Raw genomic sequence first — 56,260 nt, 5'->3', positions numbered from 1 at the left:
ACGACGCGCGAACCTGGCCCAGCTCGCCGAAACCCAGGCCGATCAGGCGGTTTCCGACGAACGGCTGCGCATCGCGCGCGAGATGCACGACGTCGTCGCCCACAGCATGAGCCTGATCGCGGTCAAGGCGGCCGTCGGCAACCACGTCGCGGAGCAACAGCCCGAAGAAGCACGCGAGGCGTTGCGGGTCATCGAACTCACCAGCCGCGAGACCCTCGTCGAACTCCGGCGGATGCTCGGCGTCCTCCGTTCCGGTGACGGGACGCCCGAGGCCGCGCTCGGGCCCGCGCCGAAACTCGCCGATCTGCGGACCCTGGCCGAACGCGCCGGACAAGCCGGGGTGCGGGTCGAGCTGACCGGCGAGGCCGTGGACGATCTGCCCGAAGGTGTCGCGCTTTCGGTCTACCGCATCACGCAGGAGGCGGTGACCAACGTCGTGAAGCACGCGGGACCGTCCGCGTGCCGGGTCACGATCACCGAAGGCCCCGGTGAGGTCAGCGTCGAAATCGTCGACGACGGGCGCGGCGAAGGCTCGCCACCCGCCGTGGGCGGGCACGGCTTGATCGGCATGCGCGAACGCGTCGCCGTCTACGGTGGTGACTTCGAGGCGGGCCCGCTGCCCGCCGGGGGATTCCGGGTGTTCGCGCGGCTTCCGTACGCCGCCAAGGAAGTGGGGACACGATGATCCGCGTACTGATCGCCGACGACCAGGCGTTGCTGCGCGGCAGCTTCCGCGTGCTCGTCGACAGCGCGCCGGACCTCGAAGTCGTCGGGGAGGCGAGCGACGGCGCGGAGGCCGCGGAACTCGCCGAGAAGGAACGTCCCGACGTCGTGCTGATGGACGTCCGCATGCCGGAGCTGGACGGCATCGAAGCGACCCGGCGGATCTGCGCGTCGGCCGCCACCGAAGGCGTCCACGTGCTGATGCTGACGACGTTCGATCTCGACGCCTACGTCTATTCGGCCCTGCGCGCGGGCGCGAGCGGCTTCCTGCTGAAGGACACCCCGCCCGCCGAACTGCTGACCGCGATCCGCGTCGTCGCGGCGGGCGAAGGGCTTCTCGCCCCTTCGATCACGCGACGGCTCATCGCGGAGTTCGCCCGGCTGCCCGAACCCGGCCAGCGCGTCGCGGCGTCGCTGGACAACATCACCACGCGCGAACGCGAGGTGCTGAGCCTGATCGCGCGGGGCCTGTCGAACGACGAGATCGCCGGGACCCTGCACCTCGGGCTGGCGACGGTGAAGACGCATATCGGCCATCTCCTGCACAAACTCGCGGCGCGGGACCGGGCGCAGCTCGTGATCGCGGCCTATGAGTCCGGGCTGGTGCGGGCCTCGGTCCAGTGACCGGTCAAGTCCGTGTTCTGGGTTAGAGCCAACCGCGTCGCGGCGTGATCGAGGCCGTCACTCGCGTGATCGGACACGTAACTCGCGTGACTGGATGCCGCACTCGGGTGTTACGCCGCTGATCACGCGAGTTACGGCTTCAATCACGCGAGTTCCGAGCCGCGTCACCGCCAGGCCTCGGCCCTTCGAACCTCGTGAGTGGCGTTTCGGGTTAGAACACGAAACGCCACTCACGACCACCTGTACCGAGACGTTGCCTACGCCACACGCGAAGTGACCGTCGAGTAGCTAGGCTGCGGTTTCATGAGCAGTGCGACGGAGCCGCTCGGGACGCCGCCCGAGGACGAACCGGACATCCACACGACGGCCGGCAAGCTGGCCGACCTGTACCGCCGGTATGACGAGGCGGTGCACGCGGGTTCCGCGAGGGCGGTGGAGAAACAGCACGCCAAGGGCAAGAAGACCGCCCGCGAGCGGATCGACCTGCTGCTGGACGAGGGCTCCTTCGTCGAGCTCGACGAGCTGGCGAAGCACCGCTCGGTCAACTTCGGCCAGGAGAAGAACCGCCCCTACGGCGACGGCGTCGTCACCGGCTACGGCACCGTCGACGGCCGTCCGGTGTGCGTGTTCAGCCAGGACGTCACCGTCTTCGGCGGTTCACTCGGTGAGGTGTACGGCGAGAAGATCGTCAAGGTGATGGACCTGGCGATCAAGACCGGCCGCCCGATCATCGGCATCAACGAGGGCGGCGGCGCGCGGATCCAGGAAGGCGTCGTCTCGCTCGGCCTGTACGGCGAGATCTTCAACCGCAACGTCAAGGCGTCCGGCGTCATCCCGCAGATCTCGCTGATCATGGGCGCCAACGCGGGCGGGCACGTCTACTCCCCCGCGCTGACCGACTTCGTGGTGATGGTCGACAAGACCTCGCACATGTTCATCACCGGCCCCGACGTCGTGAAGACCGTGACCGGCGAAGAGGTCTCCTTCGAGGAGCTCGGCGGCGGGCGCACGCACAACACCCGTTCGGGTGTCGCGCACTACCTCGGCTCCGACGACGAAGACGCCATCGCGTACGTGAAGGAACTGCTCGCGTTCCTCCCGGCGAACAACCTGTCCGAAGCGCCGCTGTTCGAGACCGGCTCCGCTCCCGGTGGGTTCTTCGACGACGTCACCGACACCGACCGCGAGCTCGACACGCTGATCCCGGACTCGCCGAACCAGCCGTACGACATGCACGAGGTCATCAACCGCGTCGTCGACGACGGTGACTTCCTCGAGGTGCACGAGCTGTTCGCGCCCAACATCCTGGTCGGCTTCGGCCGGGTGGACGGGCGCAGCGTCGGCATCGTGGCGAACCAGCCCACCCAGTTCGCCGGCTGCCTCGACATCGACGCCTCCGAGAAGGCCGCGCGGTTCGTGCGCACCTGCGACGCGTTCAACATCCCGGTGCTGACCTTCGTCGACGTGCCCGGCTTCCTGCCCGGTACCGACCAGGAGTGGAACGGCATCATCCGGCGCGGCGCGAAGCTGATCTACGCCTACGCCGAAGCGACCGTCCCGCTCGTCACCGTCATCACCCGCAAGGCGTACGGCGGCGCGTACGACGTCATGGGGTCGAAGCACCTCGGCGCGGACATCAACCTGGCCTGGCCGACGGCGCAGGTCGCGGTCATGGGCGCGCAGGGCGCGGCGAACATCGTGCACCGCAAGACGCTCGCCGCGGCCGCCGCCGACGGCAAGGACGTCGACGCGCTGCGGGCAGAGCTGATCCAGGAGTACGAAGACACCCTCCTGAACCCGTACGCGGCGGCCGAGCGCGGTTACGTCGACTCGGTGATCGTGCCCGCGCACACCCGCGGCCACGTCGCGAAGGCGCTCTCGCTGCTCCAGGGCAAGCGTGAGTCGCTGCCGCCCAAGAAGCACGGGAACATCCCGCTGTGACCGCGCCCGAAACGCCGCTGCTGCGCGTCGTCCGGGGCAACCCGGACGACGCCGAGCTCGCCGCGCTGACCGCCGTCGTCGCGGCGGCGGCCGGTGCGCGGGCACCGGAACCGGCGCCGAAACGGGATTCGTGGTGGGCGGACAAGGCTTCGCTCGTACGGGCTCCGCTCGCTCCCGGAGAGGGCGCCTGGCGCGCTTCGGCGCTTCCTCGCTGAGAGGGGCTCGGCGGGCTATCGTGACAGTCCTGCCGACCGCGATCGCCTCAGAAAGCCGTGCGTGACGAACCAGGACCACCTCTCCACCGAGTTGCGCCGTCTGCGCAAGGCCGCCGGGCTGTCCGGTACCGAAGCCGCGAGACTCACCGGCCTCAGTCAGTCGAAGGTGTCGCGCGTCGAGACCGGCGCGTTCATGCCGACCGAGGACCAGGTCGTCGCACTGTGCCGCGTCTATCACGCCCCCGCGAAGGTCCGGCGGGAGCTGGTCGCGATCACCCGGGACCTCCGCGAGGAGGCGGCGTCCGCCCGCGTCGTCTTTCAGCGCGGTGCCTGGCGGATGCAGCAGCGCATCGGCAAGATCGAGACGGCCTCCGCCCGCATCCGGAGTTTCCAGCCGACGATCGTGTTCGGCCTGCTCCAGACCCGCGACTACATCACCGCGCTGTTCAGCGACACGCTGCCGGAGGACGAACGCGACCAGACGGTCGAGGCCCGGCTGGAGCGTCAGCGGATCCTCGATTCGAATCGCCGGTTCCATTTCGTGCTCACCGAAGGCGCGCTGCGCTGGAACATGGGCGGCGCGGAGACCATGCTGGCCCAGCTCGGCCACCTCATCGAGATCTCCCGCCGCGATCGCGTCCGGCTCGGCGTGATCCCGTGGACCACCCCGGTGTCGGTCCCCGTCCTCCACGGCTTCGACATCTACGACTCGCGCGCGGTACTCCTCGGGACGCAGACGGCCACGGCCCTCGTCACGGACGAACGCGAAGTCACCGACTACGAAAAGAACTTCGCCGAGGTCGAGCGCTACGCCACCTACGGCGACATCGCCTGCGGACATCTGACGCGCATCGCCGCCGACTACCGACAGCTCGCGGCCGGTTCACTTCGGTGACCTAAGACCCTTGGCCTTATGCACTCCGAGAGTGCATCGTATGTAAAGCAGCTGTCGGTGAAGGTCCCTTTCCGTGCGCCGAACGCGATCATCGGAGCCGCTCACCGACCGATCGGCACAGATCACCCGATCTCGCCAACCTTGCTGCCGCGCAACCCGTCTACTTGCCGAAACAGTCACTGGGGAAAGGCCCTCCTATGACCACCTGGCACGAGAACATGACCGGCTGGCACAAATCGACCTACACCCACTGGGAAGAGAACGCCTGCGTCGAGGTCGGCACCGCGCCCGGCCTGGTGGGCATCCGGGACACCAAGCAGTGGGCGCTGCCGGACGAGACCCGGCCGATCCTGGTACTCCCGGCCGAGTCCTTCGCCGCGCTCCTCGAACACCTCGGACGATGAACGACGTCGCCGAGCCGTACATGGTCCACGATCCGCGGGAGATGGCGGGCCAGCTGATCAACGGCAACTGGATCGTCGCGCGGTGGGAACACCTCGGCGAGGACGAGGACCTCGACCACTGGACCGCCGTCCTGCGCGGGCACTGCGAAGAACTCGACGTCGATCCGTATGTCATCAACATCCCGCGGAAGAGCCTGACCATCGTCTTCAACGGCGCGCTCCCCGCGCCGACGTTCGAACAGCTGGAGAACTCGATCGCGGCCATCGAGTACCACCGCTTCCTCGAACGCGAGATCGGGCCGCGACCGCTCGACTAGCGGCCGGCCGAAGCACCGACACCCCCCTTGAAGATTCAACGCTGCCTGGCATATATTCCACAAGGAATAATCAGCAGGGAATCTTCCAAGGGGGACAATCATGGCCGCGAAGCTCACCCCGCTCGCCATGGCGGTGCTCGAACTCCTGCATGAGCGGCCCATGCATCCGTACGAGATGGCGCAGCTGATGCGCGAGCGCTTCGTCGACACACGCGTGAAGGTGAAGGCCGGCTCGCTCTACCACACGGTGGATCGCCTGGTGCAGAACGGTTTCGTCGAGGTCGTCGAGACACAACGGGACGGGAAGCGCCCCGAACGCACCGTGTACGCGATGACGGACACCGGCCGCGACGAGTTCGTCGCCCGGGCGCAGGACATGCTGGCCAACCCCGCCGAGGAGTACCCGGAGTACCTCAGCGCGCTCGCCGTCATCGACGAGCTCGGCCCGGAGATGTCGCTCACCCAGCTCAAGCACCGTGTGCTGCGACTACAGGCCGCCATCGCCTCCGACCAGGTCGTGCTGGAAAACCTGGTCAACGAGCACAAGCTCCCGGAGATCTACTGGCTCGACTGGTCCTACGCCACCGCGCGGCGGGCCTTCGAGCTCGAGTGGACCCAGAAACTCGTCGCAGACCTGGAATCCGGCCGCATCCGGTTCCAGGGTCACTGCACGCCGCAGCTGAACCTGGTCACCGAGGACGACAGTGATGAACGCAAGACAAGCTAATCCCTGGGCCGCGCTTTCCGCGCTGTGCCTGGGTTTCTTCATGATCCTGCTGGACACCACGATCGTTTCGACCGCGATCCCCGCGATGCTGCGGGAACTCGGCGCCGGGCTGAACGCGATCGTCTGGGTGATCAGCGTCTACCTGCTCACCTACGCGGTGCCGATGCTGTTCGCCAGCCGTCTCGGCGACCGATTCGGTCCGAAACGCGTCTACCTGGCCGGGCTCGTGGTGTTCACGCTGGCCTCGCTGTGGTGCGGCGTGTCCGGTTCGGTCGAAACGCTGATCGCGGCCCGCGCGGTGCAAGGCCTCGGCGCCGCTTTGATGACGCCGCAGACCCTGGCGTTCATCAGCCATCTGTTCCCGCCGTCGAAACGCGGCCCCGCGATGGGACTCTGGAGCGGTGTCGCCGGGATCGCGGCCATCGTCGGGCCGGTGCTCGGCGGCGTACTCGTCGACCACCTCGGCTGGGAATGGATCTTCTTCGTCAACCTGCCGGTCGGTGTGGTCGCGATCGCGCTGGCGCTGCTCAAGGTGCCGGACTGGCAGCCGAAACACTCGCATTCCTTCGACGTCCCGGGGATCCTGCTGTCCGGCGCCGGGTTGTTCTGCGTCGTCTACGGCGTCCAAAATGGACAGCATTACGACTGGGGACGCGTGTTCGGGCCGGTCACCGTCTTCGAGATCATCGGCTTCGGCATCGCCCTTCTGGTCGCTTTCGTGGCGTGGCAACGGCTCAACCGCCGCGAACCGCTGCTCCCGCTCGGCGTTTTCGCGAACCGTAACTTCTCGGCCGGGGCGCTGACGGCGGTCACCGTCGGCTTCGCGATGACCGGCATGTTCCTGCCGCTGGTGATCTACCTCCAGGCCGTACTGGGCGCGTCACCGACGATGTCCGGCCTGGTGTTCGCGCCGATGTCGTTGCTGGGTGGTCTGATCGGCCCGTTCGTCGGCCGCGCTTCGGACAGGGTCAACGCGAAGATCCTGCTGATCGTCGGGCTCACCGCGCTCGCCGCCGGCTTGGGCCTGACGGCCCTGATCGCCGAAGCGGGCGCGAACGCGTGGGCACTCACCCCGGCGCTGGTGGTCGCGGGCGTCGGCATCGGCTTCATCTTCGCGCCGATGGGCAATCTGGCGATGAGTTCGGTCGAACCACGGCTCGTCGGGACCGCGTCGGGCATCTTCAACACCGCCCGGCAGGTCGGCGGCGTGCTCGGCAGCGCGGCCGTCGGTGTGCTGCTGCAGGCACGGATCAGCGCATCGATCGCCGGCGAGGCGGCATCGGCCGCGAGCGCGTTGCCGGAGCAGTACCGGGCGCCGTTCGCGGAAGGCGTCGCGAAGGCCGCGGAATCGACCGGTGAGTTCGGTCCCTCCGGCGCGGCCGCTTTCCCCGGCCTGCCGCCCGGTGTCGCCGAGCAGGCTCAGCGGCTCGCGCTCGAAGCCGTCCACAATGGACTCACCGACGCGGCACGGGTGGCGCTGCTGCTTCCGGCCGCGGTGCTCGCGCTGGGCGTGGTCGCCGCGCTCACCATGCGGCGCTCTTCGCGGGCACCCCACCCGCCCGCTCGCGAACCCGCCGCCAGCGCCGCCTGACCCCTGCTCCCGCAAATGTCAGGAAAGGGTCGTTCATGACATTTTTCGTCCTGAACGACCCTTTCCTGACATCGGGCTACCGGCGGTACCGCAGGCCGTAGCCGTACGGGTACAGCGCCTTCTTGCCGTCACCGACGTTCACCGGTTCCTGCGCCGCGCTGACCGGCCAGCTGAACGTCAGCTTCCCGGTCGGGTTGTAGTCGCCGTAAAGGACATCGGCGACGCCGGCGCCTTCGCTGCCCGGGAGCCAGGCCGCGACCAGCCCGTCGAACCGCGGCAGTTGCGCGGCGATGTCGAGCGGGCGGCCGGACACGGTCACCACGACGACCGGGACACCGGAGCTCTTCAGCTTGGCGATCGTGGCGAGGTCTTCCGCGTCGAGTCCGAAGCCGTTCGGCCGGTCTCCCTGTCCTTCGGCGTACGGCGTTTCGCCCACCACGGCGACGGCGACCTGGTAGCTGCCGTCGATTCCGTCACCCGCACGGTCATAGGTCACCGTGGTTCCCTTCCCCGCCCCCGACTTGATGCCGTCGAGGATGGTCGTGCCCGGGATCACCGGGCCGCTCTGTCCCTGCCAGGTGAGCGTCCAGCCGCCCGCCTGGTTGCCGATGTCGTTCGCGTTCTTGCCCGCGACGAAGATCTTGTTGTTCGTCTTCGCCAGCGGCAGTACACCGTCGTTCTTCAGCAGCACCTGGGATTCGCGGACGGCCTGGCGGGCCAGCTCGCGATGTTCCTTGCTGCCGAACGTCTTCTGAAGCGACCGGTCGGTGTACGGGTGCTCGAACAGGCCGAGTTCGAACTTCTCCGCCAGGATGCGGCGGTTCGCGTCGTCGATCCGCTCGCGCGAGACGCGCCCCGCCTCGACTTCGGCCTTGAGGTAGGCGATGAACTGCGGCGCGTCCCACGGGACCATGAACATGTCGATGCCCGCGTTGACCGAGAGCCGCACCTCTTCGGGGGTGAAACCCTCCTTGCCGTCGATCTGGTCGATCGCGTTGTAGTCCGAGATCACCAGCCCGCGAAACCGCAGTTCCTTCTTGAGGACGTCGGTGATGAGGTACTTCTGGGCGTGCATGCGCACTCCCTGGAAGCTGGAGAACGAGATCATCACCGAGCCGACCCCGCGGTCGATCGCCTCGCGGAACGGCGGCAGGTGGATCTGGCGCAGCTCTCGTTCGCTCACCTCGGTGTCGCCCTGGTCGACGCCGTTCGTCGTGCCACCGTCGCCGACGTAGTGTTTCGCCGTCGCGAGCACTGATCCCGGTTTCTCACCGAGCCTGCGCCCCTGAAGCCCCGTGATCGCCGACGCGTTCGCGATGGCGTCACGCGGGGATTCACCGAAGGATTCGTAGGTCCGGCCCCACCGGTCGTCACGGGCGACGCACAGACACGGCGAAAAGTCCCACTGCGGACCGGTTCCGGCGACTTCCAGCGCCGTCGCCCGGCCGATCTTCTCGACCAGGCGCGGATTGTTCGCGGCGCCGAGGCCGATGTTGTGCGGGAAGATCGTGGCGCCGTAGACGTTGTTGTGGCCGTGCACGGCGTCGACGCCGTAGATCGTGGGAATGCCGAGCGGCGTCGAAACCGCCGCCTTCTGGTACGAGTCGACCATGTCGGCCCACCCGGTCGGTGTGTTGCTCGCCGGCACCGAGCCACCGCCGGAGAGCAGGGACCCCAGTTTGAGCGCGGCGGCCTGGTCGGGGGTGACCGCGCCGCGTTCGGCCTGCGTCATCTGGCCGATCTTGTCGTCGAGGCTCATCCGCTTGAGCAGGTCGTTCACCCGCGCGGACGTCGAAGCGTGCGGGTTCTTGTAGAGCGGTCCCGGGGCGGCGGACGCCACCGGGGTCAGGGCCGAACCGGCCAGGAGCAGTCCTGCGAGCACTGTGGTTTGCGTCGTGCGAAGAGATCTTCTGACGCGGAGGCGGGGCGACATTGGTTCCTCCGTAGCTCGAACAATCCATATGTTGCGCGCCACAACAAACTAGCTCCACGTTCGGGTGTTCCAGGTCACAATCGGGCAACGGCGAGCCGTCGAGTACCTTCCTCACGTGCGTTTCGTTCTCGCGTCCCAGTCCCCCGCCCGCCTCGGCGTCCTGCGTTCCGCCGGCTTCGATCCGAGCGTCGTCGTGTCCGGCGTCGACGAGGACGCGGTCGCCGCGTCGCTGACCGATCCAGCCCCTGAAGAGCTGGTCCGCGCGCTCGCCGCCGCGAAGGCCGAGGCGGTTTTCGAGGCGCTGGGCGGCCACTCCGACCTGGTCATCGTGGGCTGCGATTCGATGCTGTCGATCAACGGCGAGATGGTCGGGAAGCCGATCACGCCGGAAGCCGCGCGCGAGCGCTGGGCGTCGATGGCGGGCAAGACCGGTGAACTTCTGACCGGCCACGCGATCATCCGCGTCGAGAACGGGGAGAGGACGAAGGAAGCCTCCGGAACCGAAGGCACCACTGTTCGCTTCGGCACACCGTCGCAAGAAGAGATCGAGGCGTACATCGCTTCCGGAGAGCCGCTTCAGGTGGCCGGCGGCTTCACCCTCGACGGGCTCGGCGGCTGGTTCATCGAGGGCATCGACGGTGATTTCTCGAGCGTCATCGGAATCAGCCTGCCGCTGACCCGGCGGTTGCTGACGGAGGTCGGTGTGAGCGTCATCGATCTCTGGACTCGTCCCGCATCCTGAGACAGCTCCCACACGATCGGGTGATCCGGAAGAGTCCTGCCTCGCCGAACGTTCTTCACGTTCGGGAAATCAGGAAACCTTCACGCACCGGAGTCGCCCCGTGTCTTTCATTCGGACCTATACCAGGCCAAGGGTCTTCGCGGCGGCGGTCCTCGGCTCGCTCGTCGTGGGCGCCCTGCTCGGCGTCCTCGCCAGGACGACCGAGGCGAGCTGGCTGACCGACCTGCTCGACCAGATCGGCACGATCTTCACGACGCTGCTGCAGATCGCGGTGATCCCGCTGGTCTTCACGGCGATCGTGGTCGGCATCAACAGCCTGCGCAACCTCGGCGGCGGCAAGAAGGCCGCGAGGCTGGGTGGCAAGACCGTCCTGTGGTTCGCGATCACCTCGTTCATCGCGTCGCTGATCGGCATCGCCGTCGCGAAGCTGTTCAACCCGGGCAGCGGCGGTCTCGGCGAAGGCGTCGCCGCGACCGCGAAGAACGCGGACAAGGCCACCAAGAGCGTCGACAACTGGGGCTCTTGGAGCGCCTTCGTCGAAGGCTTCCTGCCGAAGAACTTCTTCGCCGCCTTCACCGAAGGCTCGACGCTTCAGGTGCTCTTCCTCGCCGTGCTGATCGGCGCGGCGGCCTACAGCCTCGGTGACAAGGCCAAGCCGTTCGTCGACTTCACCACCAGCGTCTTCGAGATCATCCAGCGCTACCTCGGCTGGATCGTCCGGCTCGCCCCGATCGGCATCGTCGGCCTGATCGGCGCCGCGGTAGCGAACTACGGTGACGCGCTGTTCCGCCCGCTGTTTACCACCACGCTCGCGGTGTACGTCGGCTGCCTCGTGGTGCTGCTGGTGGTCTACCCGATCCTGCTCCAGTTCGTGGCGAAGGTCAGCCCGCTGAAGTTCTTCTCGAAGGCGGGCACGGCGATCCAGTTCGCGTTCGCTTCGCAGTCTTCGGCCGCGACGCTGCCCCTCACCCGGCAGTCCGCCGTGAACCTGGGCGTCCAGCCCGCGTACGCCGCCTTCGCGACTCCGCTGGGCAGCGCCACGAAGATGGACGGCTGCGCCGCGGTGTTCCCCGCGATCGGCGCCATCTTCATCGCGAACCTGTCCGGGGTCTCGCTGAACATCTGGCAGTACGTCGGGATCGTCGTGGTCGCCGTGCTCGGCGCGCTGGCCACCGCGGGCACCACCGGCTGGCTGACCGCGCTGACCCTGACCACCGCGTTCATCGGCCTCGACGCGCAGCAGGTGGCGCTCGGGATCGCGCTGATCTACTCGGTGAACCCGATCATGGACATGATGCGGACCGCGACCAACGTCGCCGGCCAGATCGTCGTGCCGGTGGTCGTCGCTCGCAGCGAAGGCCTTCTGGACGACGAGGTGCTCAACTCGCCGACGGACCCTTCGCCGACTGAGAGCGGCGAAGCGGCTACTTCTTCCGCGAAGGAGCCTGCCACCGCGGGTGCGTGACGCTTCTGCCGGTACGTGAAGGCCCCCTTCACTGCGTCTAGCGCAGTGAAGGGGGCCTTCACGTACTTGGGCCGGGACCGGCCGCCGGTGGTAGCAAAGGTCCCTTGCTCCCCGCGCTGTGGCGACTGTGTGGATTTCGGGTCATCCAACGCACCAAAATCCACACAGTCCGTACGCATCGCTACGCGGCGTACAGGGTGTGTGGAAATAGGGACACTCAACGTCCCTATTTCCACACACCCCCGCCTCCCGCCACCAGTGGTAGCAAAGGTCCCTTGCTCCCCGTCAGGGGCAGGCCCGCAGGTCCGCCTTCGACAGCCGCACATCCGGCCATCCCCTCAGCTCCGAAGGCGCGGTGTACCGCCGCGTGCACCCCACGGAACCGCGGGCGACGTCGTAGACCTCCGCGAGCACCGGCGCCGCCTGGCACCGCGCCGACCCGGACTGCGCGCCGGGACATTCGTGCCGCACGACGATCACGTCCGCGACCCCGTCGGCGGTCACGTCGTTCAGGGCGATCGTCCCGGCATCGGAGAAATACGGCTTCCCGGTGTCCCGCCAGATCCCGCCGCGCGCGACGAACAGTTCGCCCGCCGCGCCGCCGCCGGTCTCGCCGCGCACCAGGCACACCGGCGTCGAGCCGTCGACACAGCGCAGAGAATCGCCCTTCAGGGTGACCCCCATGTCGTTGATCATCAGCGGGTACGCGGTGTCCGCGCCGATCCGGACCACCCCCTGCTTCCCCGCGGAGTCGGCCAGCAGCACGACGGGCAGCCCGCCGACGGTCATCGCGCCGATCTCCCGGCAGACCGAGTCGCCGCAGTTCACCCCGGGCGCACTTGGGGCACCATCGGACACGGGAGGCACGCCAGGGTCACCGGCGGGCGTCGGAGCGGCCGGGCGGAGCAGGATCACGGTGACGATCACGCCGGCCGTCACCACCACCGCCAGCAGGGCGGTGAGCAGCACGGATCGTGGCGCCCGCGCTTCCTGTGTCCGCATATCCGAGAGCGTAAGTGATCTAGCGCAGAGTGCACGTCTATGTTGTTCCTGTGACGAACCCCGGACTGCCCACCGCACTGTTCCTTCCGACGGCGAAAAAGCCGAAGGACTACTCGAGCGCGGAGATCGAACTCCGCGCGACCAAGGACGGCCGGATGGCGTTGATCGCCTTCAGTTCCGTGCAGCGTCTGGTCGAGTGCTGCGGGCCGCATCAGCCGTGGGCGCTGGTCAAATCCGAGCACCTCGGCCGGATCCACCAGGCCCAGCCGTACGACCTGATCGTGCTCGATTCCGATCTTCCGGAAGAACTGCGGCACCGCGAAGCCCTGGTGTAGCGCCTGTTAGAAGAACTACGGCACCGTGAGTCGCTGCTATAAACAGTGTCACCGGGTGGCCTTGCTCTCACTAATCAGAGCGGGAACTTCCGTAAACTGCTGCGGAGCCGCATCGGGGCGGCCCGACGTGCGAACGCAGGAGGTACGGCGTGACCGAGCAGGCCGGCACAGGTGGTCCGGTGACCAAGATCCTGATCGCGAACCGCGGGGAAATCGCGGTACGGGTGATCAGGGCGGCGAAGGACGCCGGGCTGACCAGCGTCGCCGTCTACGCCGATCCTGACCGCGACGCACCCCACGTGCGCCTCGCGGACGAGGCCTTCGCGCTCGGCGGCACCACCGCGGCCGAGAGCTACCTCGTCTTCGACAAGCTGCTCGACGCCGCCAAGCGATCGGGCGCGGACTCGGTCCACCCCGGTTACGGGTTCCTCTCCGAGAACGCGGACTTCGCCCAGGCCGTGATCGACGCCGGGCTGACCTGGATCGGGCCGAGCCCGCAGGCCATCCGCGACCTCGGGGACAAGGTCACCGCGCGCCACATCGCGCTGCGCGCCGGCGCCCCGCTCGTGCCCGGCACGAAGGACCCCGCCGCGAACGCCGACGAGATCGTCGCCTTCGCCGACGAGCACGGCCTGCCGGTGGCGATCAAGGCGGCGTTCGGCGGCGGCGGCCGCGGCCTGAAGGTCGCCCGCACCCGCGAAGAGATCCCCGAGCTCTTCGAATCGGCGACGCGCGAGGCGATCGCCGCCTTCGGCCGCGGCGAATGCTTCGTCGAGCGCTACCTGGACAAGCCGCGCCACGTCGAGGCGCAGGTCCTCGCCGACCAGCACGGCAACGCCATCGTCGTCGGCACCCGCGACTGCTCGCTGCAGCGCCGTCACCAGAAGCTGGTCGAGGAGGCGCCCGCGCCGTTCCTGACCGACGAGCAGCGCAAGCGCATCCACGAATCCGCGAAGGCGATCTGCAAGGAAGCCGGCTACTACGGCGCCGGGACCGTCGAGTACCTCGTCGCCGTCGACGGCACGATCTCGTTCCTCGAGGTCAACACGCGGCTGCAGGTCGAGCACCCGGTGTCCGAGGAGACCACGGGCCTCGACCTCGTGCGCGAGATGTTCCGCATCGCGCGCGGCGAGAAACTGCGCATCACCGAGGACCCGGAACCGCGCGGCCACTCGATCGAGTTCCGCATCAACGGCGAGGACGCCGGCCGCGGCTTCCTGCCCGCCCCCGGCACCGTGACGAAGTTCGTCGCGCCGAGCGGCCCCGGCGTCCGCGTCGACTCGGGCGTCGAGTCCGGCAGCGTCATCGGCGGCCAGTTCGACTCGATGCTCGCGAAGCTGATCGTCACCGGCTCTGACCGGCAGAACGCGCTCGAGCGCAGCCGCCGCGCGCTGGCCGAGATGGTCGCCGACGGGATGGCGACGGTGCTGCCGTTCCACCGCGTGATCGTGAACGACCCGGCGTTCATCGGCGACGAGAACGGTTTCAGCGTCCACACCCGCTGGATCGAGACCGAGTTCGAGAACACCATCGAGCCGTTCGTGGCCCCGGAAACCGTCGAGGCCGAGGAAGAGCAGCCCCGGCAGAACGTCGTCGTCGAGGTCGGCGGCCGACGGCTCGAAGTGTCGCTCCCCGGCGGTTTCTCGCTCGACGCCGGTGGCGGCGGGACGGCCGTGAAGGCCAAGCCGCGCAAGCGTGCGGGCGGCACCAAGGCCGCGGTGAGCGGCGACGCGGTCACCGCGCCGATGCAGGGCACCATCGTCAAGGTCGCCGTCGAAGAGGGCCAGCGGGTCGAGGCGGGCGAGCTGGTCGTCGTGCTCGAAGCGATGAAGATGGAGAACCCCGTCACCGCGCACAAGGCGGGCACGGTCACCGGGCTTGCGGTCGAGGTCGGCGCCGCGGTGACGCAGGGCACCCAGCTGTTCGAGCTCAAAGACTGACGAATGTCGTGGTTGACGGGGCCTCGCCCGGCCTATTCTCGAAAGGGTGAGCGAGGTTCCGTCTCCGCGGCTGCGGATCAGTGATCAGGATCGCGAGTCCGCGCTGACCGCGCTCGGCGAGCATATGACCGTCGGCAGGATCGACATCGACGAGTTCGGTGACCGGTCCGCCCGGATCACCGCCGCCAAAACCCGCGGCGAGCTGGCCGAAATCTTCCTCGACCTGCCCGAGCCGCACCCCCGCTACGACGCGCCCGCCGGCGAACCGGAGAAACCGGTGTCGCCGTGGGCGGGTATCTCCCCGACGCAACGCGTCATGGGCGCGCTCCTGCCGATCCTCTTCATCGCCACCATCGCGCTCATCATCACCACCGGCATCACCTGGTGGTTCATCCTCGTCCCGATCGGGATCAGCGCCGTCGGCGAGGGCATCTGGGGCAAGGGCTGGGAGAACTCCCACAAGAAGCTGGGGAAGCAGCGTCGACGGGAACTCGACGGCTGATCCGCCCGTAGACTCGGGACGTGGGTGCCGAGAGACCGGACATGCGGCTGAGCGACGCCGAACGCCAAGACGCGCTCGAGGCGCTGGAAGAGCATGTCCGCACCGGCAGACTCGACCTCGACGAGTTCGGTGCGCGGTCGGCGAAGGTCAGCGCCGCGAGGATGGCGAGCGAGCTCGAACCGCTGTTCACGGACCTGCCCTCGCCCCGGCCCAGCGCGCTGCTCCCCCTGCCGCCGATGCCCGGCGTCGCGCAGGCGTCCGCTAAGAACGAGGTCCAGCCATCGAAATGGCTGACGGCCAGTGCCGTGCCGATCGCCGCCGCGGTCGCGATCGCGCTGTTCTTCTTCACCCGCGGGACGTTCCTGGTCTTCCTGTTGCCGTTGGCGGTCGCGCTGATCATGAGCCGCCGTCGCTGAAGCTCCGGTTACCCTCGAAGGGTGGAACCGGTGGAGATCAACGCGGGCGAGTACTACCTGCGGCAGCTGCGGGCGGACAAGGCCCTCGACGACCGTCCCGCGCTGGTCGCGGCCTTCGCGGACCCGACGCACCGCAAGTACGTCTTGAACTACCGATTGCGGGACCTCGACGAGGCGACCGAATACGTCGCGCTGCGCGCCGCCCAGTGGGCCGGTGACGAGCGCTGTTCCTGGGCGGTGGCCGAGCCGACGACCGGGGATCTGCTGGGCGAGGTCGGCCTGCGGGATCTCGATCTCGACGCCGGGTACGCGGAAGCGTCGGTCTGGGTGCGCGCGGCGTCGCGGGGCAAGGGGGTCGCGAGCACCGCGCTCAACGCGGCCCTGCGCTTCGGTTTCGGCGGGCTCGGCCTGCGCGAGGTCAGCTACCGCTACGAGGAGACGAACGAGGTGTCCGCCTCGGTCGCCCGCAAATGCGGGTTCACCCTGGTCGGGCCCGAACTGGAGCCGGCCCCGACCGGGGAACGCCTCATCCGCTGGCGCCGTACCGCCTGACCTGCGTTTAGCGGGCTAAACGCGATCCGCCGGTCAGAAGGGGTAGGTGGGCGGCGGGTTCCGGACGGTGACCCACCGGGTCTCGGTGAACGCCTCGATGTTCGCCGCCGCACCGCCGAAGCGGCTTCCGGTGCCCGAAGCGGCGACGCCACCGAAGGGGCTGTTCGCCTCATCGCTGACGGTCTGGTCGTTGATGTGCACGATCCCGGTCGGGACGCGGTCCGCGAGCTCCAGTCCTTTGAGGACATCCCGCGTGACGATCCCCAGCGAAAGCCCGTATTCGCTCGCCGTCGCGAGGCGGATGGCCTCCTCCGCGTCGGAGAACCGCACGACCGGCGCGACCGGGCCGAAGATCTCCTCGGCGACCGCGGGCGCCGTCGGCGGCACGTCGGCGAGCACCGTCGCCGAATAGAACAGCCGGTCGTACTCGGCGCCGGCGGCGACCCGCGCGCCCGCCGCGACGCTGGCGGTGACCAGTTCGTGGATCTTGTCCCGCTGCCCGGCGTCGATGATCGGCCCGAGCGCGACCTCGTCCCGCGCCGGGTCGCCCACCCGCAACGCGGCCGCCTTCGCCGCCAGCCGCTCGACGAAGTCGTCGTAGAGCCGCTCGTGCACGAGGTGCCGGCCGGTGGTCATGCAGATCTGGCCCTGGTGGAAGAACGAGCCGAACGCGGCGACCCCGGCGGCCTCGTCGACGTCCGCGTCGTCGAGCACGATGAGCGCGGAGTTCCCGCCCAGCTCCAGATGTGCCCGCTTCAAATGCTTTCCGGCGAGTTCACCGACCTTGCGCCCGGCGCCGGTCGACCCGGTGAACGAGATGACCCGGACCGCCGGATGCGTCACGAGCGTCTCGCCGACGTCCGCCCCGCCCGGCAGCATCTGCAGCACGCCCGACGGCAGCCCCGCCTCCTCGAAGATCCGCGCGAGGACGACACCACCGGTGACGGCGGTGCGCGGATCCGGCTTCAGGATGACCGCGTTCCCCAGCGCGAGCGCCGGGGCGACCGAGCGGATACCCAGGATGATCGGCATGTTGAACGGCGAGATCACCGTGACCACACCGGCCGGGACGCGGCGCGCCATCGAGAGGCGCGGCTCTTCACTCGGCAGGAGTTCACCGTACGGCCGGCCGGGCAGGGCCGCCGCTTCGTAGCACTCCTGCTCCGCGACGTGCAGCGAAAAGCCCGCGACACCCGGCACGGCGCCGACCTCGCGGATGTTCCACCAGCGGATCTCGTCGGCGTACTCCGACCACAGCCGGGCGGCTTTACGCAGGATCGCGGCCCGTTGGACGTGCGGTGTCGCCGCCCAGGAACGCTGCGCCTCGGCCGCCGTTTCCGCCGCCTTCGCGGCGTCTTCGGCCGAGGCGATCCCGATGCTGCCCAGCACCGCTCCGGTCGCGGGCTCCGTGACCTTCCGGGTGCCGCCGGTGCCCGGCACCCAGGCACCGCCGGCGAAGATCCGGTCCGTCCACGTCGACGAGTCGAGAAACACCACAAGGCCGCCTTCCGTCTCTGTGCCTGATCAAGGAGCCCGCGGCCGCGATCGACGTCGGCAGGGCGCCGATCAAACTTCTCCCGTTCGCGGACAGGGGCCCTGCCACCGCGATAGCGGGGCCTTCGGCCGCGCGGGCTGGGACGGCCGACGCTATGCCAGATTCACTCGATCAGGCAACGATCCCTGCGCGCGCGGCACACCACTGGGCGGCAACGGTCAACTCACCGGCTCGATGATCCCCGAGCGCGCTTCGGGCGCGGCGGAGCGCAACGCGTCGGCGGCCTCGTCGCTCGGCTGCGACTGGGACTCCCGTTCCGCGTCGACCCGCGCCTTGTACACCTCGACTTCGCGCTTCTCCTCGTCCTTCGACCAGCCGAGCACCTCACCCACCAGCGTGGCGACCTGCGCGGCGCAGTCGACGCCGCGGTGCGCGTACTCGATGGAGATCCGCGTCCGGCGCGCGAGCACGTCTTCCAGGTGAAGCGCGCCCTCGTGGCTGGCCGCGTAGACGACCTCGACACCGAGGTAGTCCGGAGCGTGCTCCAGCGGCTTCAGCAGTTCCGGCCGTCCTTCGCCGAGCGCGAGGACCTCGTGCACCATCGAGCCGTACCGGTCGAGCAGGTGACGCACGCGGTACGGGTGCAGCCCGTGCTCGCCCGCCAGATGGTCGGCCTGGTTCACCAGCGCGTGGTAGCCGTCGGCGCCGAGCAGCGGCACCTTGTCCGTGATGGACGACTGCGGCCTGCCCGGCAGGTCGACGGCCGCGGCGTCGACGGCGTCGGCCGCCATCACCCGGTACGTCGTGTACTTGCCACCCGCGATCGCGACCAGTCCCGGCGCGACACGCGCGACCGCGTGCTCGCGCGAAAGCTTCGACGTCTCTTCGCTTTCCCCGGCGAGCAACGGCCGGAGCCCCGCGTAGACACCTTCGATGTCGTCGTGCGTGAGCGGTGTCGCGAGCACGGTGTTGACGTGTTCGAGGAGGTAGTCGATGTCGTGCTTGGTCGCGGCGGGATGCGCGAGGTCGAGGTTCCAGTCGGTGTCGGTGGTCCCGACGATCCAGTGGTTGCGCCACGGGATGACGAACAGCACGGACTTCTCGGTGCGCAGGATCATGCCCGATTCCGAGACGATCCGGTCGCGCGGGACGACGATGTGCACGCCCTTGCTCGCCCGCACGCGGAACCGGCCGCGGCCACCGGAAAGGCGCTGCAGTTCGTCGGTCCACACGCCGGTGCAGTTGACCACCGCGGAGGCGTGGATCTCGGTCTCCCGGCCGTCCTCGACGTCGCGCACGCGGACCCCGGAAATGCGATCGGCCTCGCGGAGGAAACCGACCACCTGGGTGGAGGTGCGCACCACGGCGCCGTAGTGCGCGGCGGTGCGGGCGACGGTCATCGTGTGGCGCGCGTCGTCGGCTTGCGCGTCGTAGTAACGGATCCCGCCGATCAGCGCGGACCGCTTCAGCGCCGGGACCATCCGCAGCGCACCGGCGCGGCTCAGGTGTTTCTGGCCGGGCACCGACCGCGCGCCGCCCATCGTGTCGTACATCAGCAGGCCGGCCGCGGTGTACGGACGCTCCCAGACGCGGTGGGTCAGCGGGTACAGGAAGCTGACCGGCTTCACCAGATGCGGGGCGATCGTCGTCAGCATCAGCTCGCGTTCCCGCAGAGCTTCCCGCACCAGACCGAATTCGAGCTGTTCGAGGTAGCGCAGCCCGCCGTGGAAGAGCTTGCTGGACCGGCTCGACGTTCCCGAGGCGAGGTCTCGCGCTTCGACGAGGGCGACCCGCAGGCCGCGTGTCGCGGCGTCGAGCGCCGTGCCTGCCCCGACCACTCCGCCACCGATGACGACGAGATCGAACTTGTCCTCACCCAGCCGCTGCCAAGACTCTTCCCGCTTGAGCGGTCCCAGCCTGGCGGGGCTGTTTTCGGCTTCGCGCTGAGAGCTTGCCACGTGACATTCCTCCTTGTGCCGCTGTGACTCCAGCATCGCACGATCGGCCGCGACCGGTCCGTTATGCGGGTGACACGTGTGGCGTAACCCTCGTCGATCTTGGAAGGATTGGTTCCCGCGGCGCCTGGAAGGAACAAATACGCGACGGTAACGTGCCACGGACGTGGGTCGGCAAGGGCGCCGTAGCACACCGTGTTCGACCCTGCGCGGAATGTCCAAAGTGGAGGTCAAGCGGTGAGTGTGGGAGCCATATTCGTCTGGGAGCTGCTGGGAACGGCGGTCCTGATCCTGTTGGGTAACGGCGTGGTCGCCAACCACGTGTTGCGGAAGAACAACGGCCACAACGGTGGCGTCGTGATGATCACCCTCGGGTGGGCGTTCGCGGTCTTCGCCGGCGCGAGCATCGCCGCGCCGAGCGGTGCGCACCTGAACCCCGCGGTGACGCTGGGCCTCGCCATCGCGGACAAGACGAAGTGGGCGGACGTCCCGATCTACTTCGCCGGGCAGATGGTCGGCGCGATCCTCGGCGCCGTGCTCTGCTGGGCCGCCTACAAGCTGCAGTTCGACGACCACCCGCAGCGCGACGAGACGCTCGGCATCTTCTCGACCGCTCCGCAGATCCCGAACAAGGCGTGGAACCTCGTCACCGAGATCATCGGCACCTTCGTGCTGGTCGCGTGGATCCTGCTCAGCCCGGTGTACGCCAACGCCACGGCCGAGGGCGGCACGCCGAACTTCGGCAACTCCGCGCTCGGCTACGCGGGTGTGGCGTTCGTCGTGCTGGTCATCGGCCAGTCCCTCGGTGGCCCGACCGGGTACGCCATCAACCCGGCCCGCGACCTCGGCCCGCGCATCGCGTACGCGTTCCTGCTGCCCATCAAGAACAAGGCCAACCCGAACTGGGGCTACTCCTGGATCCCGGTCGCCGGCCCGCTGGTCGGCGGTGCCCTGGCCGCCCTGCTCTTCCTCGCCGTCCACAACCTCACCTGAGACTGGAGTTCTAGATGACTTCGTACGTAGCCGCGATCGACCAGGGCACCACGTCGACCCGCTGCATGATCTTCGACCACTCCGGCCGGGTGGTCGCGGTGGACCAGCGGGAACACGAGCAGATCTTCCCGAAGGCGGGCTGGGTCGAGCACAACGCCGAAGAGATCTGGGAGAACACGCGGGCCGTCGCCGCGGGCGCGCTGGCGAAGGGCGACCTGGTCGCGAGCGACATCGTCGCCGTCGGCATCACCAACCAGCGCGAGACCACGCTGGTCTGGGACCGCACCACCGGCAAGCCGGTGTACAACGCGATCGTGTGGCAGGACACCCGCACCGACAAGATCGTGGCCGACCTCGGCGCGCTCGGCGGCGGGCAGGAGCGCTACCGCGCGAAGGTGGGCCTGCCGCTGGCGACCTACTTCTCCGGACCGAAGATCAAGTGGATCCTCGACAACGTTGACGGCGCCCGCGCCAAGGCCGAGGCCGGGGACCTGATCTTCGGCAACATGGACACCTGGGTGCTGTGGAACATGACCGGCGGGGTCGACGGCGGCGTGCACGTCACCGACCCGACCAACGCGTCGCGGACCATGCTGATGGACCTCGACACGCTCGCCTGGGACGCCGAGATCGCCGAGGAGATGACGATCCCGCCGTCGATGCTCCCGGAGATCCGGTCGTCTTCGGAGACCTACGGCAAGGTCCGGGAGAAGGGCGCGCTGGCCGGGGTCCCGATCTCGGGCATCCTGGGCGACCAGCAGGCGGCGACCTTCGGGCAGGCGTGCCTGTCGCCGGGTGAAGCGAAGAACACCTACGGCACCGGCAACTTCATGCTGCTCAACACCGGCACCGAGAAGGTCATGTCGGACAACGGGCTGCTCACCACGGTCTGCTACAAGATCGGCTCGAACGACACGGTGTACGCGCTCGAAGGCTCGATCGCGGTCACCGGTTCGCTCGTGCAGTGGCTGCGGGACAACCTCGGCCTGATCGGCTCCGCGGCCGAAGTCGAGCAGCACGCCCGGACCGTCGAGGACAACGGTGGCGCGTACTTCGTGCCGGCGTTCTCGGGCCTCTTCGCGCCGTACTGGCGCTCCGACGCCCGCGGCGCGATCGTCGGCCTGACCCGGTTCGTCAACAAGGGGCACATCGCGCGGGCGGTCCTGGAGGCGACGGCGTTCCAGTCGCGCGAGGTCATCGACGCGATGAACGCCGACTCCGGTGTCCCGCTGAAGTCGCTGAAGGTCGACGGCGGCATGGTCGTCAACGAGCTGCTCATGCAGTTCCAGGCCGACATCCTCGGTGTGCCGGTGATCCGGCCGGTGGTCAACGAGACTACCGCGCTCGGCGCGGCCTACGCGGCCGGTCTCGCGGTGGGCTTCTGGAAGAGCGAGGACGACATCCGCAACAACTGGGCGCAGGACAAGCAGTGGGACCCGTCGATGGACGAGACCCGCCGCGAGTCGGAGTACCGGAACTGGAAGAAGGCGGTCACGAAGACCTTCGACTGGGTCGACGAAGACTGACCTGCGGTTGTCCGTGAAGGCCTCCTTGAGGGACCCTGCGTCCCTCAAGGAGGCCTTCACTTACTTGGCGCATTCAGAGGACTAAACGCCGCCGCCGGTTTGCGGGGCACCGGTGGGCTTGACCTTCACCTGCGGCGTCTTGCCCGGCGTGCCGCACGGCTTCGTCACCGCGGCCGGGACGACCCGCGCCGAGCTCGACGACGGCGCGCTGCTGCTCGGCGGCGGTTCACTGCTCGACGGCGGACGGCTGCTGGACGGGGGCTTGCTGCTCGACGGCGGTTCGGTGGGCGTGGTGGTCGTCGGCGGCGGGCAGACGATCTCGAACTCGACGGTCGCCGTCCCACTCGCGGCGGGCAGGTTCGGCCCGCCGTCACACCGGAAACTCGCCTTGAACTTGCCGGTTCTCCCCGCGGCCTTCCCGCGCCCGTCGTAGGTCGCGCCGGACTGGGCCGAGAGCGTGACCGGACCGGTCAGCCCCGGCGACGTCACGGCGGTCCGCGTGCCATGGCAACTGGCGGTGAAGTGCAGTGCCTGCCCCGGCGCGACCTTCGCCGGGCTGACCGACAGTTTCGGCGGCGGCGCGGTGGCCGACGCCTGAGGCGCGAGGAACACTCCCGCCGTCATCGCGAGCAGACCGGCGCCCGCGACGATTCCCTTCATTCCCATGATCTTTCTCCCTCACTGCGAGCCCTCGCACTGAGAACACCATCGGGAAAAGGAATCGGTTGCCCCGGTTTGCGGCGCGCCCACCGGAATCTTCGAAACCTGACGGCCCGAAGCCGGTTTCGCCGGCGGAGCAGGCTTCGGCAGCACAGTCGGTTTCGGCGACGGCGGCTTACTCGACGAGGTCGGCGTCTTGTCCGGCACGACCTCGAGATTGGCCGTGATCGTCGTGGTCTTGCAGATCGCCGTGATCGCGTAGAAGGCAGGCCGCGCCCCGGCGTCGATATGCGCGACGGCCCCCTGGATCACCGGAACCTCGTTGGTCACCGTGAATTCGCCGATGCGGTCGAGCACCTTCGACTTCACCTCGCCCAGTTCGCCGACCGGGCAGCCGACAGACACCAGGATCTCCTCCCCCGCGGCCGCCTGCCGGGGCGAGAGCCCGAGGAACGGGTACGGATCCGCCTTCCGGCTCGTGGACGGGGCGTCCTGCGCGTACGCGACGGCCGGGGCGACCAGTGCGACCCCGAACGCCAGCACCAAGGCGGACCTGATCATGGAACTCACCTCGCGATCAACCGGGCGAAAACGATGATGTTGTCGAGATAGTTGCGCGACGCCTTGTCGAAGACCCCGCCGCAGGTGATGAGCCGCAGTTCCGGTTCCGTGGTGTCGCCGTAGACGGCGTCGGTCGGGAACTTGTCCTTCGCCACCCGCTCGACCTTCGTGACCGCGAACTCGGCCGTCGTGCCGTCCTTGCGGGCGACCGAGACCTTGTCACCGGGCGCGAGTTCCTTCAGGCGGAAGAAGATGCCCTTCTGCTTGTTCCCGTCGACGTGCCCGAGGATCACCGACGGCCCGACCTCCCCCGGCGTCGGACCGTGCACGTACCAGCCCGCCTGCAACGGCTGGGTCACCGGCGGCACCTCGATGGTGTTGTCGGCGTTGAGCCCGAGCGGGATCAGGCTGGACTTCGCGTCGATCTTCGGCACGTCGATCGACACCGGATCGGCCTTCGCCATCCCGGCGGCCGGTTCGGCCTGCGGCTCGTCGCTCGGCGCCACCGGCACCTCTGTCCGCTCCGCGCTCGCCGGGGGCGCGGCCTGGCCGGTCTCCCGCGGCCCGGACAGGACGACCGCCAGCGTCGCCAGGACGGCCAGCAGAGCGGCCGCGAGCACCAGCGGCACCTGTTTCGCTTTCATGCCCACCTCCCGAGGCGCGCCGAGCCGGCCCCACGCCTGGCAAACGCAGCGCACGGCCGGTCGGTTGCCCTCCCCGGTCACGAAATGATCGCGATCGCCGGTACGGGCGGAAGGAAATCAGGACGCCAGGCTGCCGTCACCGGCGCGAGCACCACCGGAAGGCACCGCGCTCACCTGCCGGGGCGGAACGGAAAACGTTGCCGTATAAGACTTTCCGTTGCAGTTGACGGTCAGCGGGTAGCTGCCGGGCGCCGTGCCCGCCTTGAGTTCGACGTCGGCGCTGACATTCGCCGGGACCCCGATGAGCGGGCCGTAGTCGTACTTCCCGACGGTCAGCACCGGCGAAGAGAACGTCGTCGACGTCGGCGCCTTCATGCCGTCACCGCCGGGGCACTGCGCCAGCGCCACGTTGGCTTCGCCGTGCACGTACTTGTTGACGAGCCCGAGTTCGTAAGCCGTGTCGTCGTTGAGCTGGACGGTGACACCGGGATCCGGCTGGGCTTGCTGAGCGAAGCCGGTCGCCGGCCCCGCCAGCACCGCCGCACCGATCGCCACCGCTCCGGCGAGCACCCTGCGAATCACGAAAAACCCCTAGCTGTCAACGAAACACCGACACGCGCTAGACGCGGGCACCCCCGCGAAGGTTGCTCGTCCGACGGAGATCAGTCCAAGTCGTCGTGCCGCATCAGCTGGCGGCCCGCCTCGGTGATCGACCCCGACAGCGACGGGTACACCGAAAATGTCAGTGCCAGATGTTCCACTGTGAGCTGGTTCTGGACGGCGAGCGCGATGGGAAGGATGAGTTCGCTCGCCGTCGGCGCCACGACCACCCCACCGACGACCACGCCGGTGGCGGGGCGGCAGAACAGCTTCACGAAACCGCGTCGCAGGCCTTCCATCTTCGCGCGGGCGTTCGTCGCGAGCGGGAGCATGATGGTGCGGGCGGGCACCTCACCCGAGTCGATCGCCTGCTGGCTGATGCCGACGGTCGCGATCTCGGGGTGGGTGAACACGTTGGCGGCGACGGTCTTGAGCTTGATCGGCGCGACACCCTCACCGAGCGCGTGCCACATCGCGATGCGGCCCTGCATGCTGGCCACGGAGGCGAGCATGAGCACCCCGGTGCAGTCGCCGGCGGCGTAGATACCGGGCGCGCTGGTGCGGGAGACGCGGTCGACGCCGATGAAGCCGCCGGGGCCGGGCTCGATGCCGACCTTCTCCAGGCCGATGTCGGTGGTGTTGGGCACCGAACCGACCGTCATCAGCGCGTGGCTGGCTTCGATCACGCGGCCGTCGGAGAGGTGGATCTCGACGCCCTTTTCGGTGCGCTCGACCTTGTCGGCGCGGGCCTGCTTGACGACCGTGGTGCCGCGCTGGGAGAAGACCTCTTCGAGCACGGCGGCGGCGTCGGCGTCCTCGTGCGGGAGCACGCGGTCGCGGCTGGACACGACGGTGACCTTGACGCCCATCTCGGTGTAGGCCGAGGCGAACTCGGCGCCGGTGACACCCGAGCCGATGACGGCCAGGTGCTCGGGCAGTTCGCGCAGGTCGTAGAGCTGACGCCAGTCGAGGATGCGCTCGCCGTCCGGCACGGCGCCGGGCAGCACCCGCGGCGTGGCGCCGGTCGAGATGAGGACGACGTCGGCGTCGAGCACCTCGGTCGAGCCGTCGGGGGCGGTGACGGCGACCTTGTGCGTGGCGAGCCCGGCCTCTTCGTCGTCGAAGCGGGCCTGGCCGATGACGACGCGGACGCCCTCGCGCTGGACGCGGGCGCGGATGTCGGCGGACTGCGCGAGCGCGAGGCCCTTCACGCGGCCGTGGACGGTCGGCAGGTCGACGCTGGTGTCGGCCATGTCGGTGTTGATGCCGAGCTCGCGCAGGTCGTGCATGTTCGCGAGCGCGCCGGAGGAGGCGATGAACGTCTTCGACGGGACGCAGTCGTAGAGCACGCACGCGCCGCCGAGGCCGTCCCGTTCGACGATGGTGACGTCGGCTCCGTGCTGGGCCGCGACCAGTGCCGCTTCGTAACCGGCGGGGCCTCCGCCCATGATCACGATCTTGGTCACTGGTCTCCTCCTCGCACCGGTGTCTGTGACTGCGTTTACCGTACGCGGGCGACCGTTGGGCGGATTGAGTGGCCGGACACGGCATGTGCGTCCAGCCGGGTGACCGGTAGGTCGCTAGGCTGTGGCCGTGCCGTTGTATGCCGCGTATGGATCCAATATGGAGCCCGCCCAGATGCTGGAGCGCGCTCCGCACTCGCCCATGGCCGGCACCGGCTGGCTGGAAGGCTGGAGGCTGACCTTCGGCGGCGAGGACCTCGGCTGGGAAGGCGCGCTGGCGACCATCGTCGAAGACCCGGGCTCCCGGGTCTTCGTGGTGTTGTACGACGTCACCTCGCTGGACGAGCCCAATCTCGACCGCTGGGAAGGCGGCGAGCTGGGCATCCACTCCAAGATCCGGCTCCGCGTGCAGACCATGGACGGCTCCGTGCTGGCGTGGCTGTACGTCCTGGACGCCTACGAGGGCGGCCTCCCATCGGCGCGCTACCTCGGCGTACTGGCCGACGCGGCCGAGGCCGCCGGCGCCCCCGCCGACTACGTCGACGCCCTCCGCACCCGCCCCTGCCAGGGCATCTCCGGCTGATCACGCGTGTCGTCCGCCTGATCACACGTGTCGCCAGTCCGATCACGCGACCGCGCGCCTTCCGAACGCCTTGGTCAGCTCGGACAGGACGCGCCGGGGATCACGAAGGTCCTCAGCTGACGCCCGGATCGTGATCCACCCCCGCCCAGCCATCCGTGCATCTCGCTCGGAGTCGTAGTCGCGACGCTCCTCGTGGGAAGCGAAGCCGTCGTACTCCAGAGCGACTCGCCGAGCAGGCCACGCCATGTCGAGGACGTACAGCGGCCGCCCCTCGATCGTGGTGATCTCGTACTGCGTCTCCGGTATCGGGAACCCCGCCTCGACGACGATCAACCGAAGGATGCTCTCCGGCGGGGAATCCACCTTGCCGGTCGCCAGGTCGAGCAGCATGACCGCCCTGTGGATACCTCGTCGGTCTCGTCGGTCCACGATCCGGTCCCGAACGTTCGCACGCAGGGTTCGGACATGGTCCGGCGCGAGCCCGTGCATCGCCTCGTCCAGTGCGGCGAACGCGGTTCGCTTGTCCCCATCACAGAGGAAATCGGCCAGCGCCAGATCCAAGGAGAACATGGCGAGCCCGTCGAGTTCGACGACATCCGAGGGCTGGAAGTCGGCCTGATGGATGGTCAACCCGGGCTTCGACTTGACCCGCCGCGAGTGGGGCACCGTCACGTGAATGCTCGTGTCGTCCACAGCCGAAATCCCATGTAGGGCAAGGGCTGTGGCTCCCGACAGCGCCGCAGGCTGTCCCACCACGAGCAGGGCCGCCTGTGCCCGCGTCGCCAGTTTGAGCGAATCCGCAGCGTGGATGACCACGCCCCGCCACGGCTGGACGAGGACGCCTGTGGCCAATCCCTCAAGGACCAGTCGACGCCCCAGAACCTTGTCGGCCTCACTACGCGAGACCGCCCCATGCTGTCCTCCCCAATCGATCATGCCTTCGAGGATCGTTGGGTTTTGCGGCCTCAGAAAGGCCACTCATCCACATCTGTGGATAACTTCACCGATGTGGATAACCTGTGGACAGGTGTTCGACACCGGCTGTGGCGAACACCTGTGACCAGGTGGACGACACGCGTGATCAGACGGACGACACGCGTGAGTGAATGGACGTCAGGCCAGGGTGGCCAGGGCGGTGTGGACCAGGGTGCGGACTCCGCACAGGAGCGAACGCTCGTCGAGGGTGAAGGTCGGGCGGTGGATGTCGGCCATCGGGCCTTCACCGGACCAAACGCCGAGGCGAGCGAAGGCGCCCTGGACGTGTTCCAGGTACCACCCGAAGTCCTCGCCGCCGGACGACTGCTCGGTCCCGGCCACGGCGGTCTCGCCCAGCGCGGCCTCGACGCCGGCCCGCATCAGCGCGTGCGACTCCGGATCGGAGACGACCGGCGGCACGCCGCGGCGGTAGTCGAGGGAGAACCCGACCCCGGTCGGCGCGAGCAGCGACTCCACCGAAGCCGCGACGAGCGGCTCCAGCATCGTCCAGACCTCATGGTCCGCCGTACGCAGCGTGCCGCGCAGCACCCCGTCCTGCGGGACCGCGTTAGCGGCCTGCCCCGCGTGCACCGCGCCCCAGACCAGCACGGTCCCGGATCGCGGGTCGACGCGCCGCGAAAGGACCGCGGGCAGTGACGTGATCACGGTGCCGAGCGCGTGCACCAGGTCCGCCGTCAGATGCGGGCGCGAGGTGTGCCCACCCGGCGACGTGAGCCGCAGCTCGATGAGGTCGGCGGCGGAGGTCAGCGCGCCGACGCGCAGCCCGACCTTGCCGACCTCGAGCCGCGGGTCGCAGTGCAGCCCGTAGATCCGCTCGACGCCTTCCATCGCGCCGGCGGCGATCATGTCCAGCGCACCGCCGGGCATGACCTCCTCGGCGGGCTGGAAGATCAGCCGTACGCGACCCGGCAGCTCCGGCGCGCCCGCCAGCGCCCGGGCGGCGCCCAGGAGGATCGCCGTGTGCGCGTCGTGCCCGCACATGTGCGCGGCGCCCTCGGTCTTGGAGGCGTACGGGAGCCCGGTGGCCTCGGTCAGCGGCAGGGCGTCCATGTCGGCGCGCAGCGCGACGCAACGGTCGCCGCTGCCGATGTCGCAGACCACGCCGGTACCCGAGGGGAGCATCCACGGCTTGAGCCCCACCGAGCGGAGCAGGGACATGACCATCTCGGTCGTGGCGAACTCGTGGCGGGAGAGCTCCGGGTGCGCGTGGATACGACGACGCCACGCGACGACGTCGGTGGCGTTCGCGCGGAGCCAGTCGTCGAGCCAGAAGGGGCCACGCCCGGCACCCAGATCATGCACAGGTGCCATGCTGACGCCGGCCTCGGAGATCAGCGCGGTGGGCGCCTCTATAGGGGCAACGACGCGACCCTCGGGGTCGCCTGGAATGTCCGGACGTGAATCGAGCACCGTCACGCCGCACCTCCTCCCGCAACACAGTCACCTTCGTCTACCACCGTACGAGTGGTCGCTGAAGGCACGCTGGGTGCCGTTCGATCTGTGATACGCATTTGCGATAGATCGTGCACCATGCAGATGACAAGCCGCTCGTCGAGTGATCGAGCCGGAGATGGCCGGTAGTGGATCTGCGATGAACGGCTGCGAGAGTTCGGCCCGGGCTAAGCGGAGAGTCCTTCTACTTACGGGTAGCGGTTCAGGACTTCTTCTTCTTGGAACGGGAGCGACGCCCGAGGATCACCAAGCCGAGCAGGATCGCCGCGGCGATACCCGCGATGACCTTGTTCTTGGTCTCCTGGCTGTTGGCCTTGTCGGTCTCGGCGGGGTCGAGCACCGGCCCCGGAGGCGCCTGTTCGAGCACCTCGTGCACCGCCGCTGCCTGCATGATCACCGGCGCGGGCGCCTGGATCTCAACGGCCTGCGCGGCGGGCGCGCAGACGACCAGCCCGGCGGCGACGAGCCCGGCAAGCTGCCCGAGACGAGACCTTTTCGGCATGACTCCCTTTCGACGGCGTGGCGCGAACCCGATTCTGCACTCTGCCGGGTTCCCGCGTCAGCCGCCACGCGGAGGACCGGAGAACGCCTCCAGAATCCGTTGCGCGGCCAGCGTCGGGGTCAGCTCACCGTCCCGGACCGCCCGTTCGACGTCCGGAACGACCGCTCGGACGTCCGGATGCGCCGCCAGCCGTCCGAGCAGCTGTTCGCGGACCATCGCCCAGGTCCACTCCACCTGCTGCCGCCGTCGCCGCTCGTCCAGTTCACCCGAAGCGGTCAAGACGTCGCGGTGACGGCCGATTTCGGCCCAGACCTCGTCGAGCCCGACATCGGTGAGCGCGCTGCAGGTCAGCACCGGGGGCGTCCACTCGGCGTCCCGGCCGTAGATCATCCGCAGCGCGCCCGCCAGTTCGCGCGCCGCGCGTTTCGCGTCGCGTTCGTGGTCGCCGTCGGCCTTGTTGACCGCGATGACGTCCGCCAGTTCGAGGACGCCCTTCTTGATCCCCTGCAACTGGTCGCCGGTACGGGCCAGGGTGAGGAACAGGAAGCAGTCGACCATGTTCGCCACGGTCACCTCGGACTGCCCGACACCGACGGTCTCGACCAGCACGATGTCGTACCCGGCCGCTTCCATCAGCACGATCGTCTCGCGGGTCGCCCGCGCGACACCGCCGAGCGTGCCCGAAGTCGGCGAAGGGCGGATGAACGCCTTCGGGTCCACCGCGAGCCGCGCCATCCGGGTCTTGTCGCCCAGGATCGAGCCGCCGGTCCGCGTCGACGACGGGTCGACGGCCAGCACGGCGACCTTGTGCCCGGCCCCGGTCAGATCCGTGCCGAGCTGGTCGATGAAGGTCGACTTGCCGACACCGGGGACGCCGGTGATACCGACGCGCCGCGCCCCGCCCGCGTGCGGGAGCAGCTCGACCAGCAGCTCCTGCGCCTGCGCCCGGTGATCGTCCCGATTGGACTCGACGAGCGTGATCGCCCGCGACAGCAGGCCGCGGTCACCCGCGAGGACACCTTTGGCCAGCGCCCCGACGTCGATCTTGCGCGGCAAGGTTCAGGACTCCTGGGCGGTCAGCTGTCCGATGAGGTCGATCGCCGCTTCGGCGATCACCGTGCCGGGGCCGAAGATCGCCGCCGCGCCCGCCGCGCGCAGCTCCTCGTAGTCCTGCGGCGGGATGACGCCGCCGACCACGACGATGATGTCCTCGCGGCCCTGCTCGGCGAGTTCGGCGCGCAGCGCGGGCACCAGCGAGAGGTGCCCGGCGGCCAGCGACGAAACGCCGATCACGTGCACGTCCGCCTCGATCGCCTGCCGCGCGACCTCGCCGGGCGTGGAGAACAGCGGGCCGACGTCGACGTCGAAACCGATGTCGGCGAAGCCGGTCGCGATCACCTTCTGGCCGCGGTCGTGGCCGTCCTGGCCCATCTTCGCCACCAGGATCCGGGGACGGCGGCCCTCCTCCTCGGCGAATTTCTCGACGAGTTCGCGCGCCTGCTCGACGTTCTCGGTCTTGCCGACCTCCTCGCGGTACACACCGGAGATGGTACGAATCTGGCCGGAGTGGCGCCCCCAGATCTTCTCCAGCGAGTCGGAGATCTCGCCGACGGTGGCCTTCGCCCGCGCGGCGTCGATGGCGAGCGCGAGCAGGTTGCCGTCGGACTCGGCGCCCGCGGTGAGCCGCCGCAGCGCGTCCTGAGTAGCGTCCTCGTCACGTTCTTCGCGCAGCCGCCGCAGCTTCTCCAGCTGCTGCGCGCGCACGCCCGCGTTGTCGACCTTGAGCACGTCGATCTGCTCGTCGTCGGTGACCTGGTACTTGTTGACGCCGATCACCGGCTGGCGACCGGAGTCGATCCGCGCCTGCGTCCGCGCCGCGGCCTCCTCGATGCGCAGCTTGGGGATGCCGGCGTCGATCGCCTTGGCCATCCCGCCCGCCTGCTCGACCTCGGTGATGTGCCCCCACGCCTTGCGCGCGAGGTCGTAGGTCAGCTTCTCGACGAACGCGCTGCCGCCCCACGGGTCGATCACGCGGGTGGTGCCGGATTCCTGCTGCAGCAACAACTGCGTGTTCCGCGCGATGCGGGCGGAGAAGTCGGTCGGCAGCGCGAGCGCTTCGTCGAGGGCGTTGGTGTGCAGCGACTGCGTGTGGCCCTGGGTCGCCGCCATCGCCTCGACGCAGGTGCGGACGACGTTGTTGTAGACGTCCTGCGCGGTCAGCGACCAGCCGGAGGTCTGCGAATGCGTCCTCAACGACAGGGATTTCGACGACTTGGGCTCGAAGCCCTTCACCAGCTTCGCCCACAGGAGGCGGGCCGCGCGGAGTTTCGCGACCTCCATGAAGAAGTTCATCCCGATCGCCCAGAAGAAGGACAGGCGCGGCGCGAACTTGTCGACGTCCAGCCCGGCCTCGACCCCGGCGCGGATGTACTCGACGCCGTCCGCGAGCGTGTACGCCAGCTCCAGGTCGGCGGTCGCCCCGGCTTCCTGCATGTGGTAGCCGGAGATGGAGATCGAGTTGTACTTCGGCATGTTCCGCGACGTGAACGAGAAGATGTCCGAAATGATCCGCATCGACGGCTGCGGCGGGTAGATGTAGGTGTTGCGGACCATGAACTCCTTGAGGATGTCGTTCTGGATGGTCCCGGCCAGTTTGTCCGGCGTGACCCCCTGCTCCTCGGCCGCGACGACGTACAGCGCGAGCACCGGCAGCACGGCGCCGTTCATGGTCATCGAAACGCTCATCTTGTCGAGCGGGATGCCGTCGAAGAGCTGGCGCATGTCGTAGATCGAGTCGATCGCGACGCCCGCCATGCCGACGTCACCGGCGACGCGCGGGTGGTCGGAGTCGTAGCCGCGGTGCGTCGCGAGGTCGAAGGCGACCGAGAGGCCCTTCTGCCCGGCGGCGAGGTTGCGACGGTAGAAGGCGTTCGACTCCTCGGCGGTGGAGAAACCCGCGTACTGGCGGATGGTCCACGGCTGGTTGACGTACATCGTCGGGTACGGGCCACGCAGATACGGCGCGACACCGGGATACGTCGAGAGGAAGTCCACTCCGGACAGATCGTCGGCGGTGTACACCGGTTTGACGCCGATGCCTTCCGGCGTCTCCCAGGCGAGGGCGTCGGGGCCCTTGCCGGTGGCGGCGTGCAGTGCTTCGGTCCACTGAGGACGGTCGGCCGGTTCGGGAGAGCCGAGGTCGATTCCGGCGAAGTTCGGGATGGTCATCACTGCACTCCGAGCTCGGTCAACGTGCCGGTCAGGATTTCCAGGGCGTCGCAACCCGTGAAGAGGTAGCCCGTGACGTCCGGGTGATCGCCGGGTTTCCCGGCGAGCAGCACCGAGGTGGCACCGGCTTCCTTGAGTGCCTTCGCGACGCTGTCGGCTTCCTCCGCGTAGGAGGTGTTGCTTCCGCAGATGCAGGCGATCTTCGTTCCGCTGGCCCGGAATTCCGCGACGACATCCTCGGGCGCGCCCGGGTTCACCGCCTCGATCCCGCCTGCCTGGAACAGATTCGCCGCGAAACTCGCCCGCGCGGTGTGCGCCGCGACCGGGCCGAGCGTGGCGAGGAAGACGCGAGGACGGCTGGGATGCGCGTCCGCCCGGTCTCGCAGCGCCTCGAAGGCCTCGGCGTACCGGTAGCGCGGGAGGCCGCCGCCCGCCACGTCGTCCATGGCGTCGCGGACGACCGCTTTCTCTGTCAGGTTGGAGAATTCGCTGACGCCGGTGATCGGATCACGCCGGGTCGCGAGCCGCTTCGACCGCTTCTCCCAGGTCTCGGCGAGCCGCGCGGCGAGCGCGCCGGACGCCAGTTCCGCCTCGATCCCGCCCGCCGCCTCGATGGCGGTGAACTCGCGCCACGCGGCCTTGGCCAGCTCGTCGGTGAGGTTCTCGACGTACCAGGAGCCGCCCGCCGGGTCGATGACACCGGCCAGTTTGGACTCCTCCAGCAGCACGGCGTGCGTGTTGCGCGCGATCCGCGCGGAGAACGCGTCCGGCTGGCCGATCGCGGCGTCGAACGGGAGCACGGTGATCGCGTCCGCGCCGCCGACCCCGGCGCCGAAACAGGCGAGCGTGGTCCGCAGCATGTTCACCCACGGGTCGCGCTGGGTCAGCATCGCGGGCGAGGTGACCGCGTGCTGCCGCATGCCGGCGCCCTTACCGGCTGAGACCCCGGCGACCTCGGTGACCCGGGCCCACAGCCGCCGCGCGGCACGGAACTTGGCGATCGTGAGGAACTGGTCGGCGGTGGCGGCGAGCCGGAATTCGAGCTGGCCGGCGGCGGTGTCGACGTCCAGCCCCGCTTCGGTGAGCGCCCGCAGATACGCGACGCCCGCGGCGATGGCCGCGCCGAGTTCCTGCGCGTCCGAGCCGCCCGCCTCGTGGAACGGGAGGCCGTCGGCGACGATCGTCCGCACCTTCGGGTGACTGGAGGCGACGCGCGCGGCCAATTCCGCGGCGGGGGCGAGCGGATGCGCCGTGCCGGTGCGCGCGGTCAAGCCGATCGGGTCGGCGCCCAAGGTCGCGGTGACCGCGCTCGCCGGAATCTCGCGCTCGGCGAAGAGCGTGAACAACTCGTTCGCGGCGGCTTCGTACTCTTCGCCCGCGTCGAGCGTGACGGGTGCGAGGTCGACGTAGACCTCGTTCAGCGCGTCGCCCAGGTCGGCGACGGGGACCCCGGTCGCGCCGGCGCGCAGCCAGATCGAGCTGACGCCGCCTTCGAGGTCGGCGAGGATCGCGGCGTTGGTGGCCTTGGCGTCGCGGCGCGCGTACCGGGCGCGGACGTCCCAGCCGGTCGTCACCGCGCCTTCGGGCCGGGCGCTTCGCACGAACGGCGGAAGACCGGGGAAACCAGTCCCCTCGACCGTGTCTTCGGCGGTGTAGAGCGGCTGGATCTCCAGGCCGTCGTACGTCCGTGTGACCAGCTTGCTTTCGGGCAGGCCGTCGAAGGACTCGTCGATGGCGCCGCTCTTGCGCAGCACGCCTGCGACGAGCTCACGCCACTGTTCCCGGCTCGCTTCCGGGAACTCCGCCGCGAGTTCCAGCTCTCCGGGCGCGTCGGGCTCGCCGGGGGTCGGCACTGACTCCGTTTCGGCCACTTCCGTCATAGCCAACGATGCTAACGGCCCTCAAGTGGCACCACCTGTGACGCTAGTCGCGCCTAGGGGGTGCTTAGGGGGCGCGGCGAGGTGGGGGCCGCTGGTCGCGAATGGCGGTTTCGCGTGACTGGCCGGACGGTGCGTGTGATCAGACGGACGACACGCGTGACGGAATGGACGACACGCTCGGAGCCGGGCTCCGCCTCGAGTCGTCCGTCTGATCACGCGTGTCGTCCGGCCAGTCACGTGTGTCGTCCGTCTGATCACACGAACGGCCCGGCAGTGCACCGCGCGGGCGCCGCTGTCCGGGCGGCCCGTTCACTCCGACAGGGCACGGCGCATAGGTCCGCCACGCGGGCATACGACACAATTGGGCCGTGCCGTCCGACACCACCGAGTCCAGCGAGAGTCCCGGCGACGAGAAGCGTGTGGTCGCCGGGCGATATCGGTTGCGCTCGGTCATCGGATCAGGGTCGATGGGCACGGTCTGGTCGGCCTACGACGAGTTCCTGCACCGCCCCGTCGCGGTCAAAGAGGTCCGCCTCCCGCCCGGCGTCCCGGCGTCGCAGGCCGACGAACTGCGCGAGCGGACCCTGCGCGAAGCCCGCGCGATCGCCGTCCTGAGCCACCCGAACGTGATCATCCTGCACGACGTCGCGCGCGAGAACGACGAACCGTTCGTGGTGATGGAGCTGCTGCCGTCGCGCAGCCTCGCGCATATCCTGCGCGACCACGGGCCGCTGACGGTCGAGCAGGCCGCGGCGGTCGGCATCGCGGTGGCTTCCGCGCTCGAAGCCGCGCACGCCGCCGGGATCACCCACCGTGACGTCAAACCGGGGAACGTCCTCGTCGCGGGCGACGGCCGGATCAAGCTCACGGATTTCGGCATCGCGCGCAACGTCTCCGAAGCCACCATGACCCGCACCGGGATGATGCTGGGCTCGCCCGCCTACATCGCGCCCGAAGTCGCTTCCGGCGGCGCCGTCGTCCCCGCCGCCGATCTGTGGGGTCTCGGCGCGACACTGTTCGCCGCCATCGAGGGCTCGCCGCCGTACGACGCCGACGGCGACCCGCTCGAAACGGTCGGCAAGGTCGTCAACGGGAAGGTGCCGAAACCCGGCCCCGGCCCGCTGGCCGACGTGATCGGCGCGCTCATGAAGAAGGAGCCGTCGAAGCGGATCACCCTGCGCGAGGTGCGGCGCCGCCTGTATCCGTTGCAGGCCAAGACGCTCATCGACCTGTTCCCCGCCGAGCTCTTCCACACGCCCGACGGCAAGAAGACGACCGCGCATCTGGACGCCACCGACACCCAGGTGATCAAGCCGGTCGCGCCGGAGAAGCCGGGCGAGGGCACGAGTTCCGAACTCGCCGCCGACCCCGGCCCGCTGCCGTTCCTGAACCAGCCCGAGCCGGCGCCACCCGTCGAGCTCGCGCCGATGCCGACCGTCACGCCCCAGCCGCCTCGACGGCCCGGCCGGTCGACGGTGGGCACCGTCGTGCTGGCGCTCGCGTCGGTCGTCCTCTTCCTGCTGGCCGCGGGCGGCGGTTTCGTGCTGGCCAGGGCCGTCGGCGGGCAGGATCTGCGGCCGCCGGAGAAGCTGCAGCAAGGCGACACGATCGTCACCCAGCCGCCGCCGAAACTGATCACGCAGCAGGGTGACGCCAGCACGGTGAACGGCCTCAAGGGCGGCCGGTTCAGCCTCGGTGTCCCGGAGGGCTGGCAGAAGTTCGTCGCCCCGCACGTCACCAAGGGTCTGCCGAGCACGGTGGTCCAGTACGTCTCGGCCGACGGCCGCCAAACGATCCGGGTCGAGCGGCTGAGCGGTTTCCTGGCCGACAGTCCGGCGCAGGCCTACTTCAGCTGGCTGAGGAGCCAGCATCCGGAGATCGCCCCCATCGGCGGGCCCACCACCGTGCCCGGCCGGGGCGACGGCAGCCTGCGGTACACGTACCGGACGACCGAGCGCGCCTCCGGCAACCGGGACGCCCCGAACGAGAGCATCACGCGGACGACGTACATGGACCTGTTCGGCGGCGGCTCGGATCTGTGGATCCTGTCGGTGACCTCGCCCATCGAGCAGGAGAACTCAGCGAAGACCGGGATCTTCGAGCCGGTCGCGCTGTCCTTCATCGTCGACGGCTAGCCCGGCGAAGTAAGCCTTCGAGGCGCGCTGCTGCGCCAGTCTCCGCAGCACCGAGAGCAGCCTGTCGCCCAGAACCGTCTCCACGACGGCGATCTCGATGATCTGCTCCAGCGACTCGATGCCGGCGATCCCTTCGAGGTCCAGGTCGGCGGTCCGGTCGGCGATCTCGGCGTAGGCGTCGAGCTTCTCGAGGTACCAGCCGTGCCCGACCTCGCGGATCGTACACAGGACGCCGACCAGGGCCTGGATGACCAGGTCGTCCTTGTCCTTGCAGGGCCAGCCGCGGCGGTCGGCGAGGTCACGGACCGTGGCGAGCGCCCATTCGCGGGCTTCGTCGTCGACGACCCGCTTCGAGGGCGTGATGCCCTGCTGGGCGATTCCGAGGACGTGATGGGGGCTGGCCTCCCCGGCGTCGACCGCGGCGAGCACCTCGCCGACCGTCGCGAGCGAAAGACCGCCGACGTCCATCAGCGCCCTGATCAGCTTGATCCGCTGCACGTGCCCGTCGTCGTACTTCGCCTGGTTCGGGCTGGTCCGCTCGCCCGGCGGGAGCAGCCCTTCCCGCAGGTAGTACTTGATCGTGGCGACCGGGATCCCGGCTTTTTCGCTCAGTTCGGCCATCCGCACGCGTGCGTTCTCCGATCTCGGGGACGGTTCCAGGGTCATCCCTGAAGACTTCTCAGGATGGATAGTTTAGCTTCCCATAACGGAGAGCTTAACTATCCATTCCGGGAGGGACCCATGACCATCTTGACCGATCTCCGTGAGAGAACCCGCACCTGGCACCGGGGTTCGTACCGCTTCGCCCAGGCCTTCGCCGTGATCACCGTGCTGTGCGCCCTGGCCATGCTCGTCGACCAGCGGACGCTGAACGGCGCGCCGCTGTGGGCGAAACCGTTCAAATTCGCCGTCTCCGCCGCGCTGTACTTCTTCAGCTGGAGCTGGCTCGTCTCCCTGCTGCCCAAGTTCCGCCGGACGGCGAACTGGCTGGCGAACGCGCTCGTCGTGATCTTCGCGGCCGAGTACGTACTCGTGATCTTCCAGACCGTCCGCGTCCGCGCGAGCCACTTCAACAACGCGACGCCGCTGGACAACACGATCTTCCAGATCATGGGCGGGATGATCGCGGTGCTGTGGGTGGTCAACCTCGTCTTGACGATCGCCGTCCTGTTCACCCGGCTCCCCGACCGCGCGACGGCGTGGGCGGCCCGGATCGGCGCGATCCTCGGCATGATCGGGATCTCGCTGGCGACCCTGATGAGCGGCCCCACCCCGGACCAGCAGGCCGTGCTCGACGCGACCGGCCAGTCCGCGATGATCGGCGCGCACACCGTCGGCCTGCCCGACGGCGGTCCCGGTCTGCCGATCCTCGGCTGGAGCACGGTCGGCGGCGACCTGCGGATCCCGCATTTCCTCGGCCTGCACGGGCTCCAGGCGCTTCCGCTGCTCGCGCTCGTCCTCGACGTCCTGGCCGCACGCTATCCGCGGCTTCGCGACGACGTCCTCCGGCTGCGGCTCGTGGTGATCGCCGGCGTCGGCTACGCGGGCCTGCTCGCGTTGCTCACCTGGCAGGCACTGCGCGGCCAGTCGATCGTCGCCCCCGACGGCCAGACCCTCACCGCCTTCGCCCTCCTGATCGCGGGCGTCGCCTTTAGCGGGCTAATCGCGATCGGGCGCCCGGCGAAGGACAGGGAGCTGGAGGCCTCGCTGCGATGAGCGTCGAGACCCTGTTCACCTGGACCTTCCCGCTGGCGACGCCGTTCTGGCTGCTGATGATCTTCCTGCCGGGCTGGTCGTGGACCCGCCGGATCATGTCCTCGCCCTGGACACCGCTGCTGCCGCTGGTCCCGTACTTCGTGCTCGCGATCGCGCATTTCGGCGAGCTCTGGACGGCGGTCAGCAGGCCGGATCTCGGCGTGCTCAGCGCGTTCACCGGCTCGCCGTACGGTGCGGCCACGATCTGGGCCCACCTGATCGCCTTCGACCTGTTCATCGCGCGCTGGATGTACCTCGAATCCCGCGAGCACCGGATCCACCCGCTGGTGACCGGCCCGATCCTGGCGCTCACGATCTTCCTGTCCCCGTTCGGGCTGGTGGCGTTCCTGCTCGCGCGAACCGTCCGGATACGCTCGTCGCATGAGTGAGAACGAGGTCGCGGCGGCCGCCGCCATCGCCGAACGCACCGGCGTCGAGAAGCACGACATCGCCGTCGTGCTCGGTTCGGGCTGGCGCCCGGCGGCGGACGTCATCGGGGAGCCCGAGGCGGAGATCCCGCTGGGCGAACTGCCCGGATTCGCCGCGCCGGGCGCGGTCGGGCACGGGGGAACCGTCCGGTCGGTCCGCGTCGGCGAGAAGCGCGCGCTGATCCTGCTGGGCCGCACGCATTTCTACGAGGGCAAGGGCATCGACCCGGTCGTGCACAACGTGCGCACCGCCGCGGCGGCGGGCGCCGGGACGGTGCTGCTGACCAACGCCGCGGGCGGCCTGCGCGAAGGCTTCCGCGTCGGGCAGCCGGTGCTGATCTCCGACCACCTGAACCTCACCGCGCGCTCGCCGATCGTCGGCGCGAACTTCGTCGACCTGACCGATCTCTACTCGAAGCGGCTGCGCGACATCGCTCGCGAAATCGACCCTTCGCTGGAGGAGGGTGTCTACGCGGGGCTCACCGGGCCGCATTTCGAGACCCCTGCGGAGATCCGCATGCTGCGGACGCTCGGCGCCGACCTCGTCGGCATGTCGACGGTGCTGGAGGCCATCGCCGCCCGCGCCGCCGGGGTCGAGGTGTTCGGGCTTTCGCTGGTGACCAACCTGGCGGCCGGGATGACCGGGGAACCGCTGAACCACGAAGAGGTCCTCGAGGCGGGCCGTCAGTCCGCCACCCGGATGGGCACCCTGCTCAAGGAACTCGTCTCCCGCGCCTGAGAAGTGTCATGAAAGGGTCGTTCAGGACATTTTTCGTCCTGAACGACCCTTTCATGACATCCGGGAGCGCTTACTCAGCCGGCGAACCTGGGAAGCCGCTGAGCGACCTCCGCGGGCGAAGGCATCGCGGCGACCTCGTCGGCGAGCCGGCGCGCCGCACCATGGACGGTCTCGTCGGCGAGCAGCTTTCGCGCCTGCTCGAAAATGACGTCCTCGACGGCCTCGGCACCGATCAGCTGCACGCCCACCCCGGCCGCGACGACGGCCTCGGCGTTCGTGAACTGATCCGCCCCCTGCGGCAGCACCAGCTGCGGCAGCCCGGCGCCGAAGGCACCCAGCGTCGTCCCGCTGCCGCCGTGGTGGACCACGAGATCGACATGCGGCAGGAGCTCGACCTGCGGCACCCACACCTCGACGCGGACATTGCCCGGGACTTCGCCCAGTGCCGCCGGATCCACCGTCGGGCCCGCCGCGACGATGACGTCCGCGTCGAGCCGCGACAGGCCGCCGATGGCCCGCTTCAGCACTTCTTCGTCTCCGAACGCCGTCCCGAGCGTGAGATAGACGAGCGGACGGCCCTTGTCCCGGCCCACCACGCCCGCCGGGAGGTCTCCCGGTTCGGCCCAGCCGACCGGACGCAGCGGGATCCGGTTCGCTCCGGCCAGGAATTCCGGCGATTGCACCGATTCCGGGCAGATGTCGACGACAGGGTCTCCGAAGGACCGCGTATCCAAATCCGGCAAACCGACCTCCGCGGTGAATTCCGCGAGGCGGCCGTAGATGACGTCCATGACGTCGCCCGGCGAAAACCGGCCGAAACCGTGCCCGATCGCGGGAATACCGGCGAGGTGGGCGGCGATGGCGCCACCGGCGTTGCCGCTTTCGTAGACGACGAGATCCGGCCGGTGCCGCTCCAGCACCGGGGTGAGATCGGCGACGAATCGCCGGGGCAGCACATTTCCGAACACTTCGCCGATAACGGGATTGAACGACTCGGGCGGGGCGTCGGAGGCGTTGGGTTTGGGAGCGTCGGGCCCGGCGACCTGCTCGAACGCCTCCCGCATCCCGAATCCGGCGCTTTCCACTGCCAGACCGGCCTTTTCGACCACCGTCAGCATGTCGTCGCCGGTGGCGAACACGACCTCGTGCCCGGCGTCGCGAGCGGCGACGGCGAGCGGTAGTAGGGGATAGAGATGACCATGACTCACCAGAGAAGTGAAGATCAATCGCACCCTCTCCAACGTACCCGTAGGCTGACTCGGTGACGACTTCCTTGACCTCGGATCTCCGGGATCGGGCGTTCCGCTGGATCGCCGACGACCCGGACGACGATTCCCGCGTCGAGCTGCAGAACATCCTCGCCCGCGCGATGGGCGGCGAAGCCGGTGCGGCGGACGAACTCGCGGACCGTATGGCCGGACCGCTCGAATTCGGCACCGCCGGGCTGCGCGGCCCGGTGCGCGCGGGCCCCAATGGGATGAACGTCGCGGTCGTCACCCGGACGACCGCGGGGGTTGCGGCCTGGCTGACCGCACAAGGACATTCGGGCGGTGTCGTGGTGGTCGGCCGCGACGCGCGGCACGGTTCGGAGGCCTTCGCCAAGGCCGCCGCCGAGGTGCTGGCGGCCGCCGGGTTCGCGGTGAAGACGCTGCCCGGTCCGCTGCCCACGCCGGTGCTCGCGTTCGCCGTGCTGGAACTCGGCGCGGTGGCGGGTATCCAGATCACCGCGTCGCACAATCCCCCGGCCGACAACGGTTACAAGCTTTACGACGCGACAGGCGGCCAGATCGTCCCGCCTTCGGACGGCCAGATCGAGCGCGCCATCGAAGCCGCTCCCCCGGCGATCAGCGTGCCGCGCGAGCCCGGCGCCGAAGTACTGGGCGACGAACTCCGGGACGCGTACCTCGCCAAGGTCGCGCTGCTGCCGCGCGGCCCGGAACGCGCGGTCAAGGTCGCCGCGACGGCGTTGCACGGCGTCGGCGCGGAGACGCTGCGCGCCGCGTTCGAGCGCGTCGGTTTCACCGAGCTGAGCCTGGTCGCCGAGCAATCCACACCGGATCCGGACTTCCCGACGGTTTCCTTCCCGAATCCGGAGGAACCGGGCGCGACGGATCTCTTGCTGGCACTGGCTTCCGAGGCCGAAGCCGACCTGGCGATCGCGCTCGACCCGGACGCCGATCGGTGCGCGCTGGGCGTGCGCGAGCGGGACGGTTCGTGGCGGATGCTGCGCGGGGACGAAACGGGCGTCCTGCTCGGCTGGCACGTTCTGTCCACTGTAGACAGTACCGATCCGCTGGTGGCCACGACGATCGTGTCGTCGTCGATGCTGGGCGAAGTCGCGAAGGAGTTCGGGGCGCGCTACGCGGAGACCCTGACCGGGTTCAAATGGCTGGTCCGTGCCGGCGAAGGCCTCGTGTTCGCTTACGAAGAGGCGCTCGGCCTCTGCGTGAATCCGGGTTTCGTGCGCGATAAGGACGGTATCTCCGCCGCCGTGCTCGCGGCGGGCCTGGCCGCCTCCCTGCGCGCGGCGGGCCGCGGGCCGCTGGACGTCCTCGACGAACTGGCGGTGAAGCACGGCGTGCACGTGACGGATCAGGTCTCGCTGCGGGTCACCGACCTATCGGTGCGAGAGCGTCTGATGGCGGGCCTGCGTGCCACGCCCCCGGCGTCGCTGGGCGGCACCGGCGTCACGATGGAGGACCTCCTGCCCGACGCCGACGTCCTCCGCCTGACCGGCGAGGGACTGCGTGTCGTCATCAGGCCGTCCGGGACCGAGCCGAAACTGAAGGCGTACCTGCAGATCAAGGAGCCGGTCACCGGCGATCTCGCCGAGGCGCGGGCCGCCGCGGACACGCGGCTGGCTGCACTCCGGGCCGACATCGAGTCCCGGCTGGTGTGACGTGCCGAGGCTGCTGATCGTCCACCACACGCCGTCGCCCTCGACGCAGGCGATGTTCGAAGCCGTGCTCTCCGGCGCGAACCATCCGGACATCGAGGGCGTCGACGTCGTGCGCCGCGCGGCACTGGGCGCGACCGTGCCCGACGTCCTGGCGGCCGACGGCTACCTGCTCGGCACCCCGGCGAATCTGGGTTACATGTCCGGGGCGCTGAAGCACTTCTTCGACACCGTCTATTACCCGTGCCTGGATTCCACGCGGGGGCGGCCGTTCGGGTTCTTCGTGCACGGCAACAACGACACGTCCGGCACCGTGCGCGGGATCGAGGCCATCACGACCGGCCTCGGCTGGGAAAGCGCGGCCTCGCCGGTACTCGTCACCGGCGAACCGGGCAAAGCGGATCTCGAGGCATGTTTCGAATTGGGCGGCACCCTGGCCGCCACGCTCATGCCCTGATCCCCCGCCCGCATTTCGTCCTCTGAATGCGGTGAAAGTAAAGGGGCCTGTCACCGGAAGCCCTGGGGGTCGACCTCCGGCAACAGGCCTAGGCCAAGGGTTCGCCGTGATGGCGATCAACCTTGGCTGCCTCAGCGTACTACATCCGGCACGATCTTGTGCACCCACCGGGAAAAACGGCTCTCACTCCGGTGTCCGTGCACCCCCAGGGCACGGATTCCGGAGCAAGAGACCGGACACGGCACGAAACCGCTTGACAACTGTAAACCACTGCATACATGGACTGTCAACAGCTGCGGACAGGCTGTATCGCGTTACACTCCAACTACGGAACGGGACTACGGAACGGTTGGGGGGTCATGTCGCCGTATCAGACCTTCGCCCAGAAACTGACCGCGCTGATCGATTCGGTGCGCGCGGACGAAGGTGCCCCGCACAGCTATCGCGAGCTGTCCGCGGCCATCGACCGCGCCGGCGGGCCCACCATGTCGCCCGCGTATCTCCAGCAGCTCGCCACGGGCAAACGGGTCAATCCGAAGATCCACTACGTCGAAGCGCTGGCGAAACTGTTCGGGGTGCCGATCACCTACTTCTTCGACGAGCAGGAGCCCCAGCCGGCCGGAGAGGCGACGCTCATGGCCATGCGCGCACAGGAGCTGTCCCCGCAGGGCCGTCGTCAGGTGATGGACCTGCTGGAACTCGTCGAACGCTATGAACGGGCCGAGCGCGAGCAGCCGGAAGAAAACCGATGAAGGAACGGGAACTCCGCAAACGCTGCCGCAAGATGCTGAACAAGCTCGACATCGAGCCGCCGCTCGACGTCGGCGTGCTCTGCGAGCGGCTCGGCGAACAGCGCGGCAGGCCGATCCGCCTGATGCCGTATCCGCTGGAGGTCCCCGGCCCGTTCGGCTGCTGGATCGCCACCGGTTCGGCGGATTACATCTTCTTCCAGCAGGAGACGACGAAATCCCATCAGGACCACATCATCCTGCACGAACTCGGGCATATGCTCGCCGATCACCATCCCGGCGGCGACGCCGAACCCGCCGACTTCCTGCGCGGCCCCGCCCCCGGCCTCGACGGCGACGCGGTACACCGCGCTTTACGCCGCACCTCCTACGATGAGGCGCACGAATGGGAAGCCGAGACCGTGGCGACCATCATCCTCGAATGGGCGTCGGTCTTGAACTACACGATTCCCCGTCGCGCCGACGACGATGACGTCCGCCGCGTCCAAGGCGCGCTGGGCGACCATCAAGGGTGGCTGTGACTCCACTGTTCTCCCCCATCAACGTCGTGGCGATGGTGCTGTTCGCGACCGCGCTCGCCTGGCGGATCTACCAGACCTACCGGGCACCCCGCCTGCTGCCGAACTGGGCGATCACGATCACGATCGTCTGCGTCGCAGGCTCCTTCCTCGCCCAGCAGAAGGTCATCGTCGGCTGGCTCGACGACCTGACCGGCAAGGGCACCGGCCGCCTGGTCAACAACGTCCTGCTCGCCATCGGCGTTTGCGCGCTGCTGATCGTTTTCCTCGGCTCCGCGCTGGGCCCGCGCAGGCCGGGGCGGGTCCTCTTCGAGCTGATCCCGTTGTCCGCCGCGATCGCGCTGATGCTGGTCGCCATGGCCGTCACCCCGCCGGAGGTGCGAGGGCTGGCGCTGAGCCCGAAGCTCGTGCACGTGCCCGGGGTGGCGTTGTTCTACCTCGGCGCGGGGATTTACCTGATCTACGGCCTCGCCGCCTGCGCCTGGTGGATCTTCCGGTACATCCGCACCGCGGACCGCCATCTGAAGATCGGGCTCAAACTCAGCGCCGCCGGACTGATCTGCCTTTCCGTCGGCAGTGTCTTCCGCGCGCTCTACATCGTGATCGCGTGGGCGTTCGGGCCGTCGGTCCCGATTCTGCTCACCGTCGCGGTGCCGCTGGTGCTCCTCGGGATCGTGCTCTTCCTCGCCGGGATCACCTACCCCGGCGCCCGCGCGCGGTTCGCCGCGCTGCGACGGCGCCGCCAGCACCGGCGGCACCACGACGAGCTCACCCCGTTGTGGACCGCGCTGGCCGGGATCTACCCGAACATCGTGCTCCGGACCACGCCGCAGGGGGCGTGGGAGCGGTGGCGTCCGCGCACGGTCCATCGCCGGTACTACCGCCGGGTGATCGAGATCCGGGACGGGCTCGTGCAGCTGAGTCCCTATCTGGAAACCGATCTGACCGCACTCGCCGCGGACGATCCGCAGGCGGCGGCGGAGGCGCTGAAGACGGCGATCGCCCGGCAGACCGCGGGCGAGGAGACCGACGGGCGCGCGAAACTCGTACTCCCCGGCGGCGCCTCCGACATCGAATCCGACGTGCGGCCGCTGCTCGCGCTCTCCGCCGCCGTCTCCAGGAGCAAGGTATGACGAAACAGCTTTTGCTGACGGCGAGCCGGATCCTGCCGCGGCCGAGCACGCCGATCGAAGACGGTGCCGTACTCGTCGAGGGCGACCGCATCCTCGCGGCGGGCCCACGCGCCGAGGTCGTGACACAGGCGTCGCCGGACGCCGAAAGGCTCGGTTTCCCCGGCGCGACACTGTTGCCCGGCCTGTTCAACGCCCACGTGCACCTGGCGTTCGACGCCACCCGCGAGATGCTGCCGAACTTCCTGGCGAGCGACGACGAAGCCTTGCGCGCGGGCGCCAAGGAGCGTTTGGGACAACTGCTGCGGAGCGGCGTCACGACGGTGCGGGATCTCGGTGACCGCGGCGCCTTGGGTGCGCGGGTCCGATCGGAACTCGAAGGCACCGCCGCGCCGCGTCTGCTGACCGCGGGCTCACCCCTGACCGTCCTCAATGGACACTGCCATTTCTTCGGCGGCGAGGTCGACGGCGACGACGCGATCCGGGCCCTGATCGACGCGAACGCGGCGGCCGGCGCGGACGTGATCAAGGTGATGGCCAGCGGCGGCCAGATCACCGAGGGCGGCGCGGACATGTGGGAGTCCCAGTTCGACGTCCGCGCGCTGCGCCTGATCGTCGAGCACGCGGGGCGCCACGGACTCCCGGTCGCGGCGCACGCCCACGGCGCCGACGCGATCGAGGCGTCGGTCGAGGCGGGCGTGGCCACGATCGAACACTGCACCTGGATGACCGGCCCCCAGCGGCAGGACCGGCGCGAAGGCGTCGCCAAGCGGATGGCGGCCGAGGGCATCGCGGCCTGCTCGACCAGCAGCCGCAACTGGCGGATGCTGGCCGAGCGAATGGGCGAGGAGCTCGCGAAGACCGTCTACGGCAGGCTGTCCTGGCTGGAGGAGCTGGGTGTCCCGCTCCTGGCGGGCACGGACGCCGGCTTGCCCGGTTCGGTGTTCGACGACCCCGTCGGCGCCCTGGAACTCTACGAATGGCTCGGTTTCGGCAGGCGCCGGATCCTCGAGATCGCGACCGAGGACTCCGCCGCCGGGCTCGGGCTGGGCGATGTGACCGGACGGCTCGCGCCTGGGCTGAGTGCCGACGTCCTGGCGGTCGACGGTGATCCGCTCGCCGATCTTTCCGCGCTCCGGAACCTCCGTCTGGTGCTTTCGCGCGGGTTGGTCGTGAGTGGCGTTTCGGGTTAGAACCCGAAACGCCCCTCACGACCAACCCGGCCTACCTCGTTTGGCGACAGCGTTTTAAAACAGTGTTATCGTTGCCTCATGGAAGGACCGATCAAACTCTTCACCGTCATCGCCCTCGTTTCGCTGCCGACGGTGATGTACGGCGGCTACGCGCTGATGGGTGTCCTGCGCGACAAGAAGCTGACCGAACACCAACGCGCGATGTTCCGCGCCGGCCACGCGCACGCCGGTGTCCTGCTGGTCCTCGCGCTGGTCGCGCTGCAGATCCTCGGGCAGACCGGGCTCCCGGACGCCGCTCGGTGGGTCGTCTGCTTCCTGCTGCTGTTCGGCGTGCTCGCCCAGTCCGGCGGCTTCTTCCTGCACCTGGCACCGGGCAAGGGCAAGCTCGGCGGGCGGGTCACCGGCGCCGGGGCGGTGCTGCTCGGGGCGGCGATCCTGACCACCGCGTACGGCCTCGCCTTCGCTGGTTAAGCTTGTTGACGTGCCTGAATACCTGCCGACAGCCCCCGCCAAGGGGACCCGCGACTTCCTGCCCGCCGAGATGTCCGTCAGGACGCAGGTGTTCGGCCATCTCTACGACGTGCTCGAACTGCGGGGTTTCCTCCGCTACGACGGGCCGATCCTCGAACCCGCCGAGATCTACGAGCGGAAGTCCGGGCAGGAGATCGCCGATCAGCAGCTGTACACGCTGACCACCAAGGGCGGCGAGCGGCTGGCGCTGCGTCCGGAGATGACGCCGTCGGTCGCCAGGATGATCGCGGGCAACGCCAAATCGCTGCAGTTCCCGGTGCGCTGGTACAGCCACCCGAACTGCCACCGCTACGAGCGGCCGCAGCGTGGCCGGGTCCGCGAGCACTGGCAGATCAACGCGGACATCTTCGGTTCGGACAGCGCGAACTGCGAGATCGAGATCTTCGAGCTGATCCACGACATGATGAGCGCGCTCGGCGCGACCCCGGACATGTTCCAGGTGCGGGCCAACGACCGGAACCTGCTCTCGTCGGCGCTCACCGACATCGTCGGCGTGACCGCGGAGCAGCTGCCGCAGGTGTTCACCCTGGTGGACCGCTGGGAGAAGTCGGACCGGACGAAACTGAGCGACACCGCGACCGAGATCGGGCTGACCGACAAGCAGTTCGAGAAGCTGACCGAGATCCTGTCCTCGGGCGCGGCCCTGCTCGACGAGCTGCCGGAGCAGGTCAAGGAGAACTCGAACCTGGTCAAGGTGCTGAACAGCGGCGCCGCGGACCTCATCACGTTCGATCCGATGATCGTGCGCGGGCTCGCGTACTACACGTCGACCGTGTTCGAGGTCTTCGACACCTCGCCGGAAAACCGTCGTGCCCTCTTCGGCGGCGGCCGGTACAGCGACCTGGCGTCGTTGTTCACGTCGCAGCAGATCCCGGGGATCGGCTTCGGCATGGGTGACGTCACGCTGATCGACTTCCTCGACACGCACGGCCTCACGCCGAAGCCGCGCAGCGAGGTCGACGTCGTGGTGATCCCGGTGACCGAAGAGCTCACCGACGCCTCGCGCGAGGTCGCGGGAAGGCTCCGGAAGGCCGGGCTGCGCACGTCCACCCCCGTCGAACTCCGCAAGCTGGGCAAGGAGCTCACCCGCGCGGACAAGGCCGGGGCGCGGGCCGTGGTGATCGTGGGCCAGGAGGACTGGGACGCCGGGAACGTGACGGTGCGCGGTCTCGCGACCCGTGAACAGCGGACCGTGGCCCTCGACGGCGTGGTCGAAGCGGTCAACTCCTCGCTCTGACAACGAAAAAGCCGGCGCCCTTTGATCGGGCGCCGGCTTTTTGGTTTCAGCGGGACAGCATCCGCATGGACGCCTCGGGGTAGCGCTCCCCCGCGACCGCGTCGGCGGGTACCGCCTCCTCGATCGCGGCGATGTCCTCGGCGGTCAGCTTCAGGCCGACGGACGCGACGTTCTCTTCGAGGTACTTGCGGCGCTTGGTGCCCGGGATCGGCACGACGTCGTCGCCCTGGGCCAGCACCCAAGCCAGCGCCAGCTGACCGGCGGTCACGCCCTTCCGCTCGGCCAGCGCGCGCAGCGCCTCGACGATCGCCAGGTTCCGCTCCAGGTTGCCTTCGGCGAACCGCGGCTGGGTCGTCTGGCGGAAGTCGCCGTCGGCGAAGTCCTCTTTGGACTTGAAGCGACCGGTGAGGAAACCGCGGCCCAACGGGGAATACGGCACCAGCCCGATACCGAGCTCCCGGCAGACCGGGACGACCTCGTTCTCGATGTCACGCGACCACAGCGACCATTCGGTCTGCACGGCCGTCACCGGGTGCACGGCGTGCGCCCGCCGGATCGTCTCCGGACCGGCCTCGGACAACCCGATGTGCCGGATCTTCCCCTGCTTGACCAGCGAGGACAGCGCACCGGCGGTCTCCTCGATCGGCACGTCCGGATCGACGCGGTGCTGGTAGTAGAGGTCGATGTGGTCGACGTTCAACCGGCGCAGGGACGCCTCGACCTGTTGCCGCACATAGAATTCGTCACCGCGGACGCCACGCTTCGAGGGGTCCGCCTCGTCGCGCACGATGCCGAACTTGGTCGCCAGCACGACCTGGTCGCGTTTGCCCGCGAGAGCGCGGCCGACCAGTTCCTCGTTGCGGCCGAAGCCGTACATGTCGGCGGTGTCGATCAGGGTGACGCCCAGTTCGATCGCGCGGTGGATCGTCGCGATGGATTCGGTGTCGTCACCTTGGCCGTAGAACTCGCTCATGCCCATGCAGCCGAGCCCTTGCGCGCCGACTTCCAGCGTGCCGAGCCCGCGGGTGGGCAGGGTGGAACCCGTCATGATTTCTTCTCGCAATTCTTCGGGTCTACTTGCCTGCCGCGCGGGCGAGCCGCTCCGGGTAACGCTCACCGGCGATCGCCTCGGCGGGCGCGGCCTTTTCGATGGCTTCGATGTCCACTTCGGACAGTTCCAGCTCCGCGGCGGCGGCGTTCTCTTCGAGGTACTTGCGCCGCTTGGTGCCCGGGATCGGCACGACGTCGTCGCCCTGCGCCTGCACCCAAGCCAGTGCGAGCTGTCCCGCGGTGACGCCCTTCCGCGCGGCCAGCTCGCGCAGCGCTTCGACGATGGCCATGTTGCGCTCGAAGTTGCCCTCGGCGAACCGGGGCAGCCCGCGGCGCAGGTCGTCCGCCGGAAGGTCCTTCACCGACGTCACGCTGCCGGTGAGGAAGCCGCGGCCGAGCGGCGAGAAAGGCACGATGCCGACGCCCAGCTCACGCGCGGTCGAGAGGATCTCGCCTTCGATGCCGCGAGTCCACAGCGACCATTCGCTCTGCAGCGCGGTCACGGGGTGGACGGCGTGCGCGCGGCGGATGGTCTCGGCACTGGCCTCGGAGATCCCGGCGAAGCGGATCTTGCCTTCCTGAACCAGCTCCGCGAGCGCGCCCCAGGTCTCCTCGACCGGCGTGTTCGGGTCGACGCGGTGCTGGTAGTAGAGGTCGATGTGGTCGACGTTCAACCGGCGAAGGGACTCTTCGCAGCTCTGCTTGACGTACGCCGCGTCGCCGCGAGCGGACATCCCGCCGTCCTCGTCCCAGACGATGCCGAACTTGGTCGCCAGCACGACCTGGTCCCGCTTGCCCGCGATCGCGCGGCCGACCAGCTCCTCGTTCGCTCCCGCGCCGTAGATGTTCGCGGTGTCGAGCATGGTGACGCCCAGTTCGAGGGCGCGGTGGACGGTGGCGATCGACTCCGTGTCGTCGTCGCGGACACCGTAGGCCTGGCTCATCCCCATGCAGCCGAGTCCCTGCGCCCCGACTTCCAGACCGCCGAGCCTCCTGGTGCTGATCACGCTGAAATTCCCTCCACGGTGGCTCCGGTGCCGAGCACCTTGCGCTCCACCTGGTCGTAGTGGTCGATCTTGTAGTCGAGGATGTCGAGGCAGGTCTGCAACTCGGCGATCCGATCGGCGACCGATTTCCGCTGGTCGACGAGGATCGCCTTGCGCCGCCCCGCGCTCGACGCGCCGTGGTGGCGCAGGGAGGCGTACTCCCGCATCCGCTTGATGGGCATGCCGGTCAGGCGCAGCTTGGTCAGGAACCCCAGCCATCCGAGGTCGTCGTCGGTGTAGGCGCGCCTCCCCGCGGCGTCCCGCGCCGGAGGCTCGACGAGTTTGATGCGCTCGTAGTACCGGAGAGTGTCGATGGACAGTCCGCTACGTCGCGCGGCTTCCGCTATCGAGTAGCTCATGTGAACGACACTACGACCTGGAGTGCGCTCCAGGTCAACTCCGAATCCGAGCGATTGATAACAGCGTTGCGTTACGCTGGGCGCATGCCCCGCCCCAGGACGCACGACGAGAACCTCCGGCTGAAACTGCTGGACCGCGCCGGTGAGCTCATCTCGGCCGACGGCCCGAAGGCGCTCAGCCTCCGCAAACTGGCCGCCGACGTCGGCACGTCGACCACCGCGGTCTACTCGCTCTTCGGCGGGAAGACGGATCTCGTCAGTGCCCTCTTCGCCGAGGGCTTCCGCCGTTTCGGACGGCGGATGTCGGGGGTCACGCTGAGCGGTGACCCGGTCGAGGACCTGGTGCGGCTGGGCGTCGCCTACCGGGAAAGCGCGCTGGCCGACCCGCACCTCTACGCGATCATGTTCACGAAGTCGGTGCCGGGTTTCGAGCCCGCGGACGAAACGGCGGGCCAGGCGCGCGCCACGATGGCGCCGCTCGAGGAGACGATCCGCAAGGCCGTCGCCGACGGCGCCTTCCTCGACGTGCCGCCCGAGGTCATCGCCGTGAGCTGCTGGGGCATCGTGCACGGGCTGGTGTCGCTGGAGCTGAACGGGAACCTGCCCGACGAGTTCACCGTGAGCGCGGCTTACGAGGCCGCGCTGCGGGCGAACGCCTCGGGCTGGCTGCGTCGCGTTTAGCCCGCTAAACGCGATCCGGGCACTTCGGGCTGGCGTGGGCCGGTCCGTGAAGGCCTCCTTGAGAGACTCTGGGTCTCTCAAGGAGGCCTTCACGGACGCCGCAGCGTCCCCTGCCTATGCGCGCGACCTGCGTTTAGCGGGCTAAACGCGATCCGGCACTCAGTAGAGCGGAAGGGTGCCCTCGTGGAGCGTCTTCCCTTCGGCGTCGAGGACGACGACACCCACCTGCGAGTTCGGATCCATCGCCTCCGTGCCCTCCGGTCGCCAGGTCGCGAAGGTCCCGTCGGTCGCAACCGCGTCGACCTTCTTACCCGCCCCGAAATCGAGTTTCACCGTGACCGCGGACCGCGGGACGATCCCGATGAACGGGTTCCTCGCGCTGCCGGCCCCGCCCTGCTCGGAGCCGCCGAGCGTTTCGGTCGAAAGTTTGCCCACCGACCGCGGAGCGGCGTTCGGGTCGGCGAAGAGCCGGTAGTACTCGCTCGTTCCGTCGTGATAGCCAAGCCCGCCCTGGCAGACGGCGAACCTGTCGCCGAGCCGGGCGACGACCACCTTGACGTCACCTCCTTCGAGCAGCGTCCCGGTCTCGTACACGTCCACGTCGGGCAGCGGTTCGGTCGCCCCCTCCACACAGGTCTGGAAGAACTGCCCCGCCGGTGTGCCCCGGTCCGGTACCACGGGCGGGACGCGATCGATGTCCGTCACAGCCGGTTCGGGCGCGGGCCGAAGGCCGTGCGGCGCGACGGTGACGCCGTCACCCGGCTCCCCGGTGTACGGCCCGACCGAGTACGTGGTCCGCGAAGGCTTGGACTGCGAAAGCACCACGAACAGGTTCCCGTTCCGGAAGACCGGCACATCGGCCGAGGCCGTCGAATCGGCGGTCCGGCTGAAGACCTCAATCTTCTCCCAGCCGGGGTCGGCCACCCCGGCGACCGTTCCGGCACGGCTCATCAGCAGTGCGGCGGCCTTGGTCCCGGTGGCGTAGGACGGGGCGGCGTTCGGATCGGAGACCGTCACCGTGATCGACGTGGTTTCACAGAAGAAGATCTTGCCGCCCGCGCGCACCGCGACGACCGTCACGGACGTCCAGGAAGGGGCGACGGTGAACTGAGGCACCCATTCGTCACGAGCGGGGAAGCCAGTGGCCCTGCCACGCGACTGGAGCGCCGCCCAGCACCGGTCCATGGCCGGGACGGCCTTCGGCAGGTCAAGGGCGAAGTCAGGGTCGCTCGCGACGGCAGGGCCCTGCCGGTCCGGCTCCCGGATGACCACGGTCATGACCAAGGCACCCGCGAGGACCAGTACGACGGCGGCCGCGGCGGCGACGATCGGCCAGCGCCGCCGCGCGGGTTTTCCCATTCCCTCCCGCAGCGTCATCCGCAGGTTGTCCAGCACTTCCGGAGGGAGTTCACGCCTGCCGGGCAGGCCGAGGTCGTCGGTCATTTCTCCTCCAGGGCGGCCCGCAGCCGCACACGGGCCCGCGAGATGTGGGCGCGAACGGTCACCTCGGCGACGCCGAGCAGTTCGGCGGCGTCCGGTACGGAGAGCTCGCCGAGCAGGCAGAGTTCGACGGCTTGTCGTTGTGACTTGGGCAGTTTCGCGACCAAGGCGAGCACCTGCCGAAGGCGGTCTTCGCCGTCGAGCTGGTCGACGACGGTGTCGGCGTGGTCGGACACCGACCGCGGTTCCGGCAGCCGCCGGGCGAGCCGGAGCCGCCGCCCGCTGCCGCGATGTTCGCTGCGGGCGAGGTTCCCGGCGACGGTGTACAGCCAGGGAAGGGCGCTGTCGCGGATGAGCGTGATCTCCGCCCTGCGCCGCCAGGCGGTGAGAAAGGTCGCCGACGTCAGGTCTTCGGCCGACGCCCACGACCCGGTCAGCCGGTAGGCGTGGTTCCACACCGACTGGACATGCCGTTCGAACAGCTCGGTGAAGGCCCCGTGATCACCGCCCGCGGCCGTCCGCCAAAGCTCCGTGTCGCTCCTGCCGGGAGGAGATCCGCACGAGTCCACCGGCACCCCCACCGTTCCGGTCACTGTCCTGGTCACATCCGTCAGTGACCGGCACCCGGCGAGATGTTGCGAACCATGTCGGACTGGCGGGGCACCGGATCGCGTTTAGCGGGCTAAACGCGATCCGGGGTCAGACGGCCCCGTACTGCCGGTCCCCCGCATCGCCGAGCCCCGGCACGATGAACCCGGAATCGTTCAGCCGCTCGTCGATGCTCGCGGTCACCACCCGCAGCGGCAGCCCGGTCTTCTTCAGATGCTCGATGCCTTCGGGCGCCGCCAGCGCGCAGATCGCCGTGACGTCGGTGGCGCCGCGGTCGGTGAGCAGCCGGATCGTGTACTCCATCGACCCGCCGGTCGCCAGCATCGGATCGAGCACCATCACCGGCCGGTCGGCGAGCGATTCGGGCAGCGATTCGAGGTACGGCGTCGGCTGGAGGGTCTCCTCGTCGCGGGCGAGGCCGACGAAACCCATCTGGGCGTCGGGAATCAGCTTGTGCGCCTGGTCCGCCATCCCGAGCCCGGCGCGCAGCACCGGCACGAGCAGCGGCGGGCTCGCCAGCGCGTAGCCGTCGGTGCGCGCCACCGGCGTGTGGATCCGCTCGATCCGCACCGGCATGTCGCGCGTGGCTTCGTAGACCAGCATGACGGTCAGTTCGTGCAGCGCCGCACGGAAGGCGGCGCTGTCGGTGCGCGCGTCGCGCATGGTGGAGAGCCTGGCCTTGGCCAGCGGGTGATCAACGACGTGCACATCCATGCCGGTCAATTTAGCCGTTCACGTCTGCCGCGCGAACCAGCCGACCCAGCGCCGCTGCCACGGCGTCTCCACCGAACGCTTGTCGTGGTTGGCACGCGCCCAGGCCACGGCCTCCTCGGCGCTCAGCCCGGAAAGCGTGGCCAGACAGGACAGCACCGTGCCGGTCCGCCCGACTCCGCCGTAACAGGCGACTTCGACGGCTTCTCCCGCCGCCGCCCGGTCGTGCAGGCCGACGATGCGCCGCCGCGCGTCCGCCCAGTCCGTCGGCAGCAGGAAGTCGGGCCAGCGGATCCACGCCCGGTCCCAGTCCATTTTGTGATCGTGTTTCCGGCGCAGCTTCGCACCGCCCAGATACAGCCCGAAATCCGGCGAAGGCCCCTCCGGCCAGGGACGGCCCAGGCCTCGTCCGCGCACCTTGATCCCGTCCGGCAGCTCGACGGCGCCGGGTAGTGAGTTCCCCATCACGGGAGGATGCCACTGTCGACCATAAGATGGACGCTCGGCCCTCTCCTCGGCGCTAGGCTCCTCCAGGTGAGTGAAGAACCGGCCCTGCCGGGCCCCGAACAGATGCGCATCTCCGACGCCGACCGCGAGCAGGTCGCGCAGGTGCTGCACGCGGCGATGTCCGAAGGGCGCATCACCATCAACGAGCTGGAAGAACGGCTCACCATCGTCTACGCGGCGAAGACCGTCGGCGACCTCAAACCGGTCACCGCGGATCTGCCGCAGCATTCGCGGTCGGCGATCGAGCCGGCGACCTCGCGCGCCCTCGGCCTGCCCGACGACCGCATCGGCGGGCATCCGGGCTCCGGCGCCTCGATCGCCGTCATGTCCGGCGCGTCGCGCAAGGGCAGCTGGGTGGTCCCGCCGCAGCACAACAGTTTCGCGTTCTGGGGCGGCGCGGAGCTCGATCTGCGGCACGCGCGATTCGCCGAGAAGCACTCGACGATCACCGCGGTCGCGATCATGGGCGGGATCGACATCATCGTGCCCGACGACATCAACGTGGACGTCACCGGAATCGGCTTCATGGGCGCCTTCGAGCTGGAGGACCGCGCCGGGACGCCCCCGGCGCCGCCGACGGCGCCCACCGTGAAGGTCACCGGCCTGGCATTCTGGGGTGGGGTCGTCGTGAAGCGGAAGCCACGCAAGAAGGACGTGCCTGGAATCGAAGGCTGAACACAATCTGGGGGGATTATCCGATGCGCCGAACCATCGTCGCGATCGCTTGTGCCGCAATGCTTTCCGCCACCGCCTTCCCGGCGGTGGCCGCCGAGAAGACCGATCCGCGCCAGACCGCGATGGACGCGGCGGTCGCCGCGGGCATTCCCGGCATGGTCGCCGTCGCCGACGATTTCCGCGGTGTCAGCGGCGTCGCGAGCATCGAGCGTCCCGGCAAGCCCGACGTGTCGGGCCGCTGGCGGATCGCGAGTGTGTCCAAGGTGTTCGTCGCGACGCTGGTCCTGCAGCTCGTGGCCGAAAAGCGCGTCGGGCTCGACGAGCCCGTCCAGCGTCACCTGCCGGGGCTGCTGCCGTATCCGGAGCCGATCACCGTCCGCCAGCTGCTGCAGCACACCAGCGGACTCCCGCGCGACCTGCTCCCCGAGGACACCTGGTCGTCGCCCGCGGAGGTCGACACCGAACGCTTCGAGCATTTCGACAGCGACGAAATGATCCGCCTGAGCGTCACGAAGCAGCCGTTGCAGTTCAAGCCGGGGACGGGCTGGGCGT

58 protein-coding genes (2 of these 58 cut by a window edge) are annotated in these 56,260 nt (G+C 69.1%); 34 read left to right on the top strand and 24 right to left on the bottom strand.

The annotated features are described in order from the left end of the window. The 9 genes from AORI_RS45710 to AORI_RS45670 all read left to right on the top strand — a co-directional run. A protein-coding gene (locus AORI_RS45710) for a sensor histidine kinase (protein WP_016331342.1) crosses the window boundary here: on the top strand, window positions 1-685 show its 3' portion. It extends 467 nt beyond the left edge of the window; only the last 685 of its 1,152 coding nucleotides appear in the window; the start codon falls outside the window, past its left edge; its stop codon occupies window positions 683-685. Then, complete coding sequence (locus AORI_RS45705; RefSeq protein WP_016331341.1) at window positions 682-1,347, top strand: response regulator; 666 nt, start codon at window positions 682-684, stop codon at window positions 1,345-1,347. The genes AORI_RS45710 and AORI_RS45705 overlap by 4 nt, the downstream gene beginning before the upstream one ends. Window positions 1,348-1,650: 303 nt before the next feature. Beyond that, entirely contained in the window at window positions 1,651-3,288 is a 1,638-nt protein-coding gene (locus tag AORI_RS45700; RefSeq protein WP_016331340.1) for an acyl-CoA carboxylase subunit beta, read from the top strand. Continuing rightward, complete coding sequence (locus tag AORI_RS45695) at window positions 3,285-3,503, top strand: acyl-CoA carboxylase subunit epsilon (protein ID WP_016331339.1); 219 nt, start codon at window positions 3,285-3,287, stop codon at window positions 3,501-3,503. Before AORI_RS45700 ends, AORI_RS45695 begins: the two co-directional genes overlap by 4 nt. A gap of 61 nt (window positions 3,504-3,564) precedes the next feature. Further along, window positions 3,565-4,398 carry a helix-turn-helix domain-containing protein gene (locus tag AORI_RS45690; RefSeq protein ID WP_016331338.1) on the top strand — a complete coding sequence of 278 codons (834 nt, stop codon included), beginning with the start codon at window positions 3,565-3,567 and terminating at the stop codon, window positions 4,396-4,398. A 197-nt stretch (window positions 4,399-4,595) separates the two neighbouring features. After that, entirely contained in the window at window positions 4,596-4,802 is a 207-nt protein-coding gene (locus AORI_RS45685) for a DUF397 domain-containing protein (RefSeq protein ID WP_016331337.1), read from the top strand. Then, window positions 4,799-5,119 (top strand): hypothetical protein, encoded by a 321-nt coding sequence (locus AORI_RS45680; RefSeq protein WP_016331336.1) that lies wholly within the window; start codon window positions 4,799-4,801, stop codon window positions 5,117-5,119. Before AORI_RS45685 ends, AORI_RS45680 begins: the two co-directional genes overlap by 4 nt. Before the next feature lie 100 nt (window positions 5,120-5,219). Beyond that, entirely contained in the window at window positions 5,220-5,846 is a 627-nt protein-coding gene (locus AORI_RS45675; RefSeq protein WP_016331335.1) for a PadR family transcriptional regulator, read from the top strand. After that, window positions 5,827-7,437: a DHA2 family efflux MFS transporter permease subunit gene (locus AORI_RS45670; RefSeq protein WP_081809637.1), complete on the top strand. Its 1,611-nt coding sequence runs from the start codon at window positions 5,827-5,829 to the stop codon at window positions 7,435-7,437. The genes AORI_RS45675 and AORI_RS45670 overlap by 20 nt, the downstream gene beginning before the upstream one ends. 76 nt (window positions 7,438-7,513) lie before the next feature. On the opposite strand, the gene AORI_RS45665 is transcribed toward AORI_RS45670, so the two are convergent. Next, on the bottom strand, window positions 7,514-9,319 hold the full coding sequence (locus AORI_RS45665) for a glycoside hydrolase family 3 protein (protein WP_016331333.1): 1,806 nt from the start codon (window positions 9,317-9,319) through the stop codon (window positions 7,514-7,516). 166 nt (window positions 9,320-9,485) lie between these two features. Here AORI_RS45665 and AORI_RS45660 point away from each other — a divergent pair, with 166 nt between their 5' ends. Together AORI_RS45660 and AORI_RS45655 are read left to right on the top strand one after the other, a co-directional pair. Further along, complete coding sequence (locus AORI_RS45660; RefSeq protein WP_016331332.1) at window positions 9,486-10,112, top strand: Maf family protein; 627 nt, start codon at window positions 9,486-9,488, stop codon at window positions 10,110-10,112. A 100-nt stretch (window positions 10,113-10,212) separates the two neighbouring features. Continuing rightward, the gene (locus AORI_RS45655) at window positions 10,213-11,577 is read left to right on the top strand and encodes a dicarboxylate/amino acid:cation symporter (RefSeq protein ID WP_043847903.1); all 1,365 of its coding nucleotides are present in this window, start codon (window positions 10,213-10,215) and stop codon (window positions 11,575-11,577) included. A 285-nt stretch (window positions 11,578-11,862) separates the two neighbouring features. On the opposite strand, the gene AORI_RS45650 is transcribed toward AORI_RS45655, so the two are convergent. Beyond that, window positions 11,863-12,546, bottom strand: a complete 684-nt coding sequence (locus tag AORI_RS45650; RefSeq protein ID WP_016331330.1) for a hypothetical protein — start codon at window positions 12,544-12,546, stop codon at window positions 11,863-11,865. 83 nt (window positions 12,547-12,629) lie between these two features. Between AORI_RS45650 and AORI_RS45645 the strand changes: the two genes are divergently transcribed. The 5 genes from AORI_RS45645 (at window position 12,630) to AORI_RS45625 (ending at window position 16,324) form a co-directional block, all read left to right on the top strand. Next, window positions 12,630-12,914, top strand: coding sequence for an SAV_915 family protein (locus tag AORI_RS45645; protein ID WP_016331329.1), 285 nt, complete (start codon window positions 12,630-12,632; stop codon window positions 12,912-12,914). Between the two features lie 149 nt (window positions 12,915-13,063). Beyond that, window positions 13,064-14,854, top strand: a complete 1,791-nt coding sequence (locus AORI_RS45640) for an acetyl/propionyl/methylcrotonyl-CoA carboxylase subunit alpha (protein WP_016331328.1) — start codon at window positions 13,064-13,066, stop codon at window positions 14,852-14,854. 46 nt (window positions 14,855-14,900) lie between these two features. Continuing rightward, a complete protein-coding gene (locus tag AORI_RS45635) occupies window positions 14,901-15,356 on the top strand; it encodes a DUF1707 SHOCT-like domain-containing protein (protein ID WP_016331327.1) in 456 nt (151 codons plus the stop codon). A gap of 41 nt (window positions 15,357-15,397) precedes the next feature. Beyond that, complete coding sequence (locus AORI_RS45630) at window positions 15,398-15,772, top strand: DUF1707 SHOCT-like domain-containing protein (RefSeq protein WP_016331326.1); 375 nt, start codon at window positions 15,398-15,400, stop codon at window positions 15,770-15,772. Window positions 15,773-15,793: 21 nt separating this feature from the next. Continuing rightward, window positions 15,794-16,324: a GNAT family N-acetyltransferase gene (locus AORI_RS45625; RefSeq protein WP_123798275.1), complete on the top strand. Its 531-nt coding sequence runs from the start codon at window positions 15,794-15,796 to the stop codon at window positions 16,322-16,324. 33 nt (window positions 16,325-16,357) lie between these two features. Here AORI_RS45625 and AORI_RS45620 read toward each other — a convergent pair whose 3' ends face one another. Beyond that, window positions 16,358-17,821, bottom strand: a complete 1,464-nt coding sequence (locus tag AORI_RS45620) for a benzaldehyde dehydrogenase (protein ID WP_016331324.1) — start codon at window positions 17,819-17,821, stop codon at window positions 16,358-16,360. 216 nt (window positions 17,822-18,037) lie between these two features. Beyond that, window positions 18,038-19,777 (bottom strand): glycerol-3-phosphate dehydrogenase/oxidase, encoded by a 1,740-nt coding sequence (locus AORI_RS45615; RefSeq protein ID WP_016331323.1) that lies wholly within the window; start codon window positions 19,775-19,777, stop codon window positions 18,038-18,040. Between the two features lie 234 nt (window positions 19,778-20,011). On the opposite strand from AORI_RS45615, the gene AORI_RS45610 reads away from it, so the two are divergent. Beyond that, complete coding sequence (locus AORI_RS45610; RefSeq protein WP_200870956.1) at window positions 20,012-20,767, top strand: MIP/aquaporin family protein; 756 nt, start codon at window positions 20,012-20,014, stop codon at window positions 20,765-20,767. Window positions 20,768-20,781: 14 nt separating this feature from the next. Then, window positions 20,782-22,293, top strand: a complete 1,512-nt coding sequence (gene glpK, locus AORI_RS45605; protein ID WP_016331321.1) for a glycerol kinase GlpK — start codon at window positions 20,782-20,784, stop codon at window positions 22,291-22,293. Window positions 22,294-22,374: 81 nt separating this feature from the next. On the opposite strand, the gene AORI_RS83225 is transcribed toward glpK, so the two are convergent. The 5 genes from AORI_RS83225 to AORI_RS45580 all read right to left on the bottom strand — a co-directional run bounded on the left by AORI_RS83225 (window position 22,375) and on the right by AORI_RS45580 (window position 26,224). Further along, window positions 22,375-22,959 (bottom strand): hypothetical protein, encoded by a 585-nt coding sequence (locus AORI_RS83225; protein ID WP_123798271.1) that lies wholly within the window; start codon window positions 22,957-22,959, stop codon window positions 22,375-22,377. 12 nt (window positions 22,960-22,971) lie between these two features. Further along, window positions 22,972-23,514, bottom strand: coding sequence for a hypothetical protein (locus tag AORI_RS45595; RefSeq protein WP_016331319.1), 543 nt, complete (start codon window positions 23,512-23,514; stop codon window positions 22,972-22,974). 5 nt (window positions 23,515-23,519) lie between these two features. Next, window positions 23,520-24,158 (bottom strand): class F sortase, encoded by a 639-nt coding sequence (locus AORI_RS45590; protein WP_016331318.1) that lies wholly within the window; start codon window positions 24,156-24,158, stop codon window positions 23,520-23,522. A gap of 117 nt (window positions 24,159-24,275) precedes the next feature. Continuing rightward, window positions 24,276-24,740, bottom strand: a complete 465-nt coding sequence (locus AORI_RS45585) for a hypothetical protein (protein ID WP_228688300.1) — start codon at window positions 24,738-24,740, stop codon at window positions 24,276-24,278. Window positions 24,741-24,820: 80 nt separating this feature from the next. After that, window positions 24,821-26,224 carry an NAD(P)H-quinone dehydrogenase gene (locus tag AORI_RS45580; protein WP_016331316.1) on the bottom strand — a complete coding sequence of 468 codons (1,404 nt, stop codon included), beginning with the start codon at window positions 26,222-26,224 and terminating at the stop codon, window positions 24,821-24,823. A 127-nt stretch (window positions 26,225-26,351) separates the two neighbouring features. Here AORI_RS45580 and AORI_RS45575 point away from each other — a divergent pair, with 127 nt between their 5' ends. Beyond that, window positions 26,352-26,804: a gamma-glutamylcyclotransferase family protein gene (locus tag AORI_RS45575; RefSeq protein WP_179948472.1), complete on the top strand. Its 453-nt coding sequence runs from the start codon at window positions 26,352-26,354 to the stop codon at window positions 26,802-26,804. Window positions 26,805-26,846: 42 nt separating this feature from the next. On the opposite strand, the gene AORI_RS45570 is transcribed toward AORI_RS45575, so the two are convergent. From AORI_RS45570 to AORI_RS45545, 6 genes are all read right to left on the bottom strand, one after another. Then, window positions 26,847-27,740 carry a DUF559 domain-containing protein gene (locus AORI_RS45570; protein WP_016331314.1) on the bottom strand — a complete coding sequence of 298 codons (894 nt, stop codon included), beginning with the start codon at window positions 27,738-27,740 and terminating at the stop codon, window positions 26,847-26,849. 177 nt (window positions 27,741-27,917) lie between these two features. Beyond that, a complete protein-coding gene (locus AORI_RS45565; protein ID WP_081809636.1) occupies window positions 27,918-29,216 on the bottom strand; it encodes an amidohydrolase in 1,299 nt (432 codons plus the stop codon). Window positions 29,217-29,454: 238 nt separating this feature from the next. Continuing rightward, window positions 29,455-29,754, bottom strand: coding sequence for a hypothetical protein (locus AORI_RS45560; RefSeq protein WP_016331312.1), 300 nt, complete (start codon window positions 29,752-29,754; stop codon window positions 29,455-29,457). Window positions 29,755-29,811: 57 nt separating this feature from the next. Further along, a complete protein-coding gene (gene meaB, locus AORI_RS45555; protein WP_016331311.1) occupies window positions 29,812-30,810 on the bottom strand; it encodes a methylmalonyl Co-A mutase-associated GTPase MeaB in 999 nt (332 codons plus the stop codon). 3 nt (window positions 30,811-30,813) lie between these two features. Continuing rightward, window positions 30,814-32,982: a methylmalonyl-CoA mutase gene (scpA, locus tag AORI_RS45550; RefSeq protein ID WP_043848562.1), complete on the bottom strand. Its 2,169-nt coding sequence runs from the start codon at window positions 32,980-32,982 to the stop codon at window positions 30,814-30,816. Beyond that, on the bottom strand, window positions 32,982-34,862 hold the full coding sequence (locus AORI_RS45545) for a methylmalonyl-CoA mutase family protein (protein WP_016331309.1): 1,881 nt from the start codon (window positions 34,860-34,862) through the stop codon (window positions 32,982-32,984). Before AORI_RS45545 ends, scpA begins: the two co-directional genes overlap by 1 nt. Before the next feature lie 368 nt (window positions 34,863-35,230). On the opposite strand from AORI_RS45545, the gene AORI_RS45540 reads away from it, so the two are divergent. Beyond that, window positions 35,231-36,997, top strand: a complete 1,767-nt coding sequence (locus tag AORI_RS45540; protein ID WP_016331308.1) for a serine/threonine-protein kinase — start codon at window positions 35,231-35,233, stop codon at window positions 36,995-36,997. Here AORI_RS45540 and AORI_RS45535 read toward each other — a convergent pair. Next, on the bottom strand, window positions 36,941-37,663 hold the full coding sequence (locus tag AORI_RS45535) for a MerR family transcriptional regulator (RefSeq protein WP_063751875.1): 723 nt from the start codon (window positions 37,661-37,663) through the stop codon (window positions 36,941-36,943). The genes AORI_RS45540 and AORI_RS45535 overlap by 57 nt on opposite strands. A 75-nt stretch (window positions 37,664-37,738) precedes the next feature. Here AORI_RS45535 and AORI_RS45530 point away from each other — a divergent pair, with 75 nt between their 5' ends. The 3 genes from AORI_RS45530 to AORI_RS45520 are packed head-to-tail and all read left to right on the top strand — an operon-like array spanning window position 37,739 to window position 39,919. After that, a complete protein-coding gene (locus tag AORI_RS45530; RefSeq protein WP_016331307.1) occupies window positions 37,739-38,713 on the top strand; it encodes a hypothetical protein in 975 nt (324 codons plus the stop codon). Then, the gene (locus tag AORI_RS45525) at window positions 38,710-39,141 is read left to right on the top strand and encodes an ABA4-like family protein (RefSeq protein WP_016331306.1); all 432 of its coding nucleotides are present in this window, start codon (window positions 38,710-38,712) and stop codon (window positions 39,139-39,141) included. Before AORI_RS45530 ends, AORI_RS45525 begins: the two co-directional genes overlap by 4 nt. Then, window positions 39,134-39,919, top strand: coding sequence for a purine-nucleoside phosphorylase (locus tag AORI_RS45520; protein WP_016331305.1), 786 nt, complete (start codon window positions 39,134-39,136; stop codon window positions 39,917-39,919). Before AORI_RS45525 ends, AORI_RS45520 begins: the two co-directional genes overlap by 8 nt. Before the next feature lie 74 nt (window positions 39,920-39,993). Here the strand turns inward: AORI_RS45520 and AORI_RS45515 are convergent, their stop codons facing one another. Continuing rightward, on the bottom strand, window positions 39,994-41,151 hold the full coding sequence (locus AORI_RS45515) for a glycosyltransferase (RefSeq protein ID WP_016331304.1): 1,158 nt from the start codon (window positions 41,149-41,151) through the stop codon (window positions 39,994-39,996). A 29-nt stretch (window positions 41,152-41,180) separates the two neighbouring features. Here AORI_RS45515 and AORI_RS45510 point away from each other — a divergent pair, with 29 nt between their 5' ends. The 8 genes from AORI_RS45510 to hisS all read left to right on the top strand — a co-directional run bounded on the left by AORI_RS45510 (window position 41,181) and on the right by hisS (window position 48,630). Next, entirely contained in the window at window positions 41,181-42,818 is a 1,638-nt protein-coding gene (locus tag AORI_RS45510; RefSeq protein WP_016331303.1) for a phospho-sugar mutase, read from the top strand. A 1-nt stretch (window position 42,819) separates the two neighbouring features. Further along, complete coding sequence (locus AORI_RS45505) at window positions 42,820-43,272, top strand: flavodoxin family protein (RefSeq protein WP_016331302.1); 453 nt, start codon at window positions 42,820-42,822, stop codon at window positions 43,270-43,272. A gap of 359 nt (window positions 43,273-43,631) precedes the next feature. Beyond that, window positions 43,632-44,024: a helix-turn-helix domain-containing protein gene (locus AORI_RS45500; RefSeq protein ID WP_016331301.1), complete on the top strand. Its 393-nt coding sequence runs from the start codon at window positions 43,632-43,634 to the stop codon at window positions 44,022-44,024. Beyond that, window positions 44,021-44,542: a hypothetical protein gene (locus AORI_RS45495; protein WP_016331300.1), complete on the top strand. Its 522-nt coding sequence runs from the start codon at window positions 44,021-44,023 to the stop codon at window positions 44,540-44,542. Before AORI_RS45500 ends, AORI_RS45495 begins: the two co-directional genes overlap by 4 nt. Then, entirely contained in the window at window positions 44,539-45,672 is a 1,134-nt protein-coding gene (locus tag AORI_RS45490; protein ID WP_016331299.1) for an MAB_1171c family putative transporter, read from the top strand. The genes AORI_RS45495 and AORI_RS45490 overlap by 4 nt, the downstream gene beginning before the upstream one ends. After that, complete coding sequence (locus tag AORI_RS45485) at window positions 45,669-46,862, top strand: amidohydrolase family protein (RefSeq protein ID WP_016331298.1); 1,194 nt, start codon at window positions 45,669-45,671, stop codon at window positions 46,860-46,862. Before AORI_RS45490 ends, AORI_RS45485 begins: the two co-directional genes overlap by 4 nt. Window positions 46,863-46,940: 78 nt before the next feature. Further along, window positions 46,941-47,333 carry a hypothetical protein gene (locus tag AORI_RS45480; RefSeq protein ID WP_016331297.1) on the top strand — a complete coding sequence of 131 codons (393 nt, stop codon included), beginning with the start codon at window positions 46,941-46,943 and terminating at the stop codon, window positions 47,331-47,333. Between the two features lie 10 nt (window positions 47,334-47,343). Beyond that, window positions 47,344-48,630, top strand: a complete 1,287-nt coding sequence (gene hisS / locus AORI_RS45475; protein WP_016331296.1) for a histidine--tRNA ligase — start codon at window positions 47,344-47,346, stop codon at window positions 48,628-48,630. Between the two features lie 46 nt (window positions 48,631-48,676). On the opposite strand, the gene AORI_RS45470 is transcribed toward hisS, so the two are convergent. Genes AORI_RS45470 through AORI_RS45460 form a run of 3 tightly spaced genes read right to left on the bottom strand, consistent with a single transcriptional unit; the run spans window position 48,677 to window position 51,085 of the window. After that, complete coding sequence (locus AORI_RS45470; RefSeq protein ID WP_016331295.1) at window positions 48,677-49,678, bottom strand: aldo/keto reductase; 1,002 nt, start codon at window positions 49,676-49,678, stop codon at window positions 48,677-48,679. Window positions 49,679-49,703: 25 nt separating this feature from the next. Then, window positions 49,704-50,687: an aldo/keto reductase gene (locus tag AORI_RS45465; RefSeq protein WP_016331294.1), complete on the bottom strand. Its 984-nt coding sequence runs from the start codon at window positions 50,685-50,687 to the stop codon at window positions 49,704-49,706. Continuing rightward, a complete protein-coding gene (locus AORI_RS45460) occupies window positions 50,684-51,085 on the bottom strand; it encodes a MerR family transcriptional regulator (RefSeq protein WP_016331293.1) in 402 nt (133 codons plus the stop codon). Before AORI_RS45460 ends, AORI_RS45465 begins: the two co-directional genes overlap by 4 nt. Before the next feature lie 84 nt (window positions 51,086-51,169). Between AORI_RS45460 and AORI_RS45455 the strand changes: the two genes are divergently transcribed. After that, window positions 51,170-51,766, top strand: a complete 597-nt coding sequence (locus tag AORI_RS45455; protein WP_016331292.1) for a TetR/AcrR family transcriptional regulator — start codon at window positions 51,170-51,172, stop codon at window positions 51,764-51,766. A gap of 159 nt (window positions 51,767-51,925) precedes the next feature. Here the strand turns inward: AORI_RS45455 and AORI_RS45450 are convergent, their stop codons facing one another. From AORI_RS45450 to AORI_RS45435, 4 genes are all read right to left on the bottom strand, one after another. Then, on the bottom strand, window positions 51,926-53,209 hold the full coding sequence (locus AORI_RS45450; RefSeq protein ID WP_016331291.1) for a hypothetical protein: 1,284 nt from the start codon (window positions 53,207-53,209) through the stop codon (window positions 51,926-51,928). Then, entirely contained in the window at window positions 53,206-53,799 is a 594-nt protein-coding gene (locus tag AORI_RS45445) for an RNA polymerase sigma factor (protein ID WP_016331290.1), read from the bottom strand. Before AORI_RS45445 ends, AORI_RS45450 begins: the two co-directional genes overlap by 4 nt. 106 nt (window positions 53,800-53,905) lie before the next feature. Next, complete coding sequence (gene upp, locus AORI_RS45440; protein ID WP_016331289.1) at window positions 53,906-54,529, bottom strand: uracil phosphoribosyltransferase; 624 nt, start codon at window positions 54,527-54,529, stop codon at window positions 53,906-53,908. Between the two features lie 18 nt (window positions 54,530-54,547). Next, complete coding sequence (locus AORI_RS45435; RefSeq protein ID WP_016331288.1) at window positions 54,548-54,991, bottom strand: protein-tyrosine phosphatase family protein; 444 nt, start codon at window positions 54,989-54,991, stop codon at window positions 54,548-54,550. Window positions 54,992-55,096: 105 nt separating this feature from the next. On the opposite strand from AORI_RS45435, the gene AORI_RS45430 reads away from it, so the two are divergent. Together AORI_RS45430 and AORI_RS45425 are read left to right on the top strand one after the other, a co-directional pair. Continuing rightward, complete coding sequence (locus tag AORI_RS45430) at window positions 55,097-55,708, top strand: DUF1707 SHOCT-like domain-containing protein (RefSeq protein WP_043848558.1); 612 nt, start codon at window positions 55,097-55,099, stop codon at window positions 55,706-55,708. A gap of 23 nt (window positions 55,709-55,731) precedes the next feature. Beyond that, window positions 55,732-56,260 carry the start of a serine hydrolase domain-containing protein gene (locus AORI_RS45425; RefSeq protein WP_016331286.1) on the top strand. The gene runs 635 nt beyond the window's last position, so only the first 529 of its 1,164 coding nucleotides appear in the window; the start codon lies at window positions 55,732-55,734; its stop codon lies off the right edge, out of view.

The organism is Amycolatopsis keratiniphila (genome assembly GCF_000400635.2).
GTDB lineage: Bacteria > Actinomycetota > Actinomycetes > Mycobacteriales > Pseudonocardiaceae > Amycolatopsis > Amycolatopsis keratiniphila.
This window is presented reverse-complemented; position numbering and strand designations above follow the sequence as displayed.

Excerpts from the sequence above, each read along its gene's own strand:
- AORI_RS45705 (WP_016331341.1), top strand. The coding sequence starts at position 682 with ATGATCCGCGTACTGATCGCCGACGACCAGGCGTTGCTGCGCGGCAGC.
- AORI_RS45700 (WP_016331340.1), top strand. The coding sequence starts at position 1,651 with ATGAGCAGTGCGACGGAGCCGCTCGGGACGCCGCCCGAGGACGAACCG.
- AORI_RS45685 (WP_016331337.1), top strand. The coding sequence starts at position 4,596 with ATGACCACCTGGCACGAGAACATGACCGGCTGGCACAAATCGACCTAC.
- AORI_RS45680 (WP_016331336.1), top strand. The coding sequence starts at position 4,799 with ATGAACGACGTCGCCGAGCCGTACATGGTCCACGATCCGCGGGAGATG.
- AORI_RS45675 (WP_016331335.1), top strand. The coding sequence starts at position 5,220 with ATGGCCGCGAAGCTCACCCCGCTCGCCATGGCGGTGCTCGAACTCCTG.
- AORI_RS45670 (WP_081809637.1), top strand. The coding sequence starts at position 5,827 with ATGAACGCAAGACAAGCTAATCCCTGGGCCGCGCTTTCCGCGCTGTGC.
- AORI_RS45630 (WP_016331326.1), top strand. The coding sequence starts at position 15,398 with ATGCGGCTGAGCGACGCCGAACGCCAAGACGCGCTCGAGGCGCTGGAA.
- glpK (WP_016331321.1), top strand. The coding sequence starts at position 20,782 with ATGACTTCGTACGTAGCCGCGATCGACCAGGGCACCACGTCGACCCGC.
- AORI_RS83225 (WP_123798271.1), bottom strand. The coding sequence starts at position 22,959 with ATGGGAATGAAGGGAATCGTCGCGGGCGCCGGTCTGCTCGCGATGACG.
- AORI_RS45595 (WP_016331319.1), bottom strand. The coding sequence starts at position 23,514 with ATGATCAGGTCCGCCTTGGTGCTGGCGTTCGGGGTCGCACTGGTCGCC.
- AORI_RS45590 (WP_016331318.1), bottom strand. The coding sequence starts at position 24,158 with ATGAAAGCGAAACAGGTGCCGCTGGTGCTCGCGGCCGCTCTGCTGGCC.
- AORI_RS45570 (WP_016331314.1), bottom strand. The coding sequence starts at position 27,740 with ATGATCGATTGGGGAGGACAGCATGGGGCGGTCTCGCGTAGTGAGGCC.
- AORI_RS45560 (WP_016331312.1), bottom strand. The coding sequence starts at position 29,754 with ATGCCGAAAAGGTCTCGTCTCGGGCAGCTTGCCGGGCTCGTCGCCGCC.
- scpA (WP_043848562.1), bottom strand. The coding sequence starts at position 32,982 with ATGACCATCCCGAACTTCGCCGGAATCGACCTCGGCTCTCCCGAACCG.
- AORI_RS45545 (WP_016331309.1), bottom strand. The coding sequence starts at position 34,862 with ATGACGGAAGTGGCCGAAACGGAGTCAGTGCCGACCCCCGGCGAGCCC.
- AORI_RS45535 (WP_063751875.1), bottom strand. The coding sequence starts at position 37,663 with ATGACCCTGGAACCGTCCCCGAGATCGGAGAACGCACGCGTGCGGATG.
- AORI_RS45530 (WP_016331307.1), top strand. The coding sequence starts at position 37,739 with ATGACCATCTTGACCGATCTCCGTGAGAGAACCCGCACCTGGCACCGG.
- AORI_RS45525 (WP_016331306.1), top strand. The coding sequence starts at position 38,710 with ATGAGCGTCGAGACCCTGTTCACCTGGACCTTCCCGCTGGCGACGCCG.
- AORI_RS45520 (WP_016331305.1), top strand. The coding sequence starts at position 39,134 with ATGAGTGAGAACGAGGTCGCGGCGGCCGCCGCCATCGCCGAACGCACC.
- AORI_RS45500 (WP_016331301.1), top strand. The coding sequence starts at position 43,632 with ATGTCGCCGTATCAGACCTTCGCCCAGAAACTGACCGCGCTGATCGAT.
- AORI_RS45495 (WP_016331300.1), top strand. The coding sequence starts at position 44,021 with ATGAAGGAACGGGAACTCCGCAAACGCTGCCGCAAGATGCTGAACAAG.
- AORI_RS45485 (WP_016331298.1), top strand. The coding sequence starts at position 45,669 with ATGACGAAACAGCTTTTGCTGACGGCGAGCCGGATCCTGCCGCGGCCG.
- AORI_RS45480 (WP_016331297.1), top strand. The coding sequence starts at position 46,941 with ATGGAAGGACCGATCAAACTCTTCACCGTCATCGCCCTCGTTTCGCTG.
- AORI_RS45470 (WP_016331295.1), bottom strand. The coding sequence starts at position 49,678 with ATGACGGGTTCCACCCTGCCCACCCGCGGGCTCGGCACGCTGGAAGTC.
- AORI_RS45460 (WP_016331293.1), bottom strand. The coding sequence starts at position 51,085 with ATGAGCTACTCGATAGCGGAAGCCGCGCGACGTAGCGGACTGTCCATC.
- AORI_RS45455 (WP_016331292.1), top strand. The coding sequence starts at position 51,170 with ATGCCCCGCCCCAGGACGCACGACGAGAACCTCCGGCTGAAACTGCTG.
- AORI_RS45450 (WP_016331291.1), bottom strand. The coding sequence starts at position 53,209 with ATGACCGACGACCTCGGCCTGCCCGGCAGGCGTGAACTCCCTCCGGAA.
- upp (WP_016331289.1), bottom strand. The coding sequence starts at position 54,529 with ATGGATGTGCACGTCGTTGATCACCCGCTGGCCAAGGCCAGGCTCTCC.
- AORI_RS45435 (WP_016331288.1), bottom strand. The coding sequence starts at position 54,991 with ATGGGGAACTCACTACCCGGCGCCGTCGAGCTGCCGGACGGGATCAAG.
- AORI_RS45430 (WP_043848558.1), top strand. The coding sequence starts at position 55,097 with ATGCGCATCTCCGACGCCGACCGCGAGCAGGTCGCGCAGGTGCTGCAC.